This is a genomic window from Paraburkholderia sp. BR10954 (assembly GCF_040965775.1).
In the GTDB taxonomy this organism is placed as follows: domain Bacteria; phylum Pseudomonadota; class Gammaproteobacteria; order Burkholderiales; family Burkholderiaceae; genus Paraburkholderia; species Paraburkholderia youngii.
Window position 1 is genome coordinate 1 of the sequence record NZ_JBFRCK010000028.1, and the last position, 56,010, is coordinate 56,010.

General features: G+C 58.3%; 57 protein-coding genes and 4 pseudogenes (1 of these 61 only partly in view). 26 read left to right on the plus strand and 35 right to left on the minus strand.

The features are described 5' to 3' along the window. Positions 1-127: 127 nt before the first annotated feature. On the plus strand, positions 128-925 hold the full coding sequence (gene ligD / locus AB4Y34_RS30090; protein ID WP_368718129.1) for a non-homologous end-joining DNA ligase: 798 nt from the start codon (positions 128-130) through the stop codon (positions 923-925). Here the strand turns inward: ligD and AB4Y34_RS30095 are convergent. After that, positions 922-1,143, minus strand: coding sequence for a hypothetical protein (locus AB4Y34_RS30095; protein WP_255208802.1), 222 nt, complete (start codon positions 1,141-1,143; stop codon positions 922-924). The two genes, ligD and AB4Y34_RS30095, sit on opposite strands and share 4 nt — an antisense overlap. 395 nt (positions 1,144-1,538) lie before the next feature. Here AB4Y34_RS30095 and AB4Y34_RS30100 point away from each other — a divergent pair, with 395 nt between their 5' ends. The 3 genes from AB4Y34_RS30100 to AB4Y34_RS30110 all read left to right on the plus strand — a co-directional run bounded on the left by AB4Y34_RS30100 (position 1,539) and on the right by AB4Y34_RS30110 (position 4,246). Further along, a complete protein-coding gene (locus tag AB4Y34_RS30100; RefSeq protein WP_368718070.1) occupies positions 1,539-2,444 on the plus strand; it encodes a hypothetical protein in 906 nt (301 codons plus the stop codon). 65 nt (positions 2,445-2,509) lie between these two features. Beyond that, entirely contained in the window at positions 2,510-3,289 is a 780-nt protein-coding gene (locus AB4Y34_RS30105) for an ATP-binding protein (RefSeq protein WP_368718071.1), read from the plus strand. Positions 3,290-3,487: 198 nt separating this feature from the next. Next, positions 3,488-4,246, plus strand: coding sequence for an inositol monophosphatase family protein (locus AB4Y34_RS30110; RefSeq protein WP_368718130.1), 759 nt, complete (start codon positions 3,488-3,490; stop codon positions 4,244-4,246). A 161-nt stretch (positions 4,247-4,407) separates the two neighbouring features. On the opposite strand, the gene AB4Y34_RS30115 is transcribed toward AB4Y34_RS30110, so the two are convergent. Then, on the minus strand, positions 4,408-4,608 hold the full coding sequence (locus tag AB4Y34_RS30115; protein ID WP_368718072.1) for a hypothetical protein: 201 nt from the start codon (positions 4,606-4,608) through the stop codon (positions 4,408-4,410). Between the two features lie 441 nt (positions 4,609-5,049). Between AB4Y34_RS30115 and AB4Y34_RS30120 the strand changes: the two are divergent. After that, positions 5,050-5,655, plus strand: a pseudogene (locus AB4Y34_RS30120) (SOS response-associated peptidase family protein); the annotation flags it as partial. Between the two features lie 721 nt (positions 5,656-6,376). On the opposite strand, the gene AB4Y34_RS30125 reads toward AB4Y34_RS30120, so the two are convergent. The 4 genes from AB4Y34_RS30125 to AB4Y34_RS30140 all read right to left on the minus strand — a co-directional run bounded on the left by AB4Y34_RS30125 (position 6,377) and on the right by AB4Y34_RS30140 (position 10,581). Then, positions 6,377-7,021, minus strand: coding sequence for a transcriptional regulator (locus AB4Y34_RS30125; protein ID WP_176112145.1), 645 nt, complete (start codon positions 7,019-7,021; stop codon positions 6,377-6,379). Positions 7,022-7,157: 136 nt separating this feature from the next. Further along, positions 7,158-8,294: a succinylglutamate desuccinylase/aspartoacylase family protein gene (locus AB4Y34_RS30130; RefSeq protein ID WP_368718073.1), complete on the minus strand. Its 1,137-nt coding sequence runs from the start codon at positions 8,292-8,294 to the stop codon at positions 7,158-7,160. Positions 8,295-8,352: 58 nt separating this feature from the next. Then, the gene (locus AB4Y34_RS30135; RefSeq protein WP_368718074.1) at positions 8,353-9,498 is read right to left on the minus strand and encodes a succinylglutamate desuccinylase/aspartoacylase family protein; all 1,146 of its coding nucleotides are present in this window, start codon (positions 9,496-9,498) and stop codon (positions 8,353-8,355) included. Positions 9,499-9,606: 108 nt separating this feature from the next. Beyond that, the gene (locus tag AB4Y34_RS30140) at positions 9,607-10,581 is read right to left on the minus strand and encodes an ornithine cyclodeaminase family protein (RefSeq protein WP_368718075.1); all 975 of its coding nucleotides are present in this window, start codon (positions 10,579-10,581) and stop codon (positions 9,607-9,609) included. Between the two features lie 241 nt (positions 10,582-10,822). Here AB4Y34_RS30140 and AB4Y34_RS30145 point away from each other — a divergent pair, with 241 nt between their 5' ends. The 3 genes from AB4Y34_RS30145 to AB4Y34_RS30155 all read left to right on the plus strand — a co-directional run bounded on the left by AB4Y34_RS30145 (position 10,823) and on the right by AB4Y34_RS30155 (position 14,154). Next, a complete protein-coding gene (locus tag AB4Y34_RS30145) occupies positions 10,823-11,611 on the plus strand; it encodes a transporter substrate-binding domain-containing protein (protein ID WP_368718076.1) in 789 nt (262 codons plus the stop codon). Between the two features lie 92 nt (positions 11,612-11,703). Further along, complete coding sequence (locus tag AB4Y34_RS30150) at positions 11,704-12,948, plus strand: NAD(P)/FAD-dependent oxidoreductase (protein ID WP_368718077.1); 1,245 nt, start codon at positions 11,704-11,706, stop codon at positions 12,946-12,948. A gap of 84 nt (positions 12,949-13,032) precedes the next feature. After that, positions 13,033-14,154 (plus strand): aminotransferase, encoded by a 1,122-nt coding sequence (locus AB4Y34_RS30155; RefSeq protein WP_368718078.1) that lies wholly within the window; start codon positions 13,033-13,035, stop codon positions 14,152-14,154. 589 nt (positions 14,155-14,743) lie between these two features. Here AB4Y34_RS30155 and AB4Y34_RS30160 read toward each other — a convergent pair. Then, a complete protein-coding gene (locus AB4Y34_RS30160; protein ID WP_368718079.1) occupies positions 14,744-15,109 on the minus strand; it encodes a LysR substrate-binding domain-containing protein in 366 nt (121 codons plus the stop codon). Between AB4Y34_RS30160 and AB4Y34_RS30165 the strand changes: the two are divergent. The 4 genes and pseudogenes from AB4Y34_RS30165 to AB4Y34_RS30180 form a co-directional block, all read left to right on the plus strand. Further along, a pseudogene (locus AB4Y34_RS30165) lies at positions 15,063-15,341 on the plus strand (transposase); the annotation flags it as partial. The gene AB4Y34_RS30160 and the pseudogene AB4Y34_RS30165 sit on opposite strands and share 47 nt — an antisense overlap. Before the next feature lie 406 nt (positions 15,342-15,747). Then, the gene (locus AB4Y34_RS30170) at positions 15,748-16,773 is read left to right on the plus strand and encodes a ParA family protein (protein ID WP_368718080.1); all 1,026 of its coding nucleotides are present in this window, start codon (positions 15,748-15,750) and stop codon (positions 16,771-16,773) included. Beyond that, on the plus strand, positions 16,770-17,705 hold the full coding sequence (locus AB4Y34_RS30175) for a hypothetical protein (protein ID WP_368718081.1): 936 nt from the start codon (positions 16,770-16,772) through the stop codon (positions 17,703-17,705). Before AB4Y34_RS30170 ends, AB4Y34_RS30175 begins: the two co-directional genes overlap by 4 nt. Positions 17,706-18,332: 627 nt before the next feature. Beyond that, positions 18,333-18,735: pseudogene (locus tag AB4Y34_RS30180) on the plus strand (transposase); the annotation flags it as partial. A 191-nt stretch (positions 18,736-18,926) separates the two neighbouring features. Here the strand turns inward: AB4Y34_RS30180 and AB4Y34_RS30185 are convergent. Beyond that, on the minus strand, positions 18,927-20,036 hold the full coding sequence (locus tag AB4Y34_RS30185; protein ID WP_368718082.1) for a tyrosine-type recombinase/integrase: 1,110 nt from the start codon (positions 20,034-20,036) through the stop codon (positions 18,927-18,929). A 292-nt stretch (positions 20,037-20,328) separates the two neighbouring features. Here AB4Y34_RS30185 and AB4Y34_RS30190 point away from each other — a divergent pair, with 292 nt between their 5' ends. From AB4Y34_RS30190 to AB4Y34_RS30205, 4 genes are all read left to right on the plus strand, one after another. Continuing rightward, complete coding sequence (locus AB4Y34_RS30190) at positions 20,329-20,664, plus strand: helix-turn-helix transcriptional regulator (protein WP_176380471.1); 336 nt, start codon at positions 20,329-20,331, stop codon at positions 20,662-20,664. Further along, positions 20,657-21,136, plus strand: a complete 480-nt coding sequence (locus AB4Y34_RS30195; RefSeq protein WP_176380470.1) for an SRPBCC family protein — start codon at positions 20,657-20,659, stop codon at positions 21,134-21,136. The genes AB4Y34_RS30190 and AB4Y34_RS30195 overlap by 8 nt, the downstream gene beginning before the upstream one ends. A gap of 117 nt (positions 21,137-21,253) precedes the next feature. Further along, on the plus strand, positions 21,254-21,682 hold the full coding sequence (locus AB4Y34_RS30200; RefSeq protein WP_176380469.1) for a VOC family protein: 429 nt from the start codon (positions 21,254-21,256) through the stop codon (positions 21,680-21,682). Between the two features lie 157 nt (positions 21,683-21,839). Beyond that, positions 21,840-22,088 (plus strand): hypothetical protein, encoded by a 249-nt coding sequence (locus tag AB4Y34_RS30205; RefSeq protein ID WP_176121607.1) that lies wholly within the window; start codon positions 21,840-21,842, stop codon positions 22,086-22,088. Positions 22,089-22,117: 29 nt separating this feature from the next. On the opposite strand, the gene AB4Y34_RS30210 is transcribed toward AB4Y34_RS30205, so the two are convergent. The 7 genes from AB4Y34_RS30210 to AB4Y34_RS30240 form a co-directional block, all read right to left on the minus strand. Further along, positions 22,118-22,402 carry a hypothetical protein gene (locus AB4Y34_RS30210; protein WP_176380468.1) on the minus strand — a complete coding sequence of 95 codons (285 nt, stop codon included), beginning with the start codon at positions 22,400-22,402 and terminating at the stop codon, positions 22,118-22,120. A 144-nt stretch (positions 22,403-22,546) separates the two neighbouring features. After that, positions 22,547-22,873: a DUF190 domain-containing protein gene (locus AB4Y34_RS30215; RefSeq protein ID WP_176111649.1), complete on the minus strand. Its 327-nt coding sequence runs from the start codon at positions 22,871-22,873 to the stop codon at positions 22,547-22,549. A gap of 163 nt (positions 22,874-23,036) precedes the next feature. Then, entirely contained in the window at positions 23,037-23,819 is a 783-nt protein-coding gene (locus AB4Y34_RS30220) for an ABC transporter substrate-binding protein (protein WP_176380467.1), read from the minus strand. Between the two features lie 450 nt (positions 23,820-24,269). Beyond that, a complete protein-coding gene (locus AB4Y34_RS30225) occupies positions 24,270-24,941 on the minus strand; it encodes a 4-carboxy-4-hydroxy-2-oxoadipate aldolase/oxaloacetate decarboxylase (protein ID WP_368718083.1) in 672 nt (223 codons plus the stop codon). Next, entirely contained in the window at positions 24,938-25,615 is a 678-nt protein-coding gene (locus tag AB4Y34_RS30230) for an RraA family protein (RefSeq protein WP_368718084.1), read from the minus strand. The genes AB4Y34_RS30225 and AB4Y34_RS30230 overlap by 4 nt, the downstream gene beginning before the upstream one ends. 2 nt (positions 25,616-25,617) lie before the next feature. Continuing rightward, complete coding sequence (locus AB4Y34_RS30235) at positions 25,618-26,280, minus strand: RraA family protein (RefSeq protein ID WP_368718085.1); 663 nt, start codon at positions 26,278-26,280, stop codon at positions 25,618-25,620. Between the two features lie 48 nt (positions 26,281-26,328). Further along, positions 26,329-26,772, minus strand: coding sequence for a MarR family winged helix-turn-helix transcriptional regulator (locus tag AB4Y34_RS30240; RefSeq protein ID WP_176380463.1), 444 nt, complete (start codon positions 26,770-26,772; stop codon positions 26,329-26,331). Between the two features lie 268 nt (positions 26,773-27,040). Between AB4Y34_RS30240 and AB4Y34_RS30245 the strand changes: the two genes are divergently transcribed. From AB4Y34_RS30245 to AB4Y34_RS30255, 3 genes are read left to right on the plus strand one after another with little or no spacing between them, the layout of a single operon-like run. Continuing rightward, a complete protein-coding gene (locus AB4Y34_RS30245; protein WP_176121601.1) occupies positions 27,041-27,937 on the plus strand; it encodes a VOC family protein in 897 nt (298 codons plus the stop codon). 29 nt (positions 27,938-27,966) lie between these two features. Then, the gene (locus tag AB4Y34_RS30250) at positions 27,967-29,148 is read left to right on the plus strand and encodes an acyl-CoA dehydrogenase family protein (RefSeq protein WP_368718086.1); all 1,182 of its coding nucleotides are present in this window, start codon (positions 27,967-27,969) and stop codon (positions 29,146-29,148) included. Positions 29,149-29,194: 46 nt separating this feature from the next. Then, positions 29,195-30,052, plus strand: coding sequence for an alpha/beta fold hydrolase (locus tag AB4Y34_RS30255; RefSeq protein WP_368718087.1), 858 nt, complete (start codon positions 29,195-29,197; stop codon positions 30,050-30,052). Positions 30,053-30,212: 160 nt separating this feature from the next. Here AB4Y34_RS30255 and dmpG read toward each other — a convergent pair whose 3' ends face one another. The 3 genes from dmpG to AB4Y34_RS30270 are packed head-to-tail and all read right to left on the minus strand — an operon-like array spanning position 30,213 to position 33,127. Further along, positions 30,213-31,277 (minus strand): 4-hydroxy-2-oxovalerate aldolase, encoded by a 1,065-nt coding sequence (gene dmpG, locus AB4Y34_RS30260; RefSeq protein ID WP_368718088.1) that lies wholly within the window; start codon positions 31,275-31,277, stop codon positions 30,213-30,215. Positions 31,278-31,290: 13 nt separating this feature from the next. Further along, positions 31,291-32,232 carry an acetaldehyde dehydrogenase (acetylating) gene (locus tag AB4Y34_RS30265; protein ID WP_368718089.1) on the minus strand — a complete coding sequence of 314 codons (942 nt, stop codon included), beginning with the start codon at positions 32,230-32,232 and terminating at the stop codon, positions 31,291-31,293. Between the two features lie 52 nt (positions 32,233-32,284). Further along, a complete protein-coding gene (locus tag AB4Y34_RS30270; protein WP_368718090.1) occupies positions 32,285-33,127 on the minus strand; it encodes a 2-keto-4-pentenoate hydratase in 843 nt (280 codons plus the stop codon). A gap of 66 nt (positions 33,128-33,193) precedes the next feature. Between AB4Y34_RS30270 and AB4Y34_RS30275 the strand changes: the two are divergent. Next, a pseudogene (locus tag AB4Y34_RS30275) lies at positions 33,194-33,313 on the plus strand (IS6 family transposase); the annotation flags it as partial. Between the two features lie 139 nt (positions 33,314-33,452). On the opposite strand, the gene AB4Y34_RS30280 reads toward AB4Y34_RS30275, so the two are convergent. From AB4Y34_RS30280 to AB4Y34_RS30320, 9 genes are all read right to left on the minus strand, one after another. Next, complete coding sequence (locus tag AB4Y34_RS30280; RefSeq protein ID WP_176380456.1) at positions 33,453-34,802, minus strand: MFS transporter; 1,350 nt, start codon at positions 34,800-34,802, stop codon at positions 33,453-33,455. A gap of 70 nt (positions 34,803-34,872) precedes the next feature. Beyond that, entirely contained in the window at positions 34,873-35,865 is a 993-nt protein-coding gene (locus AB4Y34_RS30285; RefSeq protein ID WP_368718091.1) for a hypothetical protein, read from the minus strand. An 80-nt stretch (positions 35,866-35,945) separates the two neighbouring features. Further along, a complete protein-coding gene (locus AB4Y34_RS30290; RefSeq protein WP_368718092.1) occupies positions 35,946-36,944 on the minus strand; it encodes an amidohydrolase family protein in 999 nt (332 codons plus the stop codon). A gap of 33 nt (positions 36,945-36,977) precedes the next feature. Then, positions 36,978-38,186: an aromatic ring-hydroxylating dioxygenase subunit alpha gene (locus tag AB4Y34_RS30295; RefSeq protein ID WP_368718093.1), complete on the minus strand. Its 1,209-nt coding sequence runs from the start codon at positions 38,184-38,186 to the stop codon at positions 36,978-36,980. A 32-nt stretch (positions 38,187-38,218) separates the two neighbouring features. Continuing rightward, the gene (locus AB4Y34_RS30300; RefSeq protein WP_176380452.1) at positions 38,219-38,614 is read right to left on the minus strand and encodes a RidA family protein; all 396 of its coding nucleotides are present in this window, start codon (positions 38,612-38,614) and stop codon (positions 38,219-38,221) included. A 251-nt stretch (positions 38,615-38,865) separates the two neighbouring features. After that, on the minus strand, positions 38,866-39,060 hold the full coding sequence (locus AB4Y34_RS30305) for a hypothetical protein (RefSeq protein WP_368718094.1): 195 nt from the start codon (positions 39,058-39,060) through the stop codon (positions 38,866-38,868). Positions 39,061-39,133: 73 nt separating this feature from the next. After that, on the minus strand, positions 39,134-40,999 hold the full coding sequence (locus tag AB4Y34_RS30310) for an AMP-binding protein (RefSeq protein WP_368718095.1): 1,866 nt from the start codon (positions 40,997-40,999) through the stop codon (positions 39,134-39,136). A gap of 85 nt (positions 41,000-41,084) precedes the next feature. Next, positions 41,085-42,305, minus strand: a complete 1,221-nt coding sequence (locus AB4Y34_RS30315) for a Rieske 2Fe-2S domain-containing protein (RefSeq protein WP_176380449.1) — start codon at positions 42,303-42,305, stop codon at positions 41,085-41,087. Positions 42,306-42,321: 16 nt separating this feature from the next. After that, positions 42,322-43,110, minus strand: a complete 789-nt coding sequence (locus tag AB4Y34_RS30320) for a crotonase/enoyl-CoA hydratase family protein (RefSeq protein WP_368718096.1) — start codon at positions 43,108-43,110, stop codon at positions 42,322-42,324. A gap of 167 nt (positions 43,111-43,277) precedes the next feature. On the opposite strand from AB4Y34_RS30320, the gene AB4Y34_RS30325 reads away from it, so the two are divergent. The 4 genes from AB4Y34_RS30325 to AB4Y34_RS30340 all read left to right on the plus strand — a co-directional run bounded on the left by AB4Y34_RS30325 (position 43,278) and on the right by AB4Y34_RS30340 (position 48,994). Then, on the plus strand, positions 43,278-44,447 hold the full coding sequence (locus AB4Y34_RS30325; protein ID WP_176380447.1) for a thiolase domain-containing protein: 1,170 nt from the start codon (positions 43,278-43,280) through the stop codon (positions 44,445-44,447). A gap of 4 nt (positions 44,448-44,451) precedes the next feature. Further along, positions 44,452-46,125 (plus strand): 3-hydroxyacyl-CoA dehydrogenase NAD-binding domain-containing protein, encoded by a 1,674-nt coding sequence (locus AB4Y34_RS30330; RefSeq protein WP_368718097.1) that lies wholly within the window; start codon positions 44,452-44,454, stop codon positions 46,123-46,125. A 3-nt stretch (positions 46,126-46,128) separates the two neighbouring features. Then, positions 46,129-47,949: an acyl-CoA dehydrogenase family protein gene (locus tag AB4Y34_RS30335; protein WP_368718098.1), complete on the plus strand. Its 1,821-nt coding sequence runs from the start codon at positions 46,129-46,131 to the stop codon at positions 47,947-47,949. Between the two features lie 70 nt (positions 47,950-48,019). After that, positions 48,020-48,994, plus strand: coding sequence for a 2Fe-2S iron-sulfur cluster-binding protein (locus AB4Y34_RS30340; protein ID WP_368718099.1), 975 nt, complete (start codon positions 48,020-48,022; stop codon positions 48,992-48,994). A 136-nt stretch (positions 48,995-49,130) separates the two neighbouring features. Here the strand turns inward: AB4Y34_RS30340 and AB4Y34_RS30345 are convergent, their stop codons facing one another. Then, entirely contained in the window at positions 49,131-50,390 is a 1,260-nt protein-coding gene (locus AB4Y34_RS30345) for a Rieske 2Fe-2S domain-containing protein (RefSeq protein WP_368718100.1), read from the minus strand. Between the two features lie 43 nt (positions 50,391-50,433). Then, positions 50,434-50,949 (minus strand): flavin reductase family protein, encoded by a 516-nt coding sequence (locus tag AB4Y34_RS30350; RefSeq protein ID WP_176380443.1) that lies wholly within the window; start codon positions 50,947-50,949, stop codon positions 50,434-50,436. A gap of 44 nt (positions 50,950-50,993) precedes the next feature. Here AB4Y34_RS30350 and AB4Y34_RS30355 point away from each other — a divergent pair, with 44 nt between their 5' ends. Then, the gene (locus AB4Y34_RS30355; RefSeq protein ID WP_368718101.1) at positions 50,994-51,161 is read left to right on the plus strand and encodes a hypothetical protein; all 168 of its coding nucleotides are present in this window, start codon (positions 50,994-50,996) and stop codon (positions 51,159-51,161) included. A gap of 5 nt (positions 51,162-51,166) precedes the next feature. Here AB4Y34_RS30355 and AB4Y34_RS30360 read toward each other — a convergent pair whose 3' ends face one another. The 6 genes from AB4Y34_RS30360 to AB4Y34_RS30385 all read right to left on the minus strand — a co-directional run bounded on the left by AB4Y34_RS30360 (position 51,167) and on the right by AB4Y34_RS30385 (position 55,750). Then, a complete protein-coding gene (locus AB4Y34_RS30360) occupies positions 51,167-51,478 on the minus strand; it encodes a hypothetical protein (RefSeq protein WP_368718102.1) in 312 nt (103 codons plus the stop codon). Between the two features lie 106 nt (positions 51,479-51,584). Then, positions 51,585-52,742 (minus strand): porin, encoded by a 1,158-nt coding sequence (locus AB4Y34_RS30365; protein WP_176380441.1) that lies wholly within the window; start codon positions 52,740-52,742, stop codon positions 51,585-51,587. Between the two features lie 595 nt (positions 52,743-53,337). After that, positions 53,338-53,463: a hypothetical protein gene (locus tag AB4Y34_RS30370; protein ID WP_368718103.1), complete on the minus strand. Its 126-nt coding sequence runs from the start codon at positions 53,461-53,463 to the stop codon at positions 53,338-53,340. Then, positions 53,460-53,669: a hypothetical protein gene (locus tag AB4Y34_RS30375; RefSeq protein ID WP_368718104.1), complete on the minus strand. Its 210-nt coding sequence runs from the start codon at positions 53,667-53,669 to the stop codon at positions 53,460-53,462. The genes AB4Y34_RS30370 and AB4Y34_RS30375 overlap by 4 nt, the downstream gene beginning before the upstream one ends. 8 nt (positions 53,670-53,677) lie before the next feature. Further along, on the minus strand, positions 53,678-53,875 hold the full coding sequence (locus AB4Y34_RS30380) for a hypothetical protein (protein WP_368718105.1): 198 nt from the start codon (positions 53,873-53,875) through the stop codon (positions 53,678-53,680). Between the two features lie 27 nt (positions 53,876-53,902). Beyond that, positions 53,903-55,750, minus strand: a complete 1,848-nt coding sequence (locus AB4Y34_RS30385; RefSeq protein ID WP_176380580.1) for an AMP-binding protein — start codon at positions 55,748-55,750, stop codon at positions 53,903-53,905. Positions 55,751-55,977: 227 nt separating this feature from the next. Between AB4Y34_RS30385 and AB4Y34_RS30390 the strand changes: the two genes are divergently transcribed. Further along, on the plus strand, positions 55,978-56,010 hold the 5' end (the start) of the coding sequence (locus AB4Y34_RS30390) for a hypothetical protein (protein ID WP_176380439.1). It continues 276 nt past the right edge of the window; the window shows 33 of its 309 coding nt (coding positions 1-33); it begins with the start codon at positions 55,978-55,980; its stop codon lies off the right edge, out of view.

The window sequence follows — 56,010 nt, forward strand, 5'->3', positions numbered from 1 at the left end:
CAACGTCCTGGAGCCCGAACTCGACCAGAACTGACAAGGAAAACTACAATCGACACCGCGCAACGCCCCAACCCCGCCGAATCGGTCACGTTCCCGAAATCGGCGGTCACGTTCGCCGAAATCCGCAATAGCCGAGTGGGCATTGCCATATCTGCACTGCCGGCCGCTTGCACTGGTGCGCGCGCCCGACGGCATCAACGGCGAGTTGTTCTTTCAAAAGCACAGCGAGCGAGCACGAATTCCTGGCGTCGAGGAACTGCCCACCGCCGTCTATCCGAACCATGCGCCACTCCTGGTTGCGAATACAGCAGAGGCACTCGTCGGGCTCGCGCAGATGAGCGTCGTCGAAATTCACTCATGGAACGGAGTTGCTCCCGACCTGGCGCACCCCGACCGCGTGATATTTGACCTTGACCCGGACCCGGCCCTTCCCTGGTCAGCGATGCTGGAGGCCGCAATGCTGGTCAGGGTCGTCCTTGACGAAATAGGCTTGCGGTCGTTCGTGAAAACCAGCGGCGGCAAAGGCTTTCATATCGTCGTTCCTTTGACACGCCGCCAAAGCTGGGAGGAAGTCAAAGCATTCTCGCAGGCGGTCGCGCAGCACATGGCGAGGGTGGTGCCTCAACGATTCTCGGCCGTCCTCGGCCCGAAGAATCGCGTGGGAAAGATTTTCATCGACTATCTGCGCAACGGCCGGAGCGCAAGCACCGTCGCGGCATTCTCTGTGCGTGCCCGACCTGGACTGGCCGTGTCGATGCCCATAGCGTGGGACGAGCTGAGCGAGGTCAAAAGCGGCGACCAGTGGACGATGGCGAAAGCCGTTGCGCGGCAACAGTCCCTTCACAATGACCCGTGGGAAGGCTATTGGCGCACCCGACAGGGAATAACGGTCGCGATGCGCCGTGCGGTGGGAATGAAACGCTAGCTTCGAGCCTCCGTACCCTTCAACTCGCCATGCTTGTGAGAGTGCGTCGCACCGTACTTCAATTCGTAGTGCGCACCCTTTCCGCTCCTGGTGGGTGGGAAATGCTCCCCTTCAACGCATGTCACTTCAAAGGCGCCTTTGCCGTCGTCGTGGACCACCGAGTAAATGCCAGAGACCTTCACGATCTCACCCGGCTTATAAGACTGCTCGCCTGCCATCATCGCCTCCTATAAAGAGTAAAAACAGCGAACAGCAATCGACGTACCCTGAGCCGGACGCGCCTCAGCAGTCGGATTTTACTTACGGGGCTAAAAAAACGAGTCGCGCCTTGGCTCCTGGTTCCATAGCCGGTGCGTCTGAACATAAGGCAAGCGTTTCGGACATCCCGTTGCACGCACAGGTGTTTTAATGTAGCTGGTTTATTGGTTTACCGTGTCGTCGTATCGACGTCGACACCCGGTGCTCGTCCTCCTGCGCGTACCGCGCATTGCGGAGGCGCGTTCTCCCGGACTGTTGCTCGCCTCCGCGACCTGTAGTCCAGTCAGACCCCGAACTGGAATCGACGTCGAGTGCGCTTTTGCGTTCGAAGTCATCCTTTCAATGAGAGGAAAACATGCGCATGCTGTCGCACTCCGGAGCGGCTGCCGACACGCAGCTCGTGCAGCTGCTCGCCACCGGGGAACTCGACAAACGTCCGCGCCGGAAGCCCGATTTTGCTGCGGAAAACGAGGCGCTTCATACATTGGCACGAGCGCTTGGGGCACCGGATGCGGTCATGCTACAGACGCTTGTCGAGACGGCACAGGCGCTTTGCGGCGCGGGAAGCGCGGGCATCAGTCTGCGAGACCGCGACCCGACGCGGCATTCGTCGTTTCTGTGGGTCGCCGTGTCCGGGCGATGCGCCGCATATGTGGACCACGTCATTCCGTCCGATGACAGCCCCAGCGGCGTGGCGCTCGAGCTGGACTCGCCGCAGCTTTTTGCTTTTCCCAAGCAGCGATTTGCTTGTCTGAGGGAAATCGGGCCGGAGATTACTGAAGAACTCGTGGCGCCGATTCCTGGCGTATCTGAGCCATGGGGCGCCCTGTGGGTGATGTCGCATGGCAAAAAACACCACTTTGATAATGAACATCGCCGAATTCTGGCAAGCCTTGCGAACTTTACTTGCGCCGCCTTGAACATCCGGCAGGCCAAAGCCGATGCGGAATCACGCGCCGCAGAAGCCGAGGCGGCAAGGCGCGCGCTCGCCGAAGCTGAAGCCAACAAGGACAACTTCATTGCGCTGTTGGGTCATGAACTGCGTGGTCCGCTTGCTCCGGTCGACAGCGCACTGTCGGCTGCCCAAAGGCTGGCAGCGGAAAGTCCTCCCGTGCTGTCGGCTTTGGCCGTCGCCAACCGGCAGGTAGCGCAACTGAAGCGCATCGTCTCGACCTGCTGGACGCTTCACGCATCAGAACCGGCAAGCTTTGCGTTCGCTATGCTCACGGGCTTCTCGGTGACATCATCAAGGATGCGATAGGCGCAGTCCGCGAAGAAGCTGAGAAATACCGGCACACCTTACGCGCGGAACTCCCACGATACCCGGTGACAGTGTATGCAGACGCAGGCCGTCTGACACAGGTTTTCTCGAACCTCCTGGGCAACGCGGTTAAATACACGCCACCCGGAGGCGAAATCACACTCCGCGTTGAGGCACCAGACCCAACGCTGATTCCTGAGCATGATTCAACGCCGAGGGAAGTCGTCGTCACCATACGCGACAATGGCATGGGCATCGCGCCTGAGCTGCTGCCACACGTCTTTGACCTCTTCACGCAGGCTCCCGGGGTCCGGATGCGCACAGAAGGAGGCCTGGGCGTGGGACTGTCCGTCGTCAAGTACCTGGTGAACGCGCACCAGGGCGAGATTGCAATTTCCAGTGGGGGCGACGGCAACGGCACCGAAGTCACCGTGCGGCTGCCCATTGTCTGTCGAAGTGCGGTTGCGCACGTTGCGTCCACCACCCACGAGATTCCCCCCGCCCGCATCCTGCTTGTCGACGATATCGCCGATGCGACCGAGGCACTGGCGATGTTGCTAACGTTGGACGGCCATGAGGTGAAGCGAGCGCAGAGTGGACCGCAGGCCCTATCGATGATTGAATCCTTCACGCCGGACGTCGCACTGATTGACATCAACATGCCCGGCATGGACGGCCACGAGGTTGCAAAGCTGCTGAAGCAGCGTCCACAGTGCGCATCGACCCGCCTCGTCGCGCTCACTGGTTTTGCGGGAACGACTTCGGAACGTTTGGCAGACGAATTCCATTGCTATCTCGTCAAGCCGCCGTCGCTTGACGACCTCGTTAAGGTGTTACGAACGTGACCCGGGCCCACACCAGCGCAGCCGCATTCCTGTTGACTCGCATCTCTTCGCCTGGGTTCGAGACCGCCGCGACAGACGCCCCGCCAGTAGACCGACGGTCCGGACACGGTTTCAAGCTGCCGCGGCATTCCGTCTTCCTCGGATTGAGGTCCCAAACGGCAGGCGCACTTTGCAGTTAAGGAGTAACACGTGTCGCCGATGGACATCCACAGGTTTCTCGAATCGCTTGGACACGAAGCGCGAGCGCTCGCGTTGAAGCATTTCAGAACGAGGTTCGACGTAGCAATGAAGTCCGACGAGACTCCCGTCACAATCGCGGACCGCGAGATAGAACGACGGCTTCGTGAACTCATCCTGTCGCGGCATCCATCGCACCACCTTGTCGGCGAAGAGGAAGGCGGAGAGATTGCAGACGGCACAACCTGGGTGATTGACCCCATCGACGGTACGAAGAGCTTCGTATCGGGTCTACCGCTATTCGGGACGCTAGTAGCGGTGCTCGAAAGTCGGCTTCCTGCCTACGGCATGATTGAAGTCCCAGCACTGCGTGAGCGCTGGATAGGCTACGGCAATCAATCTGTTCTCAATGGCACTCCGTGCAAGGTCAGTCCATGTACGCGATTGCGTGAGGCCCGACTGTGCACAACCGACCCACAGATTTTCACTGGCGAAGCGGCACAAGCCTTTTCAACGCTGTCGCGCTCCGTCGCAATCTCCCGGTTCGGAACCGACTGTTACGGTTATGCCTTATTAGCCTCCGGGTACGTTGACCTCGTCGTGGAAGCAGACCTGGAAATTTACGATGTGATGGCGCTAGTGCCTGTCGTTCGAGGCGCGGGCGGCATCGTTACTACCTGGTCGGGTCATCCAATCACCGAACGTTTCGATGGTACGGTCATCGCGGCTGCGACTCTGGAGTTGCACGCCGAGGCGCTTCGAGTCCTCGGAAAACCGTAACCGCGCCACCCGCTGCATTGGCCAAAAGCTACAGCGGCATCTGCTTCGCGGCATCTGGCACTTCTCGAATCAATTCCTTTGCTTTGGGTGACGGCAGCCATTGGCCCACGCATGAGCGACGAGCAGTTCTTCTCCGACCTGATGGTGGAAACCCAATTTATTCAGGTGTTAGCATCGACCCATTCCCGAGCCCATGAGATGCCGGCAGCCATCGCTTCTACTTCCGTTTGAAAAAGCTCGAGTACGCCGCTTGCCCCAACCAGTCTTCCGGCACGAAGCACCGTCCCACTTGCGGCAAAGACCTCGCCCTCGTGAATTGAATGCCCGTAGAGAGCGTATCCCTTGTAAATCTCTGCTTCCATCGCGTTCGTCAGGGGTAGCGCCTCATCGCGTCTGTCGGTGCCGGAGGCGACTCGGACGAGAGCCCGCCATGGCGCGAACGTTCATCGTTAAACAGAATCCGCAGGCGCTCAAGTGCGACCAGATTCGAGCGGGTCTCATCGCGCCATGCCCTCTGAACTGCACCGCAGAGGCCGTCCATCTCAACCACAAGCTGACGCATCCTGACAACGTCGGTAATCAGGCGCCGGACGGTGTCATCGTACTCCGACCCGGACCCATGCTGTCGCCATAGACGACGCAGCTCTGCCAGCGACAACGAGGGCATCTGCGGCATGGTACGAGGAGGCACGGCGATGTCTCAAACACTGTATGGATATACAGTATCATGTATCTTTGGCGCTTCCGTCAATGCCCGCAAATTTGAATATCATGGCCGGGAATCAATGGAGGGATTCATGTGCAAGCTCGAAGACTTGCAGCGCACCGAGCCTAAGCCGCGAGACTCGCGCATTTTTCCGGGACACTACGCGCCCGTCATGGTTATGGAAAATGGCCGTCGGGTCGTGAAGCCAATGCGCTACCAGTGCCGCATTGCTGGAAAGCCTGCGTCTTATGATGTCAAATATCCGGGGACCTACAACGCGCGCCGGGACAATCTCGAAGGCTTCTGGAAGCCTTTTTTCGGATATTCGCACGGTGTCATGCTTGTCGACGTCTTCTATGAAAACGTCCAGAAGGCCAAGTTTGAGGGAACGCTATCCGAGAAACACGACCAAAAGGAAAACATCGTATTGGAGTTCCGCCCGAGCAACGGTGAACTGATGCATGTGGCCTGTCTGTGGTCGAGATGGAGCGCGCCAGGAGAATCAGACCTCTTCTCGTTTGCCGCCATCACCGACGAACCGCCACCGGAAATCGCAGCGGCCGGCCACGACCGCTGCATCATTCCAATCAAGCCGAAACATATCGACGCCTGGCTTAACCCGGATGCGTCGGACTTGGCGGCAATGTACGCGATTCTTGATGACAGGGACCGGCCGTATTACGAGCATCGTCTGGCCGCGTGAACGCGCGCCAATTTCCGACCAACTACGCATGGACCTTTGGATTCAATCTGGTGCTTAGTGTGCTGACCTCCACGGCAAGTCGGCCAGTGAGCCGCCGCATCGTGGCCTTGTGCTCAACGGCATCGGGTCTATCGAGAATGCCCGGCGAGAGGAACACTACAGCTGCACACAGTGCCGGGCGGCGTTCGCTCGCATTCTTGCTGGACCGTCGACAAGCCGGGTTTGGTTGTTGCTGAACGCAGCGCAGCATTGAAGAAGTGCCCGACAACCGATGGTGGGTACGCTACGCGACACTCACCTGCTCAATGCATTTAGTTTTTACTGACTGATGGCATAGCTGGACGAGCGCGCCGTACGCCCGTCAAAGGTCGAGTCGCCCATGCGGCCATCGTTTTGTGCGTGACGACTGCTCGCGTTTGGCAGCATATGTAACGGAGACCTCTCAGGTTTTCTTGAGCGGGTCTTCATCGGACCGGGTTCGGCAACGAACGGCCGGTCGAGGTCGTCTTCCAGTTAGGCTTACCGAGGTTTCATCCGGCCTCGCTCAATGGCCGGTTTGCAGCGGGCAAATTTCAGAAGGCACTGCCTCGATGCGACCAATTGCGGACGATCTACCGTTGGATGCAGTGGACGGTCCATGTTCGCCTTCAGGCGTAAAACGGGAACTCAGCGATGTTCAATCAACGCATTGCGTATTCATGCCCCGGGAGACCTTGCTGAATCAAGCCGCCGCGCCTCGCAGATCTCTTATATGCTGATAGACGGTCGCGCGGCCCATTCCCAGGACATTTGCGACATAATTCGCGGCGCTTTTTCCCTTGAACGCCCCTTCGGCCCATAGAGCTTCGACGAGCTCGCGACGGTGATCACGAGTAAGCGAATTCAGCGCCAGCTGACGTTCCTGGAGCCATGTGTGAAGGAAAGTGTTGATGCGTTCCTGCCAGTCATCCTTGAACAGCTCTTCGGGCTGTTTCACCAGGCCTGCACCGGTAATCACACGGTCAATCACATGCTTAATGTCTTCGAACACTGCAATGTTGTAGTTCACGCACATCACGCCGACTGCGCTACCGGCATCGTCAAACAGTACGGTACTGACGCACCGCATCCGCCTGCCATCCCAATTGATCTTTTCGTATGGACCGACAGTACCCGACTCCGCGGAATGGTCGATCTCCTCCAAAGCCGAGTCGTCCCCCAACTCCCGCTTCGAGAGATTATTGGCGATATAGGCGACCGTCTGACTTTGCAAGTCATGGATGACGATCTCCACATACGGGAAAAAAAGCAGTGCAACGCCGTCAGCGACACGGCTGTAGCGCTCCAATAGTAGCCGACGTCCGGCCGTTGTCTTGGGCTTTCGCATGGGTGGGTGCTTGCAGGTTGGGAAGCTCACTCTGGGGCGCGAATCGCAGCCCAGAACCGGAGTGTCCGCATTTTGCCATGAGACACATTGCAACAAGTTCGCCGGTAGCGCAGCGCTCTGCGCCAATGAAACTGATTCAGTCATGCAGTAGCTTTCCGGCAACACGTTCGGGTAGGGCCGCCTTGCCGGCGATCATAGCGATACGCTGGCCTGGCGTCAGCAGATGAATGTGCGAGCGCGCGATCAAAACACCTGCGGTAGGCGCCACCACCGCTACGCGTTGCGCCGGCACTATATCGTCGCAGCGAACGACCTCTGCAATCGTCTCGCCGCGCTCGACTGAAGCCCCGCACTGCCGCTTCCAACTGATCACGCCGGCTGCCGGTGTTGCTACATGGGAGACGGCGTTCAGCGCAAAAATTTGCGACTCACGGCCAGGCGCCGCTGCCCTTCCAGCGACGGGAGCCGCCATGATGCCTTCCCGGCGCAGGAAGTCGATCAGTCCGGCAGCATCGGCGGCTGCCAGATCGTCGCTGACGTCGCGCTGCCCGCGCAGTTCGACGACAGCGGCAAATCCTGTCGACGCATCACTACAGAGTTCAAGACGCTTAATTTCTCGCCACGCGTCGCGAAATGCCTGATCGAACGTCCCGCCACCCGCCTCATCTTCCAGAATCAACGCATGCGCTTCCATGCAACGTGCCAGAGCTCTGGCTCGGTCTTCGAACTCCCACGAACTATAGATATGCATGACTGCAATCTTGTCACAGTGCAGGTCGAGCACCGCATCATGCTCAAAACCGACGGCAAGCAATTGCAGCTTCAACGCCTCGACAGGGTTCGCCGCCGCCTGGCGATCCAGAGTTGCCTGTTTCAACCATGCTTTAATTTCTGCAGCGGACGCGGCACGCGGCCGCGTCACGTCGAAGCTTGCTGCGATCGTCGGCCGCAGATCGAAAAAGTTACGATCAAAATTGCCCGTTCCACCGAGATCGAACCTGCCGCTGAGGTGTCCCATCACATGCTGATTCATGCCAACGGGGTTGGCCCATCTTGACACTGTCACCTGATGCAGCAGTTCGCCGTCCTGTTCAGCGCGAGTCAGAGCGGAGAGAAGATGCTGGATTACGAGCAGTCCGGGCACTTCGCCCGCGTGAAGTGCCGCCTGGATGTAAAGCGCCTTCCGACCCCACGATGGACCGAAGGTGTGATGGCAGAGACTGAGGTCCGCTCCGGGACCTGTGCTCTGGAGCGTGACGTGCCGCGTCTTCATGGTCCTGCTTCCCCTGATTCATTGAGGAGTTTCCCGGCCAGCGTGAGCCCACCGGCGCTCAAAAATCAAGCAGCAAACTGCCCGCATGCCTGTCCCGCACCGGACGTTTGCCAGCCAGAAGCGCCGCTCTTTCTCCGGGGCGAACAAGCTTCTTGAGTTGCCTGACAATCATCAGTCCGTCCACGGTACTGAGGATCGGCACCCGCTGGTTGAATTCACGGCCATCAAGACGCACCACTTCGGCAATCACTTCCCCGACGCTGACCCGGTCCCCCGGTGCTTTCCGGTAGACAATCACTCCGGCGCACGGACATGGCACGTGCGACGCTCCGTCGAGCGGGAACACGCTAACCGTCTGCATCCCCGGCGAGGGCGTGGACAAGGCTTGGGCAGTCAGCACGCGTTCGCTCTCGAGAAAGCGCAACAGATTCGACGCATCGGCGGCTGCAAGTTCGTCATTGACATCGGCCTGTCCGCGCAATTCGATGGTGGCGCTAAAACCGCTCTTGTCCTCGGAGAGCAAACCGGCCGCCTGAACTGTGCCCCATGCGCTGGAATGCACCTGATCGAATGCGCCGCCGCCGGCGTCGTGCGGCTCCAGCATCACAACGGGCGCGCCCATGATCTCGGCAAGCATCGTCGCTCGCCTGGTCTGAAGCTCGGACGCATAGACATGCGCAATGCAGTCCGTATCGCAATGCAGGTCCAGAACGATGTCATGTTCGATCGCCAGCCTGGCCAGTTCCAGTTTCAACGCTTGCGATGGCGTTGTCGCCGTCGCTTTGCCCAACATGTCGGCGAACAGGGTCTGGTATATCTCTGGGGTGTCCGTCCGATCTGACACATCGGCGACGTGCGCGGCAACCTGCTGGTCGAGCCGCGGAAAGTTGCGATTGAAGTTTTCGCCGTTCTCGAAATCGAAGCGGCCTACAACTGCGCCGAACAGCCGTTGCGACATACCGATCGGATTTGCGTAGGGCACAACCGTCACGAGGCCGTCGATTGACCCTGCGGCGTCGAGTTGTACAAGCATCGCCAGGAGGTGCTGAAGCACCAGCAAACCGGGATGCTCGTCAGCGTGGAGACCTGCGTGCAAGTAGACACTGCGTCCATTACCTCGTTTGCCAAACTGGTGCGCCAAAAGCGTCAACTGAACTCCCGGTGCTGGCGACGGAAGCTGGATATCAAGGCGCCGATAGGTCATGGATGCATCTCCTGCTCGTCCAGGTACGTTCGTGCATGCGGGACCACATGCTGATTTTGAAGCGCAACGCAGCATCTGCGTTGCGCGAACTCTTTAGCCGCCAGGCCATCATTGGGCGCGCGACTGGCCCTTCAGGTACTTAAAGAGTTCATAGGCTATCGCAACGTCTTCAAGGCCGAGTCCGATGGACCGGAAGAATGCATGCTTCCGAAAGGACGGCTTGATCGCCTTGCCGCACAAGAGTTCAGCAAGATCGCCCTGCACGGCTTCGGCTCGCCAGTCATGAAGTTCGGCAGCCAGCTTCATCTCACCTGCGGTGGCTGGGGTGGTTCGGCGGCAATCACAATAGACATCCATTGCAGGGAGCCACGCGGGTGGTATTTCGTGGGCATTGGCGACGTTGGTGCTGATTGATGTGATAAGCGCCGGCTTGTGAAGCATGTTCTCGTGAAGCACCGGCGTACCCGATGAGGTACACAGGGCAATCACGTCGGCGTCGGCGACGCAGTCTTCGATCCGTGTGCAAATGGAGACTCTGCCGTCCAATGCCATCAACTGCTCACGCTTTGCCGTGTCGGCCGCAAGTTCGGGCGAGAACACCTGAATCGTGCGCCATGGACGCACCGACACCAGGTGGCGTAAATGAGCCTGCCCAACCGCGCCCGATCCAATAATAGCGAGCCGGGCGGCAGCATCGGCGGCAAGATGTTCGACCGCGAGTGCCGTCGCGCCAGCGGTGCGCTCAATTGTCAGCTGGCCCGAGTCGCACCACATCAGCGGCTGTCCCGTCTCCATGGACATCAATGCCGTCCATGCTGTGATAACCGGCTTTGCCTCCGTGACGATGTACGGCGACAGCTTCGCGCCGAACACCTTTGCGTCCGCCATTACGCCCAGATACGTGATGAAGTCTCCGGCACCCTTGGGGAAAAGAGCCAGCGTCTGCGGCGGTTGCACCGCCATGTCGTTTCCGAGCGCGCGAAACATCTGCGCCAATACGCGACGCACGTCGAGGTGAGGTAGCGCGTTCCTGACAGCATGCTGGTCGACGATCAGGGGCAATCCGTTCTCTGTCTGACTCATTGAAACTTCGCTCCACATTGTTGCCGGGTCCGGCGGTGGAAGAATGGTAAGCCAATGTGTCCAGTTTGGACATTTATTTTTGAAATTGCTTGCTTTTCTCCTTGTCCAGAATAGACTGTCAATCCAGAGGCAGCAGGGGCGGCACGTCAGCAAGCCGTCTTACGCGATGTCTCCATAGCGCCGCACTGAAACCACGCTCGCGCACCCACTCGTTGCCGCCCACATACACAGGGGACTTCCTATGCTTCGCAAGCTTGAACTTTCTTTCATTGTCGCTGCCGCGTTAACGGGCTCGCTCGGGACTATCAGTGCGCATGCGCAGGACACGTTGCGCTTCGGCATCGAGGCGGCCTACCCGCCGTTCGAAAGCAAGTCTGCGAGCGGCCAACTACAGGGCTTCGACATCGATGTGGGCAATGCCGTGTGCGCCAAGCTGGCTGTCAAGTGCATCTGGGTGGAGAACGCGTTTGATGGGTTGATCCCCGCGCTGCAGGCGAGGAAGTTCGACGTAATCAATTCCGCAATGAACATCACAGCCAAGCGCAAGCAGTCTATCGACTTCACCAAGCCGATCTATGTCGTTCCGATTGTTATGGTTGCGAAGCGGGACTCGGGTTTGGCACCCGACGTGAAGAGCCTTCAGGGAAAACGCGTGGGCGTGCTGCAGGCATCGTCCCAGGAAGATTTCCTGAAGCGCCACTGGGAAAACGCGGGCGTCACTATCGTTTCGTATTCCGACCAGGACCAGGTGTACGCAGACCTCATTGCCGGACGCATCGACGCTGCCGTGCAGGAAGCGCAGACAGCCCAGGACGGTTTTCTGAGTAAGCCGGCGGGCCATGACTATGCGATCCTCGGCAAACCTCTTGCCGATCCAGCGACGCTCGGCGAGGGAACGGGATGGGGTCTGCGCAAGGGCGACAAGGCATTGGTTGCGAAAGTCGATGCCGCGCTCGACGCACTCAAGAACGATGGCACATTGAGCAGTCTTTCGCAGAAGTATTTCCATCGGGACATCATCGCGAAGTAAGTGATCCTCGTTGGGCGAGACATCCCTGCAGCAGATCGTGTGAGCCTCCCCGGGCGCTAATCCGATTCGGACAACCAAAGCGAAGCGAGTTTATGGATTTCGATGTGATAGTGCTCGGCGCAGGGATCATCGGCGTGTCGTGCGCGGTGCAGTTGCAGGACCGCGGTCTGAGGGTCGCCCTGGTGGACCGGCGCGCTCCAGGCGAAGAAACGAGCTTCGGCAACGCGGGGCTGATAGAAAGTTCTTCAGTTGTACCGTACGGTTTTCCGCGCGATCTCGGTACATTGCTCCGTTATGCAAAGAATCGCTCGACCGACCTGTACTGGGACTACCGGGCGTTGCCGCACTTCGCAAGCTGGCTGGCGCGCTTCTGGTGGGAGTCGTCCGCCGAACGATTGATGGCTGCCGCGCATGACATGTTGCCCTTGATCCAGCAAAGCGTGGCGGAACATGACCGCCTGATCCAACGCGCGCATCTTGGCCATCTCGCTCGCGACAGCGGCTGGATGGATGCGTTTCGCACGCCGCGGGAGTTCTCCAGGCAGGCGCAGGTTGCCCACAGCCTTGCGCGAACCCATGGCTTGCGAGTCGCAGTGCTGGATGCGGCGGCGCTATCCGCACGCGAACCCGGTATTGCTGACGGATTTTGCGGCGCGCTGCATTGGCAGGACCCGAAGAGCATCGTCAATCCTGGCGAACTGACCAAAGGTTATGCACGTCTTTTCGAGGCGAACGGCGGCGCCCTGCTGACTGGCAACGCCACCACGCTCGATGCACACGCCGACGCCTGGATAGTTCAGACTGCGTCTGGCCGTATCAGCGCACGACAAGCCGTGGTGGCGCTCGGCCCCTGGTCTGACACGGTCTACGGGCCGCTCGGCTATCGCATCCCTTTGCGTGCGAAACGTGGGTATCACATGCATTACAGCCCTACCCGGCCGATGTTGCAGATGCCGTACGTCGACGCTGAAAAGGGCTACGTCGTGGCGCCGATGGAAGGGAGCTTGCGGCTGACCACCGGCGTCGAGATCGCGCGGCGCGAAGCCAGGCCCACGGGTATTCAGCTGGAACGCGCGGAGCGTGCGGCGCGACCCGCTTTTGGCCTTGGCCACCGAATGGACGCTAGTCCATGGCTCGGCCTGCGTCCATGCACACCCGACATGCGTCCCGTGATCGGTCCCGCTCCCCGCCACCGCGGACTGTGGTTCGCTTTCGGGCATAACCACCATGGACTCACGCTCGGTCCGGTGACGGGGCGGCTCCTGGCTGAGATGATGACAGGAATGCCGACGTTTTCCGATGCAACGCCCTTTCGCCCCGAACGGTTCTGCCACTAGGCAGGCCGATGCTGTCGACGAATAGAGGACATTACCACCTGCTGCAGAACTCAAACAGGTTACTAAACAATCAAGGAGTGTGACATGCGAATCAAGGACTTTGGCGTCGAGCGCTGGATGGATCTATATGAGACGAAGTGCACGTACAACCTTGCTGAAACGTGCGTCGAATCGCTGACCGTGGACCAGTTGTTGACGCTCGCCGGCAAACAGGACAGCATCCTCGATGAGCTGCGCGGGCTCAAGCTCACATACGGCGCAATCGAAGGCTCGGCGCGATTGCGCGAAGCGATCTCGGCAATGTACGACCGTCAGTCACCCGAAAACGTGATCGTCACGCACGGTGCTATTGGTGGAAATGCGTTGGTCTATGAGACGTTGGTCGAACCGGGCGACACGGTGATTTCGGTTCTGCCGACCTATCAGCAGCACTACTCCATCCCTGAAAGCTACGGCGCCGATGTACGAATTCTGAAACTGCGCGAAGAAAATGACTTCCTTCCCGATCTGGCTGAATTGCGCAATCTCGTTAACGATAAGACCCGGCTCATCGCGATCAACAACCCGAACAACCCCACTGGCTCGTTGATGGACGAAGAGTTTCTCACCAAGGTCGGTGACATTGCGCGATCGTGCGGAGCCTACGTGTTGTGCGACGAGGTTTATCGCGGCACCGATCAGCACGGCAGCGGCTATACCGCATCGATAGCAGACGTCTACGAGCGCGGCATCAGCACGGGCAGTATGTCGAAGACGTACTCGCTTGCCGGACTTCGTCTTGGATGGATCGCCGGCCCCACAGACCTGATTCGTGCCGTCGCAATCCATCGTGACTACAACACGATCAGCGTTGGGATGATCGATGACCACTTTGCGTCAATCGCGCTGGAGAACCGGGCAAAGATTCTCGCCCGCAACCACGATATTGTGCGCACTAACCTCGCACTGGTGGACGCCTGGATCGCCGAGGAACCCTCCATCTCGTATGTAAAGCCGAAGTCGGGGACGACCGCGCTGTTGAAGTACGACCTGTCGATGAACTCCGTCGAATTTTGCACACAACTCATTCAGAAAACCGGCGTCATGCTGACGCCCGGCAGCGCACTAGATATGGAAGGTTATGTGCGTCTGGGCTATGCGAACAATCGGAAGGTGCTGGAGACGGGGCTGCGCAAGATGTCGGAGTTCCTTGCCGCACATCACTGACTGATGCAAACGCTCGCGGTTGTTTCGGACTGGATTTTATACATTGACTAGCGGTGGGAATGCCGGACTTTTCGACGCTTTCCGCCGGCGCACCTTGTGTGGTCCGGGCAGGCGCGGATTCTTTCCGGTACATGGACCGGTTGAATCCGCCCACCAGGAGCAGACAAAGATCGAAAAATGCACCGCCGTCCGGTATGGGTCGGGAGTCCGCACTGCCGACTGGCCGCTTCGGGGCCGCGAAATTCCGGTGAGCGCTTTCGAGCGATGAGTTGGGGGAGTGGACTGACCGAGCCCGACCCTCAAGAGACATTCGACCCAGCGCGAGGGATATGGCCGGTTGCAAACTGGATCGGCCATTCGCGCGGCGTCTCGGCAGGTGCGTTGTCGGCCAAAGCCGCCATTGGAACGGGCTGGGTTTCAGGTCAGCAATGCGACCCATTGCCGACCATGGCGGCTTCGAGCATCCGAGAACTCACGTTCATCGGGGCGAAGCGCGCGAATCTGTGCCACGAGGATGTCGTTGGCCGGTATCCATTTCAGCGGCGTGCTCGCAGCTCACGGATGTCACATCGGCCCTCGCAGAAATGCTTCAGTCCAATCGTCCTTGACCTGCAACCTCAACCAAAGTGTCGACCACATGGCGCACCTTGGGTCGCAAGTGAGCTACCTTCGGCCACACCGCGTGTACGTCTATAAGCTCATTTGAAATGTCGTCGAGGACTGACACCAACGCGCCTGACTCCAGATATGGCCTTAGCAGGGACATCGGCATCTGGCAAACCCCCATGCCCGCGACAGCAGCTTCCACAATTGAGTCTCCATCGCTAATCTGATGAGTCCCGGGCGGCGAAATGCGTTGCGTCTGTCCGTCAATATGCACACGCCATGAAAGTGGTTGACCGCGCCGATACCGGCGCATTCGACGCTGGGAACACGAACAGATACTGGAAGCCATGCAGCGACGGCTCGACCGGAATCCCGACGCAATGACGATCCGGCGCAGCACCGTTGAGCATGTGTTCGGTACGCTCAAACACTGGATGGGTGCCACGCACTTCCAGACTCGAACCCTCGCACGAGTGAGCACTGAGATGAGCCTTCAGGTGTTGGCTTACAACCTGAAGCGAGTCATGAGAATACTCGGCGTTGCGAAGACGATGAAGGCGATGCGAATCGCTGGAAGCTGAGGTCCTGCGGGGCCTTCGTGATGCTTACGACCTTAGAGCTGTCGCAAAGCCACCAACTACGGTCGGCCTGTCCGGCAACCTTCCCCTCCATAGCCGTAAAACGGCTTCCACACGCCCTCGGCCATCTAAGGACGCTCGCCCAAGACTTTCCAATGACGGTCGAACGTCGGCTTTAGGTTCAGCAGCCGCCTTGCTTACGGGAGAGGCAACTATCCGGTCCGAGCCATGCCTCTGCATAGGCAACTTCGACAGCAAGCTGACCGCGTCGAAGCCGAACCCTCCGCAAATGGATACGGTCTACTGGAAGCAAATCACTTTGTTCGCGCGGGACCGAACTCAATCCAGAGTAAAATCATAAAACAACCACATAGCAGCGAAGTATCCGCGTCGTTTGATCAGGTAGACCATGAAAAAAATCGCGATTTTTAATCACAAAGGTGGTGTCAGTAAATCCACGACGACATTCAACCTTGGATGGGCCCTCGCAGAAGCGGGAAACCGCGTTCTTATTGTCGACTGCGATCCGCAATGCAACCTAACGGGGATGGTGCTCGCCTTGAAAGGGCTTGACGATCTTGGCGACTTTTATGAGGCACATCCTTCCGCCAATCTTTATACAGCGGCCAGAAGGGCCTTCGAAGGGTCACCGGAAAAAATTGTAGCGGCAGAAATCGTAGAGACTGCGCAAGAGAATTTGTTCTTGCTTCCAGGTCACATCGACACTGGTCTTTTCGAGCCTGACTTGGCGATGGCGCATAAACTCTTGGGCGCCATGTCGATTTTGCAGAATTTACCAGGAGCGCTCGGATTTTTGCTCGACGAAACAGCCAAAGCAAACAAAATCGATTACGTATTCCTCGACATGAGTCCTAGCGTTGGGGCTCTGAACCAAAACTTGTTGGTGTCCTGCGATTATTTCATCGTGCCTGTCGCGCCTGATTACTTCAGCTATCTCGCCATCGACTCGCTTTCGAAAACTCTGCCTCGGTGGGCCATCAACGCCAATGAGCTACGCTCCCGCTCCGGGCCACAAATCTATAAGTTACCCGCGTCTAATCCCCGTTTCATGGGAATAGTCTCCCAACGGTTCAACGTTAGATCAGGCAAAGTAACGAATGCCTATCAAAAATGGATTGATAAGATCGTGGCCCGGTGCCACGAATCGCTCATTCCTTCCTTGCAGAGCGTTGATATGATGCTGCCGGAGGAAAGATACCGTTCAGTGCTCGGGGACGGTTGGGAGATTGCGCAAGTTCCCGATTTCCATGGCTTGCTGGGGAAATCCCAAGAACATTCGAAGGCGGTATTTGCCTTGACTGACGATGACCTTGACATGTCGGGGAAGGTCGAGAAGACTTACATCGCATCAAGGGATAATTTCAAGGAAATATTCAAGTCGTTCGCAGCTAAAGTCGTCGAGCTTGCAAAATGACCGGAGTTGCTCGACTGCATCAATTCAAAGCGGGACTCTTCTGGCCGATTCGAACAAACCTTGCGCCCGGGGAGTTCAATCTCAGATATCGTGGAAGAGAGTATGTCCTTAATCTTTCCCAGCCCCAGTATATCGACACCGGTATATCCGGCGTGAGTGTCCCGGCGTTTTCTTTTACCTTGATCGAGATTAAGTGGACCAAGCCGCATCAGCTTTCTGGAGACGAGCTCGTGGCGTGGGCGAGATCGGCAAAGGCAAAACTCTTGGAGGAGGCGGAATCATTTCAGAACCACTTCATTGATCTTCTGTTCACCAGCTCTGTTCGGCTCAATAGAAATCTCGACCAGATTCGGCATTTCGGAGTTGTCGATTGGGCCGCCAGTTACGTGACGGTGAACGATAGTCCGCTTGGGATTGAATTATCACCTCAGGCTATGGCCCTTGTCTCGGATAATCAGCTCTCAATCCCAACAGGCGATCTCCGGGCCGAAAACGTCAGCTTTCTGCAAAGGACGCTCCAGAGAGCCTATCGCATTGCTAATTCTGGCTATCCCACCGAGAGTTTGCTTCTGTCGGCGGCGGTGGTGGACGCGACCACCCAGCAGTTCCTCGAAAAGTCTATGCAGAAACGGGGGCTTTCGCCAGAATCCGCCAAGGAGTTGCTTCGGAACACTACAACAAAGCGTCTCAAAACCTATCTCGATCCTGTACTTAAGTTGGTGGCGACCAGATCGCTTAGTGACGAACAGCCCGGCTTATATGAACGGCTGATTCGTCTGAACGAGCTTCGAAATGATGCGATTCATAACGGCAGAGAAACTTCACGAAGCGAAGCCATTGATGGATGCAAAACTGTATATGAGGTCGTGAGTTTCTTGCATTCAATCGACGGTGATTGCGCGGAGGCCCCGGTTGCGCCGTTCATTTGTTGAATCGAACCGCTATCCGCTAGAAATGCCGGCTTCACGGCCGGCAAAAAGCGGAAGCGTTGCCAAACTGACGCGAGGCAAACGGCAGCTAGCCGTGCGTCCCGTCTAACATGAGATCAGGTGCAAGTAGCGGCGACTTCCCTCCACCAGCATTACACCGGCTTCAACGGTAATACGGGCCTCTCCGTCACCCCAAGGCGTCCGGCCTGTCCCTCGCGGGCGTCCGGTTGGTCATCCCTGACCACGCCAGGGGGCTTCCCGTGTTGCGTGCGCTTGCCTTGTGTACATGCTGTCGCCACTACCCCGGCGCAGCGACTGGGCGTCCTGCCTGCTCACTCACCCAGCCGTATCAGCCTTCCCCGACATGGCTCTCGGGTCGGCCTGCGCATCGACCTTTTCGAGGCTTGCTCGGCGTTCACTCGCGTTACGGCCTGCACACCCGCGCTGTCACCGTATTTCGTGACACGCTTCACCGAACGCTTCAACCGCTTCGTTAGCTTCGTTAGCTTCGTTACCTCCACGATTGCTCCGAATTAGAAAGGACTTTCCCGATCCCGTGGCGTAGCGATATGCCACGATGGTTGGTGCTGGCAATCCATCTGAGAAGGGGAAAGTCATGGACAAGATTGTATCGGCGTCGATCTCGCCAAGAACCTGGTCGTGGTACACGGAGTCGACTCAATGGAGCACGTGGCAGTCAGAAAGGCGATCTCAAGGCAGAAGTTTCTCGACTGGTTTGCCAATCTCGAGCCCTGCCTGTTGGCCATGGAAGCCTGCAGCGCAGCCCACTATTGGGGCCGAAAGCTACGCGCGCTCGGCCACGAAGTCCGCCTGATCGCCCCGCAGTTCGCCGCAGCCTACCGCAAAGGTGGCAAGCACGTGAAGAACGACCGGCTGGACGCAGAAGCCATCTGTGAAGCGGCGAGCCGCCCCGTATGCGTTTCGTCGCCCTGAAGACCGCCGACCAGTAGAACGTGCTGGTGCTGCACCGATGCGCAGCGGCTTTGTCGAGGAACGTACGGCACTCGTCAACCGCCTGCGCGCCGAACTGTTTGAGTTCGGCGTGTTCCTCCCGCAAGGCTCCCTTCGCATGATTGCTCGACAGTGTCCGCCGCTGTTAATGCACAGTCTTCACGAATAACCACGAGCGGTTGATCATGCACGATGCAGTTCGTGTCCGGGCGCAGAGATGCATCGTCGCTTTAGCGAAGGGATACCGAAAGGCTAACGAGGCACATCCACGCCTGTAAGCAAGGCATCCAGGTCGTCTCGCGCTGCCTGCAATTCTTGGGCTGCAACCGTCAGCCGAGCTATGTGCGGCGCGGCCGGTGTTCCTTCTTGCAACTTTCGGAAATGAGCTTTTAAGGCGAGCGACGTGGACTGCGCTTGCTGTGCAGCAATTGCCAATCGCTCGACCGCCTTTGCTTCTGCAACAAGGTTCTTCGCGGTTGATGGGATGCTGCGGGCGGTTGACCGGAAAAACTCGTGACCGAGAAACTCCTGCACTTCCGCCGGCGAGTACCGACCACACGTCAGTGCGCTTCGTACAAAGGTATTGCGCAAGATGCCCGCGCCGCCTCGCTGCGCGTCTACGTTGGCGTCTTTGAGCCAGCCGGATACTCGCCGATACAGCGCTGATGGACAAAGAGCGTTGCCTTTGCGCGTGGCGGGGCAGAGCAGCGGACCAGGGATAGAAAGACTTACGCGCTCCATAAGCCACTGATCCAGCCATTCTCTCCATGGCCCGTCCGGAAGCACACGCGTGGTGTGTGCGCAATGAGGACATTCCGGTATAACTCGGATGACGTAACGACGTTCATCAAAGCAACTCACTGGCAGTTGGGTCAACTCATTCGCCCGCAAGCCGGCGCCAAGAAGAAGTGCGGCCATCGCTCGGTCACGCCCTCCCTTCCATCCTTCAATCTCACGCAGCCTGCTAATCAACGCGTCTTGCTCAGCCCTTTCCAGCCATGCCGGAGGCGGGACGTCGGGCGGGCTCTCCTTGGCGACTTCGAGCGAAAGCGGATTTGTTTGTACCAGTCGGCATGACAAGAGATACCGGTATACCTTGTGTAGCAGTTGGCGGTAACGACGACGCGAAACTGGTGCAAGGACGTGCGTGTCGAAGAACTCGGTGGCGTCCATGGGCGTCGCCTCCAACACGTTTAGTCGGCGGTCCGCCAAATGCCGGACCCAAATTGCGAAAATTGAGGTGTATGCCTCCTGCGACGATTCACGGAACTGCCGTTCAGGGGCGCGCTGACCATCGAGCCAAGAAACAAATGTTTTCTCTGGCTCCTGAACCCAGTTGGCAAGCCTATCCTCTTGGCGCAATCGATCTCCACCTTTTATCGGGTTACCAAGTAAAGAATAAGTCGTCGCGCGTCCTGAAGGCGAGCAAAACGCTGGTTCGCTGCGTAAAAGCAAGGATCACTTTTGAAACATACCAGATAAGAGAGAAAAATTATCGTTAGGCCCGACTGACTTAATTGTTCTCCGACCGACTTAATTGTTTTCCTTCAGTTGTGCGCTCATATGGGATCTACGAGGCTTCCTCACTCTCCTTGACATGCAAGCAATCTCTTGCCTATAGTAAATGCAACAGATTACTTGCCTATAGCCGTTCATGGCCGAGTTCCCCGACGACACAGACCTGCTATTCAAAGCCCTCGCCGATCCGAGCCGGCGCAAGCTGCTGGACGTGCTGCATGCGCACGACGGCCAGACCCTGAACGACCTGTGCGAGCACCTCGACATGACGCGGCAAGGCGTGACGCAGCATCTGGGCCTGCTGGAAGCGGCGAACCTCGTCGTGACGGTGCGCAGCGGGCGCGAGAAATTGCACTTCCTCAATCCAGTGCCGCTGCAGCAGATCTACGAGCGCTGGATTGCCAAGTTCGAAAAACCGCGCCTGAAGGCGCTCTCTTCCCTGAAACGACGCCTGGAGAAAGGCAATGACTAGATCGACATTCGTCTACGTGACTTATATCCGCACCACGCCGGAACAGTTGTGGTCGGCGCTCACCGACGCGGAGTTCATCAAGCAGTACTGGTTCGGCATGCACTGCGATAGCGAATGGACGGCGGGCTCGTCGTGGAAACTCGTGTCGAGCGCGGGGGAGACTTTCGACGCGGGCGAGATCATCGAGGCTGTGCCGCCGCGGCGCCTCGTGATTCGCTGGCGGCATCAAAAACGGCCCGAGCTGCAGGCCGAAGGCGATTCGCGCTGCACGATGGAGCTCGAACCGAGCGGAACGGCGGTCAAGCTGACGCTCACGCATACGATCGAGCGCGATCAGTCGAAGTTCATCGAGGCGGTGTCGGGGGGCTGGCCGAAGATCATGTCCAACCTCAAATCGCTGCTGGAAACCGGCTCGATTGCGTTGCAGGAGGCTTATCCAGCCAATGGCGGCAATCATGCCGGGAAGGCATGAAGCGGGGGCACACTAAAGCGCGGCAGGCATTGCTTGATCGCAGGCTCGAAAGCCGTCCGTCCGCGAAATCGCGCTGATAGAATCGTCTGCTACCCCCGCCCGTCTCAGGAAACCAGCATGGAAATCCAACCCTATCTGTTCTTCAATGGCCGTTGTGAGGAAGCCATTGCGTTCTATCGTTCGGCGCTCGACGCGCAGGAGTTGCTGAAGCTGCGCGCGAAAGACGCGCCGCCTGATCCCGCTCGCCCGGTCGCACCCGAACACGCCGACAAGATCATGCACGCGACGCTCGCCATCGGTAACACACACGTGCTGATGTCGGATGGCGATTGCCGCGGCGGCGATACCGTGCATGCGGGCTTCAGCCTGTCGGTCACCGCCGACGACCAGGCGTCCGGCGAGAAATATTTCAACGCGCTGGCGGATGGCGGACAGGTCACGATGCCGTTTCAGCAGACCTTCTGGACCAGCGGCTTCGGTACGTTGATCGACCGCTTCGGCGTGCCGTGGATGGTCAACGTACGGCACGAGGAGCCAGCGGCATAGCCTTTGGAGCGGGCCTTCGTTGAGTCAGCTGCTGCGCGCGGTTCTGCGTCCCGTTCTATTGGGGTGAAACCGGGACGAAATCGATAAGAGCAGGAGCCCCCGAGCGCGTGGAACGGCGCATGCTGCCCCGAAAGCGAACCAGCCAGGAGAACCGTCGATGCAGGAAGTTCATCTCCACCGCGGCTTCACCATCACCGTGCTCGTCGAGGACGACCCGGCCGGCGGTTCGTCGATCACCACGCGAATCGATCGCACCGGTACCGACGCTCGCGACCTCGAAGACTGGACCGCTCCGCGGCATGCGCGCTCCGCGCTGCGCGGCAAGCCCGCGATCGGCGAGGCCGTCGACAATGCTCAGCGCGCGATCGACTCCGCATTGGGCGACCCCGATCCGTTGGACGAATAGTTCTGCGATGCGCCGGGCCTGAGCGACGCCTACTGCGTCGCGGACGCCCCGCTCGCCGGCGTGCTGTGGACCGCCGCGGCGTGGCTCGCGGCGGGCGATGCGCTCGCTGCCGCGCCCGCCTCGCCGTTCGCACGCTTCGCCGCGTCGCTATCGCCGGGTGTGCCACGCGGGCTCGCCGAATTGCTCATCACGCCGCTGCTCATCTGGCCCGTCGAGATGCGGCCGTTCTCGGCCGACCGCTTGCAGCCGGATGCGCCCGCCATCAACGCAATGGCCGATAGCGCGATCAGCATGTTTGTCGCAACTTGTCGCATGATTCGCTCTCCCTGGGATGACTCGGCTCCAGTAGCGAAGCATTCGACATGCCCATCGCAGCCCCGTGCGGCTGGATACCCGCGCGCGTACACGGACCAGGTCGAGAAAACGAGGTTCGGGACTTGCCATCGAGAGCGGGGCTTTCAGGCCCCGTCGTCCTCTCCGACGACGCCGAACTCGGCCGTCGTCTTCACGTAGAACAGATGCAAACCCTCAGCGCTCAGACGATCGAACAGCCGATCGGCTTCGTCGCTCGTCACCGCCATCACGACGGACAACGGTTGATCGGCAAGCTCGAAGAAGTGCGCGGAGTGGATGCGGTGATGATGGCCGATGCCTTCGCAAGCTGGAATCACGGTCGCGCCGCGCAGGCCGAGTTCGCTCGCGAGACGCACGAGCCAGTCGGCAAGCGGCTTGCCATGATGGCTGCGCCCCTGCTGGGTGAAGAACGTGATCTGAAAGCCTTGCATGTCAGTGCCTCCCCAATGCGGGTCGGGCCGGGGAAGCGCCGGTTGCAGCCGAGTCGGCATACCGGCTCGCCACGTCACGGCTCAGGAACTTCATGAGAACAGTTTAGATGTCGGGCCGCGCGAGTGCCAGGTCGAAGCTGGCCACGTGCCGCGCGGTCCCGGCTCACTGACCGTACACGTCGAAATCGAAATACTTTTTCGCAATGCGGTCGTAAGTGCCGTCGGCGCGGATATCGGCAATGGCTTTGTCGATCTTTTCCTGCAGATCGGTATCTTCTTTACGCAAACCGATCGCCGTGCCGCTGCCGAGCGTTTTCGCGTCGTAAAGCGGATTGCCGGCAAATCCGAAGTCCTTGCCGCGCGAGGTGCGCAAAAAGCCGATATCGGCTTGCACCGCGTTCTGCAATGACGCGTCGATACGGCCGGCAAGCAGATCCGAATACACCAGATCCTGATCCTGATACGGCACGATCACCGCGCCGGCCGGCTCCCAATACGTCTTCGCGTAGGTTTCCTGAATCGAGCCCTGCTCGACGCCGATGCGCTTGCCCTTCAGCGCTTGCGGCGTCGGCTCGATCGGCGAGCCCTTCTTCGCGACGAGACGCGTCGGAATGCGGAACACCTTCGACGAGAACCCGATCTGCGCCTGACGCGCGGGCGTCATCGACATCGTCGACAGCACGCCGTCGAATTTGCGGCCTTTCAGCGCGGCAATCATGCCGTCGAACGAATTCTCGATCCACACGCATTTCGCGTTTAGCCGGCGGCAGATCTCATTGCCGAGATCGATATCGAAGCCGACGAGCTTGCCGTCGGCGGCTTTCGATTCGAACGGCGGATAGCTCGCGTCGACCCCGAACCGCACGGTCGACCAATCCTTGGCGATTGCGCTCCCGGACGATACGGCCAGCACTGCAATCGTCAGGGTGGCCAAGATGGCTTTCATTGTTGCTCCTTATCGGCTTTTTTGATGAATTCAAACAGGCGGCGCAGCGTTATACGCCGGCCGCGAGAAAGCCGACATTCGACCGTGTTCCGGCCGTCTGCACAAATTCATTAAAAAAATCAATTCATGCAAGCCGCGCATAGGCCGGCAGCGGGCTTCGGCGGGCAAATAGCTCTTGGTTCTTTGCAAATAAAACCTGTTCCGGAGCAATGAAACCTGTGCTGTCGCTTTAGAGCAAAGAAACCGGTTTTAGGCGGGCTGCGAGCTCGTAGGTGCCGGCAAAGAAACCAGGCTTGACGCCGCCAAACCTTATTTATTGGCTTGCTCAAGACCACGTCTAGAAACGTCGCGACGTCCCATTGACGCGCCCATCAAAAACAAATTGCCGTTCATTCGCTTAACTGAACGGCATTACCGCTTCGGCGGGGTTTTCTTTTTCCAGTTACGGGATCACTGATCCCAGCCGAAAATGGCGAGCGTGGATTCCCCTTCCCGGATGCGACGCATCTGATCTGCTTCCCTGGCCTCACGAGCTTGCGCAGCGGCAATCACTTCAGCAACACGGGTTACCGGAATCGCGACCACACCGTCTTCATCAGCGACGATAAGATCACCGGCTTCAACCGTCACATCGTCGAAGCGGGTCGGCGCATTGATCCAGCCACGGGCCCCGAAGTCCTTGCCCGTACCCCGGATGCACAGGCCACGCGCATAGACCGGGAAACCCATTGCTGCGAGCAACCGCTGGTCGCGTACACAGCCATTGATCACGAGGCCGCCGAGACCGCGCGCAAGAGCCGCAGTGGACATGACCTCGCCCCAGTAGCCATACTCATAGGCGTCCCCCACGGACACAACCAGAACGTCTCCCGGGTCGGCTGCATAGATCGCACGATGCAGCCACAGGTTGTCGCCGCCCGGTGCGTGAACGGTGACCGCAGGTCCGCAGATCCTGAATCCGGGGGCCACGGGTTTGATCGCGGGGGGCATGACCCCGATCTTGCCAGCTGCTTCGTGGAGCGTCGCGGCAGGAAGAGCAGAGGCCTGCGCCAGAAGATCCGGGCTCGGACGCCTGATATCGAGCCTGGTGGTCGTCTTCGGATTGAAACGGGGCTCGCTCATACCTGGTCCCCGGTGCGACGCGTCTGTAACTGGTGATACTTGAACTGGGCGCGAGCGTCATCGAGGCGCATGCCGGTCGCGACCGCTTCGCGAATCGATTTTTCGGCGGCTTCGATTTCTTCGGCAGCGGCAAGCACGCGTTCTTCGTGTTCCTTCGGAATCGAGATCACACCGTCTGCGTCACCGCGCAGCAGATCGCCGGGCGCGACACGCACATTTCCTATCGTGACCGGTACGTTTGTGCCCTCTACCTGCACGCGATCCTTGCCCGTGCGCATCCAGTTGTCTCTGGAGAACACCAGATAGCCGAGCGACAGGCATAGATGGACGTCGCGGTTGATGCCGTCGATCACTGTGCCCGCGATGCCGCGACGATGCGCGATTTCGGTCAGGATATCGCCCCATACCGTCGCATCTTCACGACCGCCGTTGTCGAGCACGATGACCGACCCCGAAGGCACATCGTCGATGAAATCACCGACCGTACCAGCGGGCGAACCAGCCGGACCGTAGAGTATGGTGAACGCACGGCCAGCCATACGAAACGACGGGTCACGCGGTTTGATCTTGTAACACTGGCCGACGAGGCCCAGACGATCGAGTGCATCGCTCAGCGTCGCGGTTTCGAGTTTTGCCGCGCGCTCGACATTCTTGTCGACTTCGATTTCAGACATGATCAACCCTTGAGCATGAATTCGTAGTTGCTGGCCATCACTTCGTGAACGGGAGTGCCGGCCAACACTGCCTTGGCCATCAGCGCTTCCTTGCCGACGATCATTTCGGCAGTTTCGACCACCTTGGCAATATTGGCGGCGCTGATGAAGATCACGGCGCTGCTGTCCGCAATCACATAGTCGCCGGCATTCGTCGTGATACCAAAAACCGTGACCGGTTCGTTGACCGCTTTTTCGACGATGCGCGAGCGTGCAGTTCGCGACGTCAGTTTCTGCGTGAAGACCGGGAATCCCATTTCGCGCGATTCGTCGATATCGCGAACCGGACCATCGGCGACGACGCCGGCGATTCCCTTGACCTTGGCTGCGAGCGATAGTATGCCGCCCCAGCACCCGGCGTCCACGCCGCTCGTTTGCTCGATGACGATCACGGAATCGGGATCCCCGAATTCGACGGCTGTCGTGCCCAGATGGCGCGGCGGTCCCGGAGGCGGCTCACCCGGCGCGAGTTTCATCGTGATCACGCGGCCTGCGATGCGTTTCGATCCCGGTGCCTGGGGGACGCCGGTCGCGACGCCCGAAAGCCCGAGCTTGTCGAGCGCGTCTGACACTGCACAGCAGTCCAGCCGCCGAAGGCGATGGACAATTTCATCTTTCGTTGTCATCGATTTTCCTTTGTGGACCATACAGCTTTTACGACGAACTATGGTCGTTCAATTTTCCGCGCTCTTGAGGGCGTCAATCGCGATTTCGCGCACTAATGCGAGACTCCCGCGCAGACGCGCCACTTCGGACGACGCCAGGCACGAAAAGAATTCTTCTTCAGCTTTGTTCACGGCTTCGCTGCAGCGCATGAACGTCTCCCATCCGAGTGGTGTGCGTTGAATGCGGAGTGCTCGCGCGTCGTTCTCGCTTGCCATTTTTTCCAGAAGCCCACGCTGTTCCAGCGCTTTCACCGACTCGCCCATAGCCTGGGCTGTCATGTGAGCACGGCGCGCCAGTTCTGCACTGGAGCATGGTTCATGGTTGGACAGCAGATCGAGAAGAAGGAATTGGCGGGCCGTGATGTTCTCGCCGTTCAATGTCTCGTCGATGCGACTGACGACCAGGCGGTTTAATTGTTGAATCAGGAAGAAAATTCGAATGGATGTGCTCATTTTTCGGGCCTTGGAAAAGATTGCGCCTCGATCGTAATAGTAGAACGTTCGTGGACTGTCATTGTAGCCGCAGTCGCGTCCCCATGTAACGCTAATGTCACCTTATGATATATGGATCGATACGCAGCGACATCCCCATATTTAAGGGAAAGTACTTGGTCGCAATACTACATGACATTGATATTATCGGTTGTGACCCTGGTCGAGACCCTGGCCGGAAACCTGGTCGAGGACCGGCCATGCAATTCGGAACACTGGAGAACACAACATGAGCGACGCGGGTGCCGAAATATCGAATCTGGGCTACGTGGTAGTCGGTGCACAGGACCTTGAAGCGTGGTCCAGGTTTGCGAGCGACATCCTCGGGCTCCAGGTGAAGGCCGCGCCGGACGGTAATTCGTTGACGCTGCGTATGGACGAGTACGTGCAGCGGATTCTCGTTCAGAAAAGCGACGACGAAGACATCTTCGAAGCGGGCTGGGAGTTCGAGACTCCGGAGAAACTCGAAGCCTACGTCGAACGTCTTCGGAGTATCGGTCAGGCCGTCGAGCGAGGAGGTCCGGCACTGTGCGGGGAACGCCGGGTCGAGATGCTCTACCACTGCGACGATCCTTCGGGCTTCCGTCACGCGTTCTACACCGGGCCTCATATCGCTCCGATGACCGACGCCTGGCATTCGAAGGTCATGCGCGGTAGTTTCGAGACCGGCAGGCTCGGAATCGGCCACATCGTGATCCGGTCAAAAGACCTCGATCAATCTGTCGATTTCTATCGCAAGGTCCTGGGCCTCAAGCTCAGCGACTATATCCGCGCAGAACTTGCGCCCGGCGTCAAAGTCGATGTGACATTCATGCACACGACTGGTGGGCGTCATCATTCGCTCGCCACGGGCACGATGCCGGGCAACAAACGTCTCGGTCACCTGATGCTCCAGGTTCAGGACATGAACGACGTTGGGCTCGCATACGATCGCTGTATCGCTGCCGGTCTGCCGATGCTCATGCATCTGGGCCGTCATCCTAACGATCTCACGTTCTCGTTCTATGTCAAATCGCCTTCGGGATTCGCCGTCGAATACGGCCATGGCGGGATCGTCGTGGACGACGCAACCTGGAAGGTGTCCACGCACCCGCGGTTGAGCGACTGGGGTCATAAATTCGGCTGATCGAATGACGGCATAACAAAGGAAATATTATGAACAGTAGAGAAGTCGCGACGCAGATTCCGACAGAAGATGAACTGGTGGCGCGTGCTCGCGTCATGATTCCGTGGCTGCGCGAGCGTGCTGCCGAAGTCGAGGCCGCACGTTCGGTCCCCGCCGACATCATCGAAAAATTCGTTGAAGCAGGTTTTTTCCGTATCCTCCAGCCGCGTCGCTGGGGTGGCTACGAGATGAATCCGGCTGTGTTCTTCAAGGTGCTGATGGAACTCGGCCGCGGCTGCTGCTCCAGCGCCTGGAACATGATGATTCTGGGCGTCCATCCGTGGGAATTCGGGCTCTTTCCGCAGCAGGCCGGTGACGACGTATGGTCGGCCAAGGATGACGTGATTGTCGCGTCATCCTATGCGCCGGTCGGTTCGGTCAAGAAGGTCGAGGGCGGCTACATCATCGACGGTAAGTGGCCGACTTCGAGCGGTACCGATCACGGTGAATGGGTGATTCTCGGCGCGTTCGAGCGCGACGACGAAGGCAAGCCCATCGACAAACTCAGCTTACTGCTTCCACGATCCGACTACCAGGTCATCGATGACTGGCATGTCATGGGTCTTTGCGGCACCGGTAGCAAGAGTCTGCTTGTCGAGAAGGTCTTCGTTCCCGAACATCGGACACACAGTATTTCCGATTACTCGATGGACCCTCGTGGCTCCGAGTTCCTGTTCCCGTTCGTGCAGATTTTTGCGGGTTCGGTATCGGCGGTCACAGTCGGTATGGCTCAGGGCGCGATCGATCACTACATCGAGCAGATGAAGTCGCGGCGCAATGGCACGACCGGCAAGCCCGTCAGCTCGAGCCCCTACGTCAAGGACAGGCTGGCCAACGCGGTGCTGCTCGTGCGCTCGGCGCGCGCCCGTCTGCTCCAAATGATGATCGAAACGACAAAGATTGTGCAACGTCGTGAACTGATCTCGATTGAAGACCAGGTCCTGTACAGGCTCGATGTCGCATCGGTCGGTCGTGACTGTCAGGAAGCGGTGCAATTGCTGTTCACGGCGACTGCGGCGAAAGGGCTTTTTAACGACCAGCCAATCCAGCGCATCATGCGCGACGTGATGGCGGCCGCAAATCACATCACGCAGAACGCGGACGATAACGCAGGGACGCTCGGCGGTTTCCTGCTCGGTGAGGCACTGCCGCCGTTGCAATATTCCCGCTAATCGTCCGGCATAAATTTCTAAATCGGATATCTCTGGAGCACGCCAAATGTCCTTCACCGAAGCAGGTACCAGCCAGTTCGTGACGATCAACGAACCGCGCCTCGAGAATTTCAAGCTCCACTACAACGACATGGGCGCTGGCCCCGCGGTCATCATGCTCCACGGCGGCGGTCCGGGTGCGAGCGGCTGGAGCAATTACTACCGCAATATCGAAGCACTGGCGGCAGCGGGTTTCCGCGCCATCCTGCTCGATCAGCCTGGCTTCAACAAATCCGATGAACTGAAAATGACGGACACGCCGCGCAATGTGCTGAACGCGCGTGCAATCAAGGGCGTGATGGATGCCCTCGGTCTCGACAAGGCGAATCTGGTCGGCAACTCGATGGGCGGTGCGACGGCCATCGCATTCGCTCTCGACTTCGCTGATCGCCTGGACAAGATGATTCTGATGGGGCCGGGTGCGCAAGGTCCGAGCCTTTTCCAGCCGCAGCCAGCAGAAGGCATCAAGCGTATGTCGCGTCTTTACGCGCAGCCTTCGTACGAGAACTTCGAGGCCATGCTCGAAGTCTTCGTCTACAACCCGGCTGGTATTACTGAGGAACTGCGTCAAGGCCGCTGGAACAATATCCAGTCGAACCTGAACCACCTGAAAAACTGGGCAGAAGGCGGCAAGATCATGCCCTCGACATCGATGGACCTGTCAGCACGTTTCCCCGAGATCAAGCACAAGACGCTCATCACGTGGGGCCGTGACGATCGTTTCGTCCCTATCGATCACGGTCTGCGCATGATCAACACGATGCAGGATGCGCGCCTGCACGTATTCCCGAAATGCGGCCACTGGGCACAATGGGAACACGCGGAAGAGTTCAACCGTCTGATCATCGACTTCCTGCGCGACTGATTCGCACCGCCTGCTGTGTGCCTGATGAGCCCTGACAGATCGAAATCTGTCAGGGTTCTTTGTTTTTTGTTGTTTTGTATCGACACAACGTCGACAGCGTTCGCGCATCCAAACCTGTTTGTTGGTCTCACGAGACGGCTGATGCCGGCTTCGGTGTACTTCAGTTTGTTTCGGGTCGTGAACGTGTCCTCTGCGTACCTGATGGTTTTGCTGCGCTCTGCTGCTTGAGCAGATCGAGCGCGACGTCGACGATCATGTCTTCCTGCCCGCCGACCATGCGGCGTTTGCCCAGTTCGACCAGGATGTCGACAGTGCGCAGGTCGTATTTCTTCGCGGCGACTTCCGAGTGACGCAGGAAGCTCGAATATACTCCGGCATAGCCGAGCGCGAGCGTCTCGCGGTCCACGCGCACCGGGCGGTCCTGCAGCGGCCGCACGATATCGTCGGCCGCATCCATCAGCGTGTACAGATCGGTGCCATGGTTCCAGTTCATGCGCTCTGCCGCGGCGATGAACACTTCCAGCGGCGCATTGCCGGCGCCGGCGCCCATCCCTGCCAGCGATGCATCGATACGGTCGCAGCCCTCTTCGACCGCGACGATCGAGTTCGCCACGCCCAGGCTAAGGTTGTGGTGCGCATGAATACCGGTGCTGGTTTCCGGCTTCAGCACCGCCTTCAGCGCGCGGAAACGGCTGCGCACATCGTTCATGCTCAGCGCGCCGCCCGAATCCACCACGTAGATCGTAGTCGCGCCGTAGCTTTCCATCTTCTTCGCTTCCTGCGCCAGATTCTCCGGCGAGGTCATATGACTCATCATCAGGAAGCCCACGGTATCCATGCCGAGTTCGCGCGCATACTCGATATGCTGCTTCGAGATGTCGGCCTCGGTACAGTGCGTGGCCACGCGCACGATGCGCGCACCGGCGTTGTATGCCGCCTTCAGGTCATGGATGGTGCCGATACCCGGCAGAAGCAGTGTGGCGATCTGCGAGTGCGTCACGACGTCGGACACCGCCTCGATCCATTCGAGGTCGCTGTGCGCGCCGAAGCCGTAGTTGAAGCTCGAGCCCTGCAGGCCGTCGCCGTGGGCGACTTCGATCGAATCGACCCTGGCTTTGTCCAGCGCGCGGGCGATGTCCTGCACGTTCTGGATCGAGTACTGGTGGCGGATCGCATGGCTGCCGTCGCGCAGCGTCACGTCGGAGATATAGAGTTTCTTGCTCATGGTAAACAGTCCTTTATGCCGCCGCTGCCGAAGCCGCAATGCGCTCCGCCGTTGCCAGCGCCGCCGAGGTCATGATGTCGAGATTGCCGGCATAGGCTGGCAGGTAGTGCGCCGCGCCTTCCACTTCGAGAAAGATCGAGGTCTTGAGACCGCTGAACTTGCCGAGGCCCGGGATAGTGAGCGGCGCGATCTCGGGGATCACGTCGAACTGCACCTTCTGCTTGAGGCGGTAGCCAGGCACATAGGCATTGACGGCTTTGGCCATCTGCTCGACCGAGGCTTCGACTTCGGTCTGACTGGTCGCTTCGGACAGCACATACACCGTGTCGCGCATCATCACGGGCGGCTCGGCCGGGTTCAGGATGATGATGGCCTTGCCCTTGGTGGCACCGCCGACCACTTCGATGGCCTTCGAGGTCGTTTCGGTAAATTCGTCGATATTGGCGCGCGTACCCGGGCCGGCCGACTTGCTGCTGATCGAGGCGACGATCTCGGCGTAGTGCACCTTGGCCACGCGCGATACGGCCGCCACCATCGGGATCGTGGCCTGGCCGCCGCAGGTCACCATGTTGACGTTCGGCGCTGCCAGGTGCGCTTCGAGGTTCACCACCGGCACGCAATACGGGCCGACGGCCGCCGGCGTCAGGTCGATCACGCGGATACCGGGCTTGTGCTGGCGCAGGAAGGCGTCGTTTTTAACGTGCGCTCCTGCCGAGGTGGCGTCGAACACCACATCGATGTCCTTGAACATCGGCAGGTTCACCAGACCCCGCACGCCCTCGTACGTGGTCGCCACGCTCAGACGCGCGGCGCGTGCGAGGCCGTCCGAGTTCCGGTCGATGCCGACCATCGCGCCCATTTCCAGATGCTTGCCGTGCCGCATGATCTTGATCATGAGGTCGGTGCCGATATTGCCGGACCCGATGATCGCGGCCTTGAGTTTTGCCGAAGCCATGTGTTTTCCAGAATCCTGAAGAATTGGTTGACGAGACCTGAGCAATGACCTGTTATGCGAAGGTCGCGCGCACGCTGCCGAGGCCTTCGATCTGCGCCGTATAGGTACCGGGCCGCGTGACCGCGACCATCGGTCCCAGCGCGCCCGTCAGCACCACATCGCCGGCGCGCAGCGGCGTACCGAACTGCACCATGCGGTCGGCCAGCCAGATCGCGGCATTGAGCGGATTGCCAAGGCAGGCCGCGCCGCTGCCCTGCGACAGCACTTCGCCGTCGCGTTCGAGCGTCATGGCGGCCTTGAACAGATCGAGGTCCGCGAGCGGTACCGGGCGGCTGCCGACCACGAAGGCCGCGCTCGAGGCGTTATCGGCCACGGTATCGACGAAACGGATATCCCAGCCACGGATGCGGCTGTCCACCACCTCGATCGCGGCCAGCGCGAAATCGGTGGCGTTGATCAGGTCTGCATAGGTGTGCTTGTCGCACCTCAGGTCCCGCCTGAGCACGAGTGCGATCTCGGCTTCGACCTTCGGCTGGATCAGACCGGCCAGTTGAATCGGCTGGTGGTCGCCGTAGGCCATGCTGGCAAACAGCGCGCCGAAATCGGGCTGGTCCACGCCGAGCTGTTTCTGCACCGGCAGCGAGGTCAGGCCGATCTTGCGGCCGACGATGCGCTCGCCTGCCTCCACGCGTGCATCGACGTTGGCCTGCTGTACCGCGTAGGCGGTCGCCAAGTCGTCCAGCGGTATGCCGCCGAGCGGAATGCCGCCCAGCGGATTGCCGCCCAGCGGATTGCCGCCCAGTGCGACCTCGCGGCGCACCGGATCGATCGCTTCGCGGGTACGTTCCGCTTCGCGCAGACGCGCGGCGATGGCCTGAATGTTCTCCTTCGTCATCCTTTGTTCTCCTCTCGCTCCGGCTAATCGGTTAGCGTGTCGGACTGAACAAATGGAGAGCCGACCATGAGCAAGCCGAAAAGCCCGGAGGAATTGTTCGCAGGTCGTCACCTCGACCGCGAGGTGATCATCGTGTGTGTCCGCTGGTACTTGCGTTACAAGCTCGGTCTGCGGGATCTTGTGGAAAACACGAAAAACGACCCGGGCGCGCATGCGACCAGGTCGCCAAATCCCGCCCTTCGCGTTAGTCCGTGCGGTACAGTAGAAAAGACATTAACTGAACGGCATTGCCGCCTAAGCGGGGTTCTTGTTACCCGGATTCAAATCACTTCGAGCGCCCGATACTCCTCGCCGCAGCAAAGAACGACCACGTTGCGATCGCGACCATGATGATCGGGGCAATCATTGCATAGCGCAGACCTTGTGTACCCGCCACGTGGCACGATGCGGCCACTGCGTCAGCGATCGGAGCCTTGCAGGCCGCCGCATAATCGCCGCTGCCGGTAAAGATGTTCGCTGCGAACCTGTCGCTCATCCAGCCCACCCATGCCGGGCCCAGACCTTGGCCGACAAGATTCATCAGCAGGAACACGAGTGCCGAGGCCGTGGCGCGCATACGCGGTTCGAGTCGGCTGTGAATGACCGAAAACGAAGGACCGTTCCACACGTTCAGCGAAGTCGCCATCAAGAACATTGCGACGGTGGAGACCGCGAAGTTCATCGACGTAAATGAAATGATCGTGAACGGAATACCCAAAAGCGATCCGACCGCCGGAATCCAGCCGTACCAACGACGGTCACGTTTCGCCATCCAGTCCGAACCATAGCCACCGATCAAGCCGCCGACGAATGCGCCAACGCCATTGACGATCGCAAGCGTCAATCCCGCCTGTTGCATATTCAGGCCAAACGTGCGACCCATATAGATCGATTGGAACATGAACGTGCCGTAAATCGAAATCGAGGTCGTCACGATACCGAGAGACATTTGCCAGAACGGCTTTTCACGCACGAACGCGGCAAGGACTTCCCTGAGCGCCGGAACATGCTTGGACTCGATGGAGTCGAAGTTGCCACGCTTCGGTTCACGCAGCGTGAAATAAGCAATCAGGCCCAGGATGATACCCGGGAAACCGAATGCGTAGAACGCCATGCGCCAACCATAAAGGTGGGCAATCGTACCACCGCCGAATGCGCCAATGAAAACGCCAACTGCCGGTCCCAGTGCGTAGATACCGTAAACGGTTGCACGCTTGGACGGTGGAAACTGATCCGAAAGCAGCGAGTGCGAAGTCGGGGTCGAGCCCGCTTCACCGATACCGACGCCAAGACGGTAGACCATCATCGAAGCGAAGCTACCTGCGGTACCGCAAAGCATCGTCATCAGAGACCAGGCAACAATCGAAACCGCGATCATCAACTTGCGGTTATAACGTTCAGCCAGTCGCCCAATTGGAATACCGAGCGTCGCGTAGAAAATCGAGAACGCGAGACCGCTGAGCAAACCAAGCTGGAGATCCGAAAGCCCCATTTCACGTTTGAGCACCGGAGCGACTATTGCGACCAGAATGCGATCCGTCATACTGGATGCATAGATTAGAACGAGCAAAAACAACAACCATCGCTCGTAACCTCGACTCCTGGTCGAAATCCGGGTTGCTTCTGCGGTGGACATCTTCAGTCTCCTGTTACGCTCAGAATCTGAGCATTTATATCGATTAGTTCATTCTTTTATTTGCTGCCCTTTACGCCCAGGTAACAAACCCTGCGCCGACGCCGGTACCTGCGGGAGTTCGCCTAAGCGGGAAATACTCGGCACTCTGCACATTCAGGTGCTCGAGCGCGCCCGCCACCGTTACCCAGTTCAGAATTTCCGAGGAACCGGAATTGAGTGCGCCTCGCGGGATGCTCTGGAGAAAATCGGCATCCTTGTTCTCGAAGGCCGCAATGATCTGACGGTCGAGCGGTTCATCGACCACGAAGTGGCTCAGACCGCCGCTCGCGATGACCATTACGCGCTGGTTGCCCGGGATCGCTTCGACCACACGACGAATTGCACGGCCCACGTTGTAGCAACGACGCGACGATGGGACGTTCGGACTGAAATAGGTATTCAATAGCACCGGTACGATCGGAATCGGGAGACCGGCAAACAGACGTTTGACCACGAAGCCGTACGCATGACCAAAACCCTTGTCCAGCGGGTCCTCCACGTGGTCCGAAGCCGCGACATCCACCTCTTCATCGATCAGTCCTTTGATCAACGTGAGCGCCATCTGGGGATCACAAGGCAATCCGTGGACCTGATCGAGCATATAGCCTTTGCGCACCGTACGTAGCCAATCAGGCGTCGTCGGCTCCTGGAGCTTGTCGATCGTGTATGCGGTCTGTCCGTGGTAGATCGCGAACGCCGGTTGATTGGCGCTGTTGAAAAGTTCTGCCTGATCGTCACCGATGATGATCGCGACATCGGGCTTGACCTGAGCAACGAATGCCGCGAGCTTGTCTAGCGCGTCATTGCATTGCTGCTCCTTTTTGGCCAGCGTCGGAACATCCACTTCGTTCTCGTAGCGCGGCCCTACTTCAGTCAGCAACTGTGAATACGTCATCAACCGTCCATCGGACGTGTTGAGTTCCGGGTTTTCATAATCGACATTTGCCCGATGAATCCATTGTGCAGCACCGAGCGTCAGAAGGGGCGTATGAGAAGTCGCGACGCCAGCAACGATTTTGGCCATGATGTTTAATCAATTCCGAATTTGCTTACGACAAAGCGCGGGACCGATGTCCCGCGCTGCGTTTCTCTGCCGATCGATTACTATTCGCCGGTACGAAAACGCGAGTACAGCTTCATGCAGTTGCAGCGGAAGATGTTGTCCTTGTCCTCTTGCGAGAGCATGGCCATCGATTCGATAACCGGCTTCAGATCGTCCAGGTCCAGACCCGTTTCCGGATCGACGGCGCTGCCGGTGCCAGGCTTTTCGGTGGCGAACAGCACCCGATCTGCACCCACCTTTTTGATCAGGAGCTCGAGCGAATCCTTGTCGTAATTGGTGGTGTCGTAGTGGAGCTGACGCAGCTTTTGCTCGAAAGGCATCACACCGCGACGGATGTTCCAGGCACGGAAGCGGCCCATCTGGTAGGGAATTGCGCCGCCGGCGTGCGGGACGATCAGCTTCAGGTTCGGGAAACGATCGAACACGTCCGATTCCATCAGCGACAGAATGGCGATGCTTTCTTCGTTGATAAATTTCAGCGTGTACGACTCGCGCGGCTGGCAACTGCCGGCTGAGTGGATCAGCGCAGGAATATCGAGTTCGCACAGCTTTTCATACAGCGGGAACCAGAACGAATCCCCCAGTCCTGGGGGCGGCGTGTCATCGCCTTCGGTCGGATCCGGATTCAGCAGACAACCGATAAAACCCTGCTCCTTTACGCGGAATTCGAGTTCTGCGAGGCAGTTGACCGGGCTTTCATTACGGTACTGCGGCAAACCTGCTACCTTGCGAAAACGCGTGGGCCACATTTCGGCGGTCTGGTGAACCAGATCGTTCATGTGCTTCGTCCATAGCGCCGTCACCTTCGCGGGCTTGATCGAATGCATCTGCATGTACGGACGCGGCGACAGGAACTGAATGTCCGTACCGACACGATCCATGATCTCGATGATCGTCTGACCGGCTTTGCGCACCGCGTCATCGCTCAACCTGGGCACACCGACGTGCGGATTAGCGCGGTGAGACGCGAGTTCGGCCATGAATTTATAGCTTTCGCCTGGAATCACGACGTGAGCATGCGAATCGATGATAAGTGACATTTTGGATATGACTCGTAGGGAAAAGATTTCAAATTACAACGTTGCTTGCCATTGCTGGTCGTTCTCGTAGACGCCGCCCAGTGGCATGACCGACCTGTAGTCGATCTTTTCGTGCTGTGCCAGCTTCGGCACTGAACCTGCCGAAAATTCGGTTAATGAATTCATCAGGCAGCGACGGACCTGCATCACCGCACCGTCACCGGCACCGAGATATTCTTTGGTGCGATCCTGGAGCGTGCCCATACTGAGAAGGATTGCGAAATCTTCGGTACCAAGCGTTTGCGGGAAGCCAGAAAAGTGACCGTTCTTCATCGCTTCGCGATCCTGGCCCCAGAGATCGTCGGGCGAACGCGACGAAACCGGAGGCCAGTTGTCGCGATCGGCGGGAAAGATGTAATCTTCATGGGGAACTGGCTTGTCCAGGATGAACGTCATGTGCCAATACCACGTGTTCTCGTCATCAATAGGCACAGAGAAGAACATCTGCGAGCGCGTGGTGTCACCGGCCTTACGCGGTGAAATCATGCCGTACCATGGCATGACGAACGAATTGGTGCGCACATATGACCTGCCATCTCCGAGTGCGCGTACAGCCGCGTAACGGAAGCCGTATTCCTTCTGCCTGATTTTGTAGACTGGAGCCTGGTTGACCGAGGCATTGGTCATTTCGTGTTCGAGCCACGACTGGTGAAGAACACCGACGTGCGCCGAGTCCATCGTAGTCTCGACTGCTTGCAGCCAGTTGCATTCGAGGCGCTGACGATGCACCACTACCTGATCGGCCGGCAAGCCCACGAACGGCAAATCAGCGAATTTCGGGGGTTCGCCCGGTCCGAGATATACCCACGCGATGCCACCCGCTTCCTGAGTCGGATAGTGCCTGAGCGGCACGTGTTTGCAATACTCCGCTTCGTTATTTGGCTGCGTCGGCACCGCGACAGTCACGCCTTCGGAATTGAATTTCCAGCCGTGGAAGATGCAACGCAGCGCGTTGTCTTCGTTGCGGGCGAGTGCCAGCGAAGCCCCACGGTGCGGGCAAGCTTCGTCAAAGAAGCCGACCTTGCCATTATCACCACGGAAAGCTACGAAATTCTGACCGAAGAGTCGCACACGCTCAGGTCTTCCGCTAGCGACGAGCGACGCCGAACGCAACGCCGGAATCCACCAGTTCTGGCGAATCATTTGACCCATCGGAGCGTCGCCCGAGACCCTGGTCAACAATTCGTTCTCGTCTTTAGTCATAGCACACCTCCTTGGAACTGAATTCTGAATACCTAATCACCGAGCACTGCGATCACTTCAAGCTGGATCTGCATGCCGCCCGGCAGATCCACGATCTGTGCGTGCCGCGCCGGACGATCTTCAGGATCGGGAAACAATTCAAGCCAAGGCGGGTTGACGATCGGACGAAGCGATCCGTCTTTGAGAAATACCGTGACACGCACAATATCGTTGACGGTACCGCCACCTGCTTCGACGAGCGTCCGCATATTCTGGAACGCGAATTTAGCCTGCGATTGCGCATCTTCAGGCAGCGTATCCGTCTGCGGATCTTTACCCGCGATGCCTGACGAAAAGATGAAGTTACCCCTTCTGGCACCCATCGGAATCGGCGTCTGTCCATGAGTCACACCCGGAACTTCAATCGATCGTTTGCCTTCGTATTTCATCACCGTGCCTGATAATAATGTTCCGCCCGAGTCTCGGTTACAGAGCCGATTCCACTATCGTGATGTGACGTTACGGAAGCGTCGGGTAAGCCGAGACAAACAAGTACCCTTATGAATACTATCAGTCGAAATTCAATCGATGAGTAGGGGTGTTCACCTATGCAGCGCATCGAGCAATAAGAAAGCCAGACTTATCGTGAGATAAGCCTGGCTTCGTTACTGCTTCTACCTATATTAGTTACGACGCGCGATCAGAACAGCGTGCGAATGCCGGTGTTCACGCCGACCGTCGTGACAGACGGAGCAAACAGCGTGGTCGCACCGTCGCTTATGTTCAGGCCGTGATTGTTGTTGCCCTTGTTGTTGACGAATGCAACCTGGGCGTATTGAGCGAGGCTACGCGGATCGAGTTCGAACACGTCGAGTAGTGTGCGAAAGGCAAACACCAGGGAGAAAACGCTGGACAGGCCTATTGATAAAGGACTCTTGTATGATCAACCAAGAGGCCTTTATCGATGTTTAAGCCTCTATCACTATCAGATTCGGGGCCTCGACAACATCGTAAAGCGCCTGGACTTCGATTGCCCTCGATTCCAGGACCTTCCGCTGATTGATGTAACCCTTATCGTTAGTCTCACCCCGATCCATGGACGCCGGCTGCTCCAGCAGCCATAGGCGTTTCATCTTCATGCTGGACCCGGGGTTGCGCTCATTATGCGCCTGGAGTGCGGAACGGAGCGCGCGCCTGATATCCGGATTCTTTACCAGATCGGAAAACCCGAGGCCACTCTGTTTCAGATACATATTGCAGGCTTCGATGTTCAGCCACGCGAGTGCCCCTACATAGGGACGATCGGCGCCCGTGATCACCATGTCGCGCACGAGAGGGGCACACGCGCTGACGCATTCAGCTTTGAGACACGAAACGCGAACGAAAATACCGGACATAAGTTTGAATTCTTCTGCCACCCGACCCGCAAATACCATCCCTTCTTCAGGATGCTCCGGATCGACAAATGTCGCCGCGTCGCCCATGATAAAAAAGCCTTCATCATCGAATGCCTGCGCCGTCAGCTCCGGGTTTTTCAAATAGCCGGGTGTCACGGCTTCACTGCGGACCCGGATTTCATAGCGGGTCCCATCCTCGAGCGGTACGAGCTTGAGTTCGACGCCCGGATGTGGAAGTCCGATCATACCCGTGCGATCGGTTGCCCAATGCACGTACGTCACAGCGGCTGAGGTCTCGGTCGAACCGTAAGCCGAAACGAACGGAATCTTGCGGCCCGAGTACTTGATGGCTTCGCGTTGCATAGCCTCATACGTCGCGTCCGGCAGACGCGAGCCCGAATACGTCATACGCTGCATATTGCTGAACATTGCGGATCCGAGTTCCGGGTCCTTTTGCAATGCATCGACAAGCATCGCATATGCGACAGGGACGCCACTGAAACGTGACGGCGAGACCTCGCGCAGATTGCGCAACGTCTTCGCGAATTCGGCCGGTGTCGGCCGGCCATCATCGAGGTACATCGTGCCGCATTCCTCAAGCACGCAGTTGAAGATCGAGTGACCGCCGGCAACGTGCGACCACGGAAGCCATTCGAGCAGCACCGTTTCCGGCATTGCGCCCGGCTTCCACGCGAACATCTGTTCCGTCATCATCAGCGAGACCGTGAGCATACGCTGCGTCACAATCACGGCCTTCGGAGTCCCGGTCGATCCTGACGTGAATTGATACTTGGCAATCGTATCCGGCTTGATCGAATCAATCGAAATGCGTACCTGATCCGTTGCTTCGGTCGCGATCACCTGATCCCAGGTCACGACATTAGGTGCATCGATCGGATCTTCGACGCAGATCACGAGTGCTTGATCATCGATTGCCTTGACGGCCCGCTCATAGCGCTTGCCGCTCTGGACGAAAATTACAGCCGGTTCGAGAAGTGCGGCCATCGCCTTCAGCTTCTCGTGGTCGCCACTCAGCAAGGAATATGCAGTCGTGATCGGCGAATACGGCATATGCGCCTGCATCGCCGCGATTTCGATAACGCCATGCTCCGGCGAATTCTCGCTCAGTACCATCACGGTCCGACCGTGCTTGTTCAGATCGAGCAAAAATTGAGTCGCGGCCTGAATCTGCGATCGCGCTTGACCGTAGGTCAGTGCTTGCCATTCGTTATCAGGTCCGCGTCGTTGAACCAGCCACGGATGATCAGGCCGACGATCGGCGCTCCGATGCAACAGGAACGGGACATGCGGCACCGCTGATTTGAGTTCGATACTGCTCCTGAGAATCAATGTCCCGTCTTTGCGCTGCTCGAGGTTAATGTCACGATGCAAAAACGGGACATGGCGAAACGGGGCGTCTTTCAGATCAGTCGTCATAGCCAAAATGGTGAGTCTTGAACAGCACATGACAAAAGTACCCGGCAATTTTCATCACCGAGCTTCATGTACGTAAATTGCGAATCTATTTCAGCAGCGCACGCCACCCGGCTTCGTCTTCGAACGTACCCGACGCCGGGGCTGCGCTCTTGTAGTCGATCTCTGCGTGACGTGCGAGCTTCGGGGTATCGCCGTTCATGAACTCCTTGACGGAATTCATGAGGCAACGCCGAACCGCCAGGACAGCACCGTCACCGGCACCCAGATATTCCTTCGTCCGGTCCGAAATCGGTCCCATGCTCATGATGACCGCGAAATCCTCGGTTCCCAGCATCTGCGTGAAGCCCGTAAAGTGACCGTTCTTCATGGCCTCACGATCTTGACCCCAGTTGTCCTCAGCCGGCCCCGGAGGTAGCGGGGGCCACGAATCGGCGTCGTCGAATACGAGCGTCGGATTCAAGACCAGCTTACCGTCCGTGCGATACGTGAGCTGGTAGTACCAGATATTTTCGTCATCGATCGGCACGGAGAAAAACATCGAACCGCCCCTGATCCCCGAACTATTCCCAGAGATAACGCCATACCACGGCATGACGAAAGAGTTGACCCGCACATACGAACGGTTTTCTTTCAGCGCGCGGACCGCCGCGTAGCGAAAGCCAAACGGTTTCTGCACGATGTGATAAACCGGAGCCATATTCGCGGATGAAAGCTCAATATCACCGAACCCCTTGAGCCACTCCTGGTGCAGGACACCCAGGTGCGCGGAATCCATGGTCGTCTCGACGCCCTGTAGCCAGTTGGCATTCACTTTTTGACGGAAGACCACGAAGTTTTCGCGCGGGAGCCCGACACACGGCAATTCGGGGAACGCCGGGGCCAGGTCTCCCTGACCGAGCCATGCCCAGACCATGCCGCCTTCTTCGCGCACCGGGTAGTGCCTGAGCGGCACGTGCTTGCAATACTCGGCTTCGTTGTTGGGTTGAGTCGGCACCGCAACGGTCACGCCTTCGGCGTTGAATTTCCAACCGTGGAAAATGCAGCGCAAGCCATTTTCCTCATTGCGGCCAAGTGCCAGCGACGCGCCCCGATGCGGGCACGCCTCGTCAAAAAAACCGACCTTGCCGTCAGTGTCGCGAAACGCGACATAGTTTTCACCAAACAGGCGAATACGTACGGGCTTGCCGTCCGCTTCGAGTTTGTCGGATAGCGCCACCGGCATCCACCAATGCTGGCGCAACATTTTTCCCATCGGAGCGTCGCCGCATACGCGGGTCAACAAATCATTGTCCGCTTTAGAAGGCATGATGTCTCCTTGTGAATCAATCGTGGGTTTGATTGCGACGTTCGTTGAAGAAATCGGTGATGCGCTTGTCGGCACCGGTGTTGGCGGCTCGTGTCATCGTCGTCACCATCGTTTCGGCAAACAGGCCCTCGCCAAGCGGCATTTCCGAAATGCGGGTGATACCGTTGATAATCGCGTAATTCGTGGCCGCTGCATTGGCCACGATTCTGGACGCGAGCTCGCGCGCCTTGTCAAGGCCTGCGCCATCTTCCGTCACATAGTGCGCGACACCCATGCGCTCGGCCGCCAAAGCGTCGAACGTGCTACCCGTGAGCATCATTTCGGTGACGCGGGATGCGCCGATCAGACGAGGAATGCGAACCGATCCGCCACCACCGAGGAAAATGCCGCGTTGCCCTTCGGGCAACTGGAAGAATGTCGATTTTTCTGCGACGCGCACATGCGTGGCAGCCGCGAGTTCGAAGCCTCCGCCGATCACGCCGCCCTTGAGCACACTGATAACCGGAATCTCACCAAACTGCATCAGGTCGAACGTTCGATACCATCGACGCGAACGGCGCTGGCTCACAATCACGTCGGAACTCCGATTCGCCATCAGTTCGAAGAGGTCGAGGCCGGCACAGAAATGCTCACCTTCGCCGTGAAGGATCACAGCGCGCGCGCCTTCGAGACCGGATACGAAGATCACATTCAGTTCATCGAGCAATGCATCGTTGATCGCGTTGCGCTTCGTCGCGCGGTTGAGCTTCACGAGCGCGACATCGCCTTCGCGTTCGACCTGTATCAGGGTTTCAGTGTTTGACATAGAGTGAGACCGCGTTAGTCGTGGATGGATCAATCATAAGCCTATATTACCTATAGATAGCCGTGAATTCGGTAGAAACCCTCGCTATCATGGAGTCCGGCTTTGATGGAGAATCGTACTATATAAAGTAACCTTACTAATAATGATCGGATTCAAGGAGCCTCCCCATGGGTAGCAAAGGTGGTGCGTACATTGCTGGGATCTATGAGCATCCCGTGCGTCGTGCTGATGGGATCTCGACGGCACAGCTTCATGCGCAGGTTGCGCTCGGCGCACTGAAGGATGCGGGCCTGACTCTCGATGATGTCGATGGTTATTTCTGTGGTGCGGACGCTCCGGGTCTTGGAGGTCTCACCATGGCTGAATACATTGGCCTGCGTAATCTGCGGCACATCGATACCACCGAGAGCGGGGGTTCGGCCTATCTTTTGCACGTGGCGCACGCGGTTGAAGCGATCCGCGCCGGTCACTGCAATGTGGCCCTTGTGACAATGGCAGATCGCCCGCTCTCGTCGGGCACGGGTACCGCGCTTGCGGGTGTCGATCGCTCGACGATGCCAAATCTGGCTTTCCAGTCTGCGGTGCCCCCTCCCCCGATGTACGGCTATGCGATGGTTGCGCGTCGCCATATGCACGAATTCGGTACCACGAGCAAGCAACTGGCGTGGGTCAGGGTCGCGGCTTCCCATCACGCGCAGCACAATCCAAACGCGGTGCACCGTGAAGTTGTGACCGTGGATGATGTACTCAGCTCACCGATGGTTGCCGATCCGCTGCACCGCCTCGATTGTTGCGTTGTCACCGACGGGGGCGGCGCGCTCGTGATCGTGAATCCGGCAATTGCGGCCCAACTGAAGCGTCCGAAAGTTGCGGTTGTTGGAACTGGCGCCGCCGTCAAGCATCCTGACGCAGGGAGAATCGATCTACTGACTTCGGCGGGCGCTCGATCAGGGGCCAACGCATTTGCCGAGGCCGGGATCACACCCCGGGATATCGGATATGCATCGCTCTACGACAGCTTCACGATCACGGTGCTGATCCAGCTCGAAGACCTCGGTTTCTGCGCCAAGGGAGACGGTGGCAAGTTCGTAATGGACGGCAATCTCATTTCGGGCGTCGGCAAGCTCCCGTTCAATACCGATGGCGGGGGCCTGTGCAACAACCATCCGGGCAATAAAGGTGGCATGACCAAGATTCTCGAGGCGGTGCGCCAGTCTCGGGGTCAAGCGCATCCAGCGGTCCAGGTCAAAAACCGCGATTTCGTACTCGCACATGGCACGGGCGGCAATCTGGCGAGCGCACACGCCGCGGGCACCCTCATTCTGAAAGCGGAGTAATCATATGGCGCAAAAACGGAATCTGCCTCCGGCACCTGTTCTGTTTCCGGGCGACGAGCCCTTTTGGGAGGCAATGCGTTCGGGTCAGCTGCTGGCGAAACACTGTCAAGACTGCGATACGTTGCATTATTATCCGCGTTCGCACTGCCCTTTCTGCGGCAGTGAAAAAACCGAATGGCACTCATTGTCTGGGCGCGGCACCATCTATTCCTATTCAATCGTTGAACGCAGCCCCAAGCCTTTTGCGCCGGCAATCATCGAACTGGAAGAAGGATTGCTCATCAATTCGGTGGTCACCGACGCGGATGTTCGAAGCCTCAATATTGGTGATGAGGTCATTCTGCATTCGATGCCGACTCAGGATGGACCACCCGCCCCGGCTTTCACGACCGTACGTGCGAACGCCGCACGCGAATATACGAAAGCCGCGTATACCGCGCTCGAGTGTCGGATTTCGGATCAGCCGCGGCTGTTCGAGCGGGGCGCGGTCATCGGTAGTGGCAATATGGGGATCGGCATCGCGACTGCCCTTCTCAATGCCGGACTATCGGTCCGACTGATTGATCAGTCGGACGACTCGCTTGAGAACGCGGTCACCCGTATCACGGAATCACTGAACCGTGACGTGGAGCGGGGAAGGCTGACCGAAAACGAGCGCGATGCGCGACTCTCGGTGTTGACGGCGGATCGAGATCTATCGGCAATTGCGAGCGCTGATGTCGTCATCGAAGCCGTGTTCGAAGACATGGAGGTCAAGCAGAAACTATTTGCCGAAATCGATCGATATGCATCGCCTTCGGCGCTTCTGGCGACCAATACCTCGACCCTCGACATCGACCAGATTGCCGCGGCGACGACGCGTCCGCAATCGGTAATTGGCCTGCATTTCTTCAATCCGGCCAACGTGATGAAGCTCGTCGAGGTCGTTCACACAGACACGACATCGGCGGAAACGCTCGATGCCGCGCTCCAGTTTTCGGCTCAAATCAAAAAGACGGCTGTCCCGGTCGGCGTATGTGACGGCTTTGTTGGCAACCGTCTGATGATCGCGCGCGAACGTCAGGCATCGCGTCTGCTGCTCGAGGGTGCGCTCCCCGAACAGGTAGATCGTGTGCTGCGCGAGGTCGGCCTTCCGATGGGTACGTTTGAACTCCAGGACATGACGGGCGGCATTGAACTCATGTACCGTTCGCGCCAGCGTCGCGGTCAGAAAGACTGGCTACTGGATGAACTGTATAACCGGGGGCGCACGGGCTTGCGCGCCGGCCGTGGTTTCTATCGCTACGAACCGGGCAAGAAGCGGCCGCTAATCGATCCGGAGGTCACAACTTTGATCGAGGAAGCATCGTGCGTCGAAGGCATCGAACGCCGCGCGATTTCCGATCAGGAAGTGCACGATCGCCTGATTCTCCCAATGATCAATGAGGGCGCGAAACTTCTCGAAGAGGGCATCGTTGATCGCGCGTCCGACATCGATCTGATCTGGCAACTGGGTTACGGTTGGCCCGACTGGAAGGGCGGACCGATGTACTACGCGGACCAGATCGGCCTGCCCGAACTGGTGCGCCGACTCACCGCACTCGAAAAGCACGGTGACGTATTCAAACCGGCTGATCTGTTGGTTGAACTCGCGGGAGCCGATGCGGCTCGCATTTCCGATATTAAAATTTCTGATTAAACGATGGCGAACTATCGAGCCCCGGCCCAGGACTGGCTTTTTATTCTTCATGATTTCCTAAAGATCGAAGACCGGACCGATCTTCCTGGTTTTACGGATCTCACACCCGATTTCACGTCCGCCGTTTTCGAGGCAGCCGCCACTTTTCACGAAGAAGTGCTGCACCCGCTTGATCAGAAGGCGGATGAGGCAGGCGCGCATTTTCACGACGGCCAGGTTTCGACTCCGGCCGGATTCAAGGCCGCATGGGATGCGTACCGCGAAGCGGGTTGGCATTCATTGAGCCTGGCATCCGAACTCGGTGGAGGTGGCTTGCCGCCCGTTATGTCGGTGCCGATTTCGGAAATGCGTGCCGCAACCGGTCATTCATTTTCGATGTACGGCAGTTTCTGCTCACCTGCGGCGTATATGCTGGGCACACTTGCTCCGGACTGGGTCAAGGCGCACGTGGTGCCCAAACTCGCGAGCGGCGAATGGACGGCGACCATGAGCATGACGGAGCCACAAGCCGGTACGGATCTGCGTCAGATCACGACCCGCGCTGTGCCTCAGGAAGATGGAACGTGGCGCATTACTGGCAACAAGATTTTCATCTCTGGCGGCGATCATGATCTGACGGACAACATTGTCCACATTGTGCTCGCGAAAGCCGTGGACGAAGAGGGGCGTATTCCTCAGGGCCTAAGCGCGGTGAACGTGTTTCTCGTATCGAAGCAGAATATCGATCCGCAGACGGGCGTACTAGGTGATCGCAATGGGGTGCACGTGCGTTCAATCGAGCACAAGATGGGTATCGAAGCGAGTGCCACCTGTGCGCTGGATTTCGAAAACGCCGTTGGCTACCGCATTGAGAGCACCGAAGGTCAGGGAACGACGGCCAACATGGCGCCAATGTTCCACCTGATGAATTACGCTCGTGTCGGTACCGCCGTATCGGGTATCGGCCATGCGGAGATCGCGCGCCAGAATGCGGCGGAATATGCTCGCGAACGTCGTTCAGGACGCGCGGCCAGCAGCTCTCGTGACACGAAAACGGTTGCCGATCCGCTTATCGCGCATCCGGATGTTCGACGCTTACTGCTCGAATCATCGGCATTTGCCGAGGGCGCACGTGCGGGTGCAATGAAGGCCGCCGTCCTGCAATCCGAAGCCCGATATTTGAGCGACAGGGCAGCACGTCAGAAAGCGGCTGATATTCTTGATCTGCTCACTCCGGTGATGAAAGCGTTTTTCACCGACCGGGGTTTCGAGACCACTGTCGCATGCCAGCAGGTTTTCGGCGGTCACGGTTACGTCAAAGACTATGGAATCGAGCGATTGGTCCGTAATTCGCGAATCACGCAGATTTACGAAGGCGCGAATGGTATCCACGCGTCCGATCTGGCGAGCCGAAAAATCATGGCCCACGACAGACGTATGTGGAACCATTTTGCGACCGCGATTTCCGAATTTATTGCCCGGCATTCCCAAGATAAAAGGCTCGATGATTATGTGCAGCCACTCGAGTACGCGTTGCAACGCCTGGAAATATCGTTGGAACGCCTGACACACATGAGCGCCCGTAATATGGGGGCGCTCGAGGCAGGGGCATATGATCTGATGACCGCTGTCGGGGTGCTTTATCTCGGATGGATGTGGGCGGAAATTGCGGCCATCGTAACAGACGGTCGAACGGCGCGCTTCGTTGACGAACAGACGCGGATTCGCAAACTCGCACTGGCCGAAGTTTGGATGCAGCGTCAAATGCCGCTCATCGATAGTCTGTGTCGGCGAATCGAGAGCGGAAATGCTGGGCTGCTAAACCTTCCAGACAATCTGATTTAAGTAGCGGACGGTGCAACGCCGCCTCCCCTGCCCCAGATCTTCTGAAAACTATCGCTTTTACAGGTGTAACTTGATTGACGATTCTTTTATCGACGTGCGAATCAAGTCCATGACTTGGGAGTCGAAAAATACTATCAGTCTGGTGCTCGAGCGCGTGGATGGCTCCGATTTGCCGAAAGCCGAGGCCGGGTCACACATTGATATCAGGCTGGGCTCACGGCTGTCCCGCTGTTATTCCATTGTCAGCGCACAAGGAGCGCCCCGGGTCTACGAAATCGCGATCGCAAGGGACGCGAACAGCAGGGGCGCGTCGCAATATGTCCATGATGCGATGCGTGTCGGCGACGTAACGAAGATCAGCACGCCTCGCAATCTGTTTCCGGTCGATCCGGGTGCCCGTGTCAGCATTCTCTTCGCTGGCGGCATCGGCATCACCCCGATCTGGTCGATGGTTCGCCAGCTAGAGGCGCTGGGCCGCGAATGGCATCTCCATTACTCGGCGCGCGACCGGCAACACGCGGCCTACCTCAACGAGATCGAGCGGTTTGTGCAGGGCTCAACTGTGGGACGGCTCTACACCTATTTCGATGAGATCCCCGGCGGCACGCGCGTGAACATGGCGACGGTGATCGCCGAATCACCGGCTGACGCCCACGTCTACTGCTGCGGTCCCACCGGTATGCTCGACGCATTCGAGGCCGCGGCGTCATCAAAGCCTGGATCGCAAGTTCATCTTGAACGGTTCTCGGCTGCGGAGCCTCCATCCACTGGCGGGGTTTCCGAATTCGATGTCGTGCTCGCGAAATCGGGGGCAACTTATCGCATACCTGAGGATCGGTCTATTCTCGACGTGCTGCTCGACCATAACGTGGACGTTCAATACGGCTGCATGCAAGGTACTTGCGGAATGTGTGAGGTCAAGGTCATTGACGGCACACCGAGCCACGCGGACAAACTCCTGTCGGCCGAAGAGAAGGCCGAGCGTCAATGTATGCTCGTCTGTTGCTCGCGCAGTGCGAGCCCGACGCTCACACTCGATCTGTGATCATCACGGAGCCTGAGCAATGTTGTGCCTGCCGAAGTAAAGCGCAGCAAGTGACTCGGGCAAGCGCTCTGATCTTATGCACTTGGGGCGTATCAGCCGGAAGGGCTCACGGCCCCAATCTCCCCTTTAATGTGTTTTACTCGACTCCGATCGCGTCCTTCAACTGGCGCAATACCTCAGGCGGCTGACCGATCGAGAAAACAAAATTCGTGAGGTGGCGTTTAAAATTCTCATTCTGCATCCACTGCTCGCGAGGTACGGCCTTAAGTTGTTCATCGGGGAACGCGACAGGCAGGCTCACATTTTTGGCTTGTTCCGGATCGCGGATTAGTCCCTTCGGATCGCGACCTTCCGCAATCGCCTGAAGGTCGGCCTCGAACCGGCGACGCAGCATTACCACGCCCTTGTCGCTTGAACCCAAAACCTCTTTCGTGCGATCGGCAATCGTACCTTGCCCGACCCAAGCCATGAAATCCTGGTTCAGAATATGCGAATCATGGTATTTGCCATTCGCATCCATGACAGGCGATTCCCACGTCGGGATCTGGTCCTGTACATAGGGCCGTGCTTCAGCGGGAACCGGAAGATAAAACCAGGAAATACTCAGGGTATGCCCGTCATCGACCGGCACGCGCCATTCGAAGTGCTCACCGAGGAAGAACCCATTTGGGTACAGACAGACGCGGCCCGTGGTCCATAGCGGATGCTCAGCGTTGGTGTCCGTGCGCTGCCGCTTATACTGATAACCGAATTCGAACTCTGTGAAATCGAGTGCTGTGTGCCTCGGAACGTATTTCTCTTTCGTGCCCCCCATGCGACGCACCGAATAATTCGAGTGCTGCCATTCGAAATGAATAGGGTCGATCGAATTCTCCTGGCACTGGAGCCAGTTGCAATTGATGACCGAGGTCACGATCTGGCAAAACCCGTTTTGCCAATTGAAGGGCTCCCAGACAGGCAGTTCGGGCATCGTCTCAATCGGACCCATATAGGTCCAAAGCATGCCGCCTGCAACCCTGACCAGGTAGCTCGTGATCTTGAGACCGGCTCTGGTCGTCGCGTCGGGAACCGCTGTATCTTCGTAGGGACGCTCGGAGCACTTGCCATCCGCCTCGAATTTCCAGCCGTGATAGGCACACCGGATGCCTTTGTCCTCAACGTAGCCAAATTGGAGACTCGCACGACGATGCACACAATGACGATCGAGAAGGCCGTAATTGCCGCTCAAATCCCGGTACAGAACCAGATCTTCACCAAAGAGACGCATTGGCTTGATCAACCTGGTATCGAATTCCGAAACCCCGGCAATCGGATGCCAATAGCGACGCAGGAACTCACCCATCGGTGTGCCTTTCGACGTCGCGATCAGTAGATCGTTCTTCTCTTTGCTCAGCAATTGCGTCTCCTGCTGGGGTATGTGGGCCTGATCTTGAGGTGTATCAGTTGGCGCCCGCGATCGCAGCGTATTTGCCCGCGTGGAAAACTAGTGGCGGTGCCGGACCCTGGTCTTGAACAAGCGCCGTGACCTCGCCCACGAACAGTGTGTGATCGCCACACTCATAGGCGTGACGGAGAACGGTCGCAACCTGAACGTTTGCGCCTTCCACGATTGGCGTATGTTCAAGTTGTACGAAATTGGGCACCAGGACAGGATGGGTTTTGCCCGCGAAATGGTTTGAGCACCATTCCTGATCCTGAGCCAGGATGCTGATGCCAAAGCTCTGCGCTTTGGTTATCCGTTCGTGCATTTTTGCTGATTTCGCGATCGAAACCAGAACAAGCGGAGGTTCGAGCGAGCCGGACATAAACGAGTTGGCCGTCATTGCGTGGACTTCGCCCTCCGTGTTAGCAGTGACAACGACAACACCAGTCGCAAACTGACCCATGGCATTGCGAAATTCACGGCTCGTAAACGGCAACGTGACTCCGGACTCTGGTGCAACAGTCAAACTCATGGTTAATCCAATCTATGTAAACGACACAAATGGAGAGCCAATTAATGGTCGATCAAGTAGTTGATTGGAAGGTTGCCTTAGTTTTTAATGGTCAGGAATTCGGGTATGTACCGACCGGAGAGCGCATGGATCCGATAAGACTACGTGTTGAAGTGCAAAAGCGCCGCGGATGCAAAAAGGCGAACGGGTCCGCCTTTTTGCGCAAGCAGTGAACCACTTAGTGGCTCGCTCCGGCAGGCACTTTAGCCGGGGGGTTCTGAGTCTTGTCCGGATAGTCCGTATACGAATCGCTCTGACCGCCCTGTGCCCCGACTCTCTTCAGTTCAGCATTCTTCGCTGCCCGCTGTTCCTTGCGCGCTGCTTTGCGTTGTGCCTTGATCTCGGCTTTCGTCATCGAGGCGGCCGAAGCCGATGAGGACGTTGCGGCCGGCGCGCTGGCAGGCTTGGCCTGAGTCTGGGCCGCGAAGCTGATGCTCAAGGCGGTAATCGACGCGGACAATACCAGCTTGCGATAGAGTGAAAAGGTCATGTTTTCTCCTTCTGGTGCGGGTTCAAGTGCCGGAGTCCCAGGAGGCCCGGCACGTAACATAGCTACGCGTATGGGATTAAGCGCGCCGGCCCAAAGGCTGCGGTGCTTAGAACATCTGCCTGATGCCGATCTGCACTGCGGCCTGGTTGCTGCCGCTCGAAAACCCGGCAGCCGCCCCCGTCGGCCCGATACCGGTGCCGGCCACGGGACCGAAGACCGGTGCGCCGGTCACGAGGAAGTTGCCGGCCGGCTGGTTGCCGGCGAAGGCGTGCTGGAACGTGCCGAACGCGTAGATACTGGTCCGCTTCGACAGCAGGTAGTCAATCCCTGCGCTGGCAATGCCGAATTTCTGCGTCGGCGTCAGGCCCTGGACGTTCACACCGCGCTGCATGAAGTACGAATAGCCGACGCCAGCATGCAGATCCGGTGCGAACTCATACTTTCCGCCAATTTCGAAATCCTGAGTAATCATCGACGAACCGAGCGGAAGCGTCAGGTTCGTATACGAATACACAGCGTTCAAGTACGCATTGTTGGCAACCTGGAGACGCGCGCCCGCGGCGACCGTATAAACTTTATCGCCGTGGAACACGATTTGGGCAATCGTTGCGTCCGTCGTCGGCGACGAGCTGCCATTGGTGCGCGTGTATGCCAGCGATCCAGAGAAAGGACCCATCAACCCCTGCGGCGCATAGGAGAGCCCGGTGCTCAACACATGGTTGGAATTGCCGTTGCTAAACCCGTACATGACGCCTGCCCGCAGGCCGCGATAGTTCGGCGTCTCGTAGTCGACGGCGTTCGCAACCGCTTCGCCAGCGGTGCGGTCGATGTCATAGGAGAGGTGGAACGAATAGGCAGGTGCAAATTGCACGCCATTCGTATAGAACGTCACGTCGCGGTACAGGTAGTCGAACATCTGCCCCATCTTGACCGTCCCCCATTGATTGCTGGTCAGGCCGACGTACGCGTCGCGGTTGAAAATCTTGCCGGCCGCAGTCATGTTGCCGTTCGTCAGGTTAAAACCGCTTTCGAGTTTGAAAAGCGCCGCCAGTCCACCGCCCAGATCTTCCCGGCCGGTTAAACCCCATACGTTTGGCCGGTCGATCCCGCTGTCGAGTTTCCAGACCGAGTGGCCGCCACTATTGCTAATGTAAGTGACGCCCGAATTCACAACCCCGTATAGCGTCACGCTGCTTTGTGCATATGCGTGTCCGACGCCCAGCAATGACAGCGCTGCTGCGCAGCTGATTTCCTTCAGTTTCATGCGATCTCCTCCGTGGTTATAAACGCCATAAACTTGTTGAATCCATACAATTCCATGCAACGCTTAGTAATACGCATTCACATGAGTCCAGTGGCCGATAAAATCATTCGGGAGCGTCATCAAAGAAGCTCGCGTGGCGCGCTTGCCTGGTGCCGCCTTAAACGACCACAGCTACCGGCGGTCATGTCAGGCGGATGGAAATCATCAGCTCTGGCTGACCTGCAGGCTGCATTGCCGTTCAGAATCCTTGAGCCGTGCGTATTTGCAACCCGCCATCCAGTAGTGAACCGCGTCCCAGAGCAGGATCGGAACGGCGCTCAGCAAGGCATACTTGATGCCCGTGGCACTCGCGGCCCGGGCGCATGGACACCAGCTGATGCGCCGTAGCAGTGATTGGCAGAGCCCGAGGCCGATACCGGTACCTGCAGGAGTGCGATAGACCGGGATGTATTGGTCGTAGACGCAAGATCGTCTTTAGCACGTCGCTGCCAATTGTCTCCAGGCAGATTCAGGATCGGACTGTGCGAATCGCCAATGCCAAGTGTGATGCGGGCCATATTAGATTCCCCACGTAGAGCGGACCGCACGGTCAGCTTTAGTAATTGTCGAGGACGACGATCCAGTTGTCCGGCACGGTATCGGTAATGCCGAGACGATCGAGCGCTTCGGGGACAGCGCACGTGTCGAGCCGCTGCAGGCGTTGTGTGAGATCGTTGTTCATAGCAGCGCGCGCCACTTAGCCTCGTCCTTGAACACGCCCGAAATCGGGCCGGTGGTGTGAAATCCGATCTCTTCATGGCGCGCACGCGTCGACACCGAGATGTCCATGAATTCGCGCACGCTCTTCAAAAGGCAGCGCTTCACCGCCAGAACCGAGCCGTCCCCGGTACCGAGGTATTTCTTCGTTCGATCCACGATCGGCCCCATGCTGAGTATTACGGCAAGCCTTGGCCACGGAGAATGACGGCACGCGCGCCCTTCAGTCCATCGGAGAACACGGACGTGAGTTCAGCCAGTAATGCGTCGTTGATGGCGTTGCGCTTGTCAGCACGATTCAGTTTGACGAGCGCGATCTGATCTTCGCGTCGAATCTCGATCAACGGCCCGGCTGTGGTGGACGTATCGGTGGTCACGATCTTTGTCGGAAAACTCTCGGAATACTATTCTTCGATCGTCACGACGTTAGCGCCGGGTTGGTCCGCGTATAGCGCCGCTATCGCGCTCGCGCGACGCGCGAGAACGGCCCGCTGATTGATATAGCCCTTGTCGGTTATCTCACCGCCATCGATCGATGGCGGTTCGTTCAACAGCATCACACGGCGTATGCGCGTGCTGCTACCGGTGTAACGTCCGTTGTGGCGCAGCAGTGATTCGCGCAACGCGTCGCGGAATGGCGCGTGGCAGGAAAGCGCCTGCGCGTCGCGCAGGCCGAAACGTTCGTGACATGCTTCCTCATTGGGCCATGCGAGAAGCGCCACATAAGGCAGATCGGCGCCCGCGACGACCACGTCGCGCAGCAGGGGGGCGGCGCTGCTGATTACCTCGACGCGCAGCGTACCGACGCGCACGAAGATGCCCGACTGCAGTTTGAATTCTTCTGCGACGCGACCGGCAAACGCGAGTCCTTCCTCCGGTTTTGTCCGATCCACGAAGGTCACGGCATCGCCCAGACGGTAGTAGCCTTCGTCGTCGAAGGCGAGACGCGTCAGCCCCGGCTGTTGCAGATAGCCAGTCATGACAGAAGCCGCACGCGCGCGGATTTCGTAGCGTTCTTCGTCGAGCGGCACCAGCTTCAGTTCGACGCCAGGCTGCGGAAGACCAACCAGACCGGCCTGCCCGGTGGGCCAATGTACCACCGTGGTGGCAGCGCACGTCTCGGTCGAGCCATAGCTGGCCACAAACGGAACGCGGTGCCCGAGGTGGCGAACGGCCAGCGTTTGCAGACGTTCATAGAGACTGTCGGGAAGCTTGGCGCCAGATGAGGTCAGGCGCCGCAGGCGCCGGAAGAACTGCTGACCGAACGTCTCGTCCGCCTCCAGCGCATCGGCAAGCATGGCGTAGCCTGCAGGCACGCTGTTGAAATTTGTCGGCGAAACCTCCTTGAGGTTGCGCAGCGTCTTCGCGAACTCGCCGGGCACAGGGCGTCCATCGTCGATGTACATCGTCCCGCCATCGTGCAGGACGCCGTTGAAGATCGCGGTGCCGCCTGCCACGTGGCTCCATGGCAGCCATTCAAGCAGCACGGATTCCGGAGCGGCGGGATTGTGGCGCACAGTCTGCGCGTGCATGGCCATCGACACGCACAGCATGCGCTGCGTGACCGGCACGGCCTTGGGCTCGCCAGTCGAGCCTGATGTGAAGAGGTACTTGGCCACCGTATCGTGCGTAATGGTGCCGATCGACGCCTGCACCTCCGAGCCCACTGGCGTGGCGAGGACCGCGTCCCACGCCGTGGCGTCGATGTCATCCGCCGGTTCATCGACGTAAATGACGCGCGCGTCACATAAATCGACGGCGTGCAGCGCCGCGCGGAACTGGCTCGCGCTTTGCACGAAGATCACTGCTGGGTTGATCAAGGCGACCATCGCCTTGAGCTTGGCGTAATCGGTGCTTAGCAGCGAATAGGCCGGGGTCACCGGTACATAGGGCATGCGCGCCTGCATGGCCGCGAGCTCGAAGACCGCATGTTCGAGGGTGTTGCCGCTCAGCACCATCACGCTGCGTCCGTCGAGACGTTGGGACAGCAACCACTGAGTCACGGCGTCGACCTGGAAAGAGGCCTCGCCGTACCTGAGCATGCGCCAGTCGCCAGTGCGTGGGCAGCGCTGTTTCAGCCATGGCTGCTCGGCGCGCTCGACCGCACGACGCCTCAGGACGCCCGGCAGATGCGCCTCGACCGGACCAAGTGGCACCTTGCTGCGCATATGGACCGCGCCGTCGGCTCGCTCGACGACCTCGATATTGCGCTCGAGGAAGGGGAGATTGATGAAAGGAAACTGGGCAATCATGTTCACGAAAGACTCTGAAAAGGAGCAACGGCACGATCGGACCACGTAATAAGGCAACCTTATATGCGTTTCAGCGCCGAATCTACATGGTAGAAACACTTAATGGGCTAGACGCCGACTATTTTTGAATTTCGCAGTGGCGCATGATATAAGGTCACCTTATACGTGCGACACGACGGCTCCTCACTGGCTCGAACTTGCACACGAACCACGGAGGAATCCTTACCATGAGTACCAAAAGCGCCGCATATATCGCGAGG

Coding starts and splice junctions, on each gene's coding strand:
- AB4Y34_RS30095 (WP_255208802.1), bottom strand. CDS start 1,143: ATGGCAGGCGAGCAGTCTTATAAGCCGGGTGAGATCGTGAAGGTCTCT.
- AB4Y34_RS30100 (WP_368718070.1), top strand. CDS start 1,539: ATGCGCATGCTGTCGCACTCCGGAGCGGCTGCCGACACGCAGCTCGTG.
- AB4Y34_RS30110 (WP_368718130.1), top strand. CDS start 3,488: ATGGACATCCACAGGTTTCTCGAATCGCTTGGACACGAAGCGCGAGCG.
- AB4Y34_RS30115 (WP_368718072.1), bottom strand. CDS start 4,608: ATGGAAGCAGAGATTTACAAGGGATACGCTCTCTACGGGCATTCAATT.
- AB4Y34_RS30125 (WP_176112145.1), bottom strand. CDS start 7,021: ATGCGAAAGCCCAAGACAACGGCCGGACGTCGGCTACTATTGGAGCGC.
- AB4Y34_RS30130 (WP_368718073.1), bottom strand. CDS start 8,294: ATGAAGACGCGGCACGTCACGCTCCAGAGCACAGGTCCCGGAGCGGAC.
- AB4Y34_RS30135 (WP_368718074.1), bottom strand. CDS start 9,498: ATGACCTATCGGCGCCTTGATATCCAGCTTCCGTCGCCAGCACCGGGA.
- AB4Y34_RS30140 (WP_368718075.1), bottom strand. CDS start 10,581: ATGAGTCAGACAGAGAACGGATTGCCCCTGATCGTCGACCAGCATGCT.
- AB4Y34_RS30145 (WP_368718076.1), top strand. CDS start 10,823: ATGCTTCGCAAGCTTGAACTTTCTTTCATTGTCGCTGCCGCGTTAACG.
- AB4Y34_RS30150 (WP_368718077.1), top strand. CDS start 11,704: ATGGATTTCGATGTGATAGTGCTCGGCGCAGGGATCATCGGCGTGTCG.
- AB4Y34_RS30155 (WP_368718078.1), top strand. CDS start 13,033: ATGCGAATCAAGGACTTTGGCGTCGAGCGCTGGATGGATCTATATGAG.
- AB4Y34_RS30160 (WP_368718079.1), bottom strand. CDS start 15,109: ATGGCTTCCAGTATCTGTTCGTGTTCCCAGCGTCGAATGCGCCGGTAT.
- AB4Y34_RS30170 (WP_368718080.1), top strand. CDS start 15,748: ATGAAAAAAATCGCGATTTTTAATCACAAAGGTGGTGTCAGTAAATCC.
- AB4Y34_RS30175 (WP_368718081.1), top strand. CDS start 16,770: ATGACCGGAGTTGCTCGACTGCATCAATTCAAAGCGGGACTCTTCTGG.
- AB4Y34_RS30190 (WP_176380471.1), top strand. CDS start 20,329: ATGGCCGAGTTCCCCGACGACACAGACCTGCTATTCAAAGCCCTCGCC.
- AB4Y34_RS30195 (WP_176380470.1), top strand. CDS start 20,657: ATGACTAGATCGACATTCGTCTACGTGACTTATATCCGCACCACGCCG.
- AB4Y34_RS30200 (WP_176380469.1), top strand. CDS start 21,254: ATGGAAATCCAACCCTATCTGTTCTTCAATGGCCGTTGTGAGGAAGCC.
- AB4Y34_RS30205 (WP_176121607.1), top strand. CDS start 21,840: ATGCAGGAAGTTCATCTCCACCGCGGCTTCACCATCACCGTGCTCGTC.
- AB4Y34_RS30210 (WP_176380468.1), bottom strand. CDS start 22,402: ATGCGACAAGTTGCGACAAACATGCTGATCGCGCTATCGGCCATTGCG.
- AB4Y34_RS30215 (WP_176111649.1), bottom strand. CDS start 22,873: ATGCAAGGCTTTCAGATCACGTTCTTCACCCAGCAGGGGCGCAGCCAT.
- AB4Y34_RS30220 (WP_176380467.1), bottom strand. CDS start 23,819: ATGAAAGCCATCTTGGCCACCCTGACGATTGCAGTGCTGGCCGTATCG.
- AB4Y34_RS30225 (WP_368718083.1), bottom strand. CDS start 24,941: ATGAGCGAGCCCCGTTTCAATCCGAAGACGACCACCAGGCTCGATATC.
- AB4Y34_RS30230 (WP_368718084.1), bottom strand. CDS start 25,615: ATGTCTGAAATCGAAGTCGACAAGAATGTCGAGCGCGCGGCAAAACTC.
- AB4Y34_RS30235 (WP_368718085.1), bottom strand. CDS start 26,280: ATGACAACGAAAGATGAAATTGTCCATCGCCTTCGGCGGCTGGACTGC.
- AB4Y34_RS30240 (WP_176380463.1), bottom strand. CDS start 26,772: ATGAGCACATCCATTCGAATTTTCTTCCTGATTCAACAATTAAACCGC.
- AB4Y34_RS30245 (WP_176121601.1), top strand. CDS start 27,041: ATGAGCGACGCGGGTGCCGAAATATCGAATCTGGGCTACGTGGTAGTC.
- AB4Y34_RS30250 (WP_368718086.1), top strand. CDS start 27,967: ATGAACAGTAGAGAAGTCGCGACGCAGATTCCGACAGAAGATGAACTG.
- AB4Y34_RS30255 (WP_368718087.1), top strand. CDS start 29,195: ATGTCCTTCACCGAAGCAGGTACCAGCCAGTTCGTGACGATCAACGAA.
- dmpG (WP_368718088.1), bottom strand. CDS start 31,277: ATGAGCAAGAAACTCTATATCTCCGACGTGACGCTGCGCGACGGCAGC.
- AB4Y34_RS30265 (WP_368718089.1), bottom strand. CDS start 32,232: ATGGCTTCGGCAAAACTCAAGGCCGCGATCATCGGGTCCGGCAATATC.
- AB4Y34_RS30270 (WP_368718090.1), bottom strand. CDS start 33,127: ATGACGAAGGAGAACATTCAGGCCATCGCCGCGCGTCTGCGCGAAGCG.
- AB4Y34_RS30280 (WP_176380456.1), bottom strand. CDS start 34,802: ATGTCCACCGCAGAAGCAACCCGGATTTCGACCAGGAGTCGAGGTTAC.
- AB4Y34_RS30285 (WP_368718091.1), bottom strand. CDS start 35,865: ATGGCCAAAATCGTTGCTGGCGTCGCGACTTCTCATACGCCCCTTCTG.
- AB4Y34_RS30290 (WP_368718092.1), bottom strand. CDS start 36,944: ATGTCACTTATCATCGATTCGCATGCTCACGTCGTGATTCCAGGCGAA.
- AB4Y34_RS30295 (WP_368718093.1), bottom strand. CDS start 38,186: ATGACTAAAGACGAGAACGAATTGTTGACCAGGGTCTCGGGCGACGCT.
- AB4Y34_RS30300 (WP_176380452.1), bottom strand. CDS start 38,614: ATGAAATACGAAGGCAAACGATCGATTGAAGTTCCGGGTGTGACTCAT.
- AB4Y34_RS30310 (WP_368718095.1), bottom strand. CDS start 40,999: ATGACGACTGATCTGAAAGACGCCCCGTTTCGCCATGTCCCGTTTTTG.
- AB4Y34_RS30315 (WP_176380449.1), bottom strand. CDS start 42,305: ATGCCTTCTAAAGCGGACAATGATTTGTTGACCCGCGTATGCGGCGAC.
- AB4Y34_RS30320 (WP_368718096.1), bottom strand. CDS start 43,110: ATGTCAAACACTGAAACCCTGATACAGGTCGAACGCGAAGGCGATGTC.
- AB4Y34_RS30325 (WP_176380447.1), top strand. CDS start 43,278: ATGGGTAGCAAAGGTGGTGCGTACATTGCTGGGATCTATGAGCATCCC.
- AB4Y34_RS30330 (WP_368718097.1), top strand. CDS start 44,452: ATGGCGCAAAAACGGAATCTGCCTCCGGCACCTGTTCTGTTTCCGGGC.
- AB4Y34_RS30335 (WP_368718098.1), top strand. CDS start 46,129: ATGGCGAACTATCGAGCCCCGGCCCAGGACTGGCTTTTTATTCTTCAT.
- AB4Y34_RS30350 (WP_176380443.1), bottom strand. CDS start 50,949: ATGAGTTTGACTGTTGCACCAGAGTCCGGAGTCACGTTGCCGTTTACG.
- AB4Y34_RS30355 (WP_368718101.1), top strand. CDS start 50,994: ATGGTCGATCAAGTAGTTGATTGGAAGGTTGCCTTAGTTTTTAATGGT.
- AB4Y34_RS30360 (WP_368718102.1), bottom strand. CDS start 51,478: ATGACCTTTTCACTCTATCGCAAGCTGGTATTGTCCGCGTCGATTACC.
- AB4Y34_RS30365 (WP_176380441.1), bottom strand. CDS start 52,742: ATGAAACTGAAGGAAATCAGCTGCGCAGCAGCGCTGTCATTGCTGGGC.
- AB4Y34_RS30370 (WP_368718103.1), bottom strand. CDS start 53,463: ATGAACAACGATCTCACACAACGCCTGCAGCGGCTCGACACGTGCGCT.
- AB4Y34_RS30375 (WP_368718104.1), bottom strand. CDS start 53,669: ATGGGGCCGATCGTGGATCGAACGAAGAAATACCTCGGTACCGGGGAC.
- AB4Y34_RS30385 (WP_176380580.1), bottom strand. CDS start 55,750: ATGATTGCCCAGTTTCCTTTCATCAATCTCCCCTTCCTCGAGCGCAAT.